Below are 57,671 nucleotides of genomic sequence, written 5' to 3' on the forward strand. Positions count from 1 at the left end.
GCGGACAGCCGCCACAGCATCGCCGAGTCCGCTGCGGCGGAGGGCGACCGGACCTCCGCCGAGCCTGACGCGGCGGACGGCGACCGGTCCGCCGCGAAGTCCGTCACCGCGGACAGCCGCCACAGCATCGCCGAGCCCCCCACGTCGGACAGCCACCGGAGCGCTGCCGGGCCCGTCGCGCCCGTCGCGACAGGTGAGGCTGGGAGCCGCGCCGAACCCGGTGGGGCGCTCGCGGCCGGTGGAGGCAGGGGCATCGTGGATGAGCACTCCGAAGCGGCGTTCCCGGCCCGGGGGCTGGTGATGCTGGGGGAGCCGCACGTCGGGGCCTACGCCCTGGCCGCGCGCCGGCGTCTGGAGTTGCTGTCCGAGGCCAGCACCCGTATCGGCACCACCCTGGACGTGCGCCGCACCGCCGAGGAACTGGCCGAGACCGCGGTCCCCGGACTGGCCGACTTCGTCACCATCGACCTGCCCGATGCCGTGCTGTGCGGCGAGGAGTCCGCCGACCCCCTCGCCGACCTGCGCCGCACGGTCGTCCACGGCATGGGTGAGGGCCTGCCCTTCGCACCGCCCGGCAAACGCATCGACCTCGGCCCGACCGCGCCCCAGCTGCGCTGCCTCGGCAGTGGCGAGGCCGTGCTGGAACCGGACCTGAAGGCCGCCGCGGGCTGGCTCGCCCAGGACCCCGAGCACACCGCGCGCCTGCTGGCCCACGTCCACTCCCTGATCGCGGTGCCCCTGCTCGCCCGCGGTGTCGTCCTGGGCGTCGCCTGCTTCTACCGCGCGGGCAGTGCCTTCGGGGACGACGACCGCTCCCTGGCCCAGGAACTCGCCTCCCGCGCCGCCCTGTCCATCGACAACGCCCGGCGCTACACCCATGAGCGCACGATGGTCCTGGCGCTCCAGCGCCGGCTCCTCCCGCACGGCCTGCCCGACCAGGACTCCATCGAGGTCGCCCATCGCTACCTGCCCGCCGAATCCGACGTGGGCGGTGACTGGTACGACGTCATCCCCCTGTCCGGCGCCCGCGTCGGTCTCCTCGTCGGCGACGTCGTCGGCCACGGCATGCTCTCCGCGGCCACCATGGGCCGGCTGCGCACCGCCACCCGCAGTTTCGCCGAGCTGGACTTCCCGCCGGACGAGGTCCTCACCCACCTGGACAACCTCGTGGGCCGCCTGGACCGGGAGGACCCCGACGGCCACGGCGCCGGCGTCATCGGGGCGACCTGCCTCTACGCCGTCTACGACCCGACCACGCAGCGTTGCCTGATGGCCCGCGCCGGTCACCCGCCGCCCGCGCTCGTCCACCCCGACGGCACCGTGACCTACCCCGACCTCCCCGCCGGGCCCCCACTCGGCCTCGGGGGCCTGCCCTTCGACGCCGTCGAGGTCGACCTTCCCGCGGGCAGTCAGCTGGTCCTGTACACCGACGGGCTCATCGAGGACCGGCACCGTGACGTCGACGTGGTCCTGGAGCAGTTGCGCGGGGCCCTGGCCCGTCCCGAGCGAGCCCCCGAGGAGACCTGCCAGGCGATCCTGGACACCGTGGCACCCGCGCACCCGCACGACGACATCGCCCTCCTCGTCGCCCGCGTCCACGCCCTGGACCCCGGCCGGATCGCCAGCTGGGAGCTGTCCGCCGACCCGGCCCGCGTCGGAGAGGTCCGGGCGTCCGCCACGCGGTGGCTGTCCGACCGGGGGCTCGACGAGACCGCGTTCGCCGCGGAGCTGATCCTCAGCGAGCTGATCACCAACGCCATCCGGCACGGCGCCGGGCCCATCCGGGTGCGGTTGCTCTACGGCCGGACCCTGATCTGCGAGGTCTCCGACGCCAGCAACACCGCACCGCATCTGCGCCGGGCCGCCAGTGAAGACGAGGGCGGACGCGGTCTGTTCCTGGTCGCGCAGCTCTCGCAGAGCTGGGGCACGCGCTATCTGCCCGAGGGCAAGCTCATCTGGGCCGAGTGCGGGCTCGACGCGGCGTGAGGGTGGAGTCGTCGCGAGCCGAAGAATGCCCGAAATGCTGTAATTTGATCGGGTGCGCGACGCTCCCGACACACCCCCGAAGGCGCCTTCATCCTTCGGGCCGGAACCCCTGGTCCGGATCCGCGGACTCAGCAAGCGGTTCGGCGGCACCGTCGCGCTGGCCGGGGTCGACCTCGACGTCCACCCCGGCAGCGTCCTCGCCCTCCTCGGGCCCAACGGCGCCGGGAAGTCCACGCTCATCAAGATCCTCGCCGGGGTCCACCACGCCGACGCGGGGCAGGTCACCGTCGCCGGGGAACCCCTCGGCAGCCCCACCGCCGGCCGGAGCATGTCGTTCATCCACCAGGACCTCGGTCTCGTGGAGTGGATGACGGTCGCCGAGAACATCGCCCTGACCACCGGGTACGGGCGCCGGACCGGGCTCATCTCCTGGCGGCGCACCCGCGCCCGCTGTGTCGAGGCGCTGGGGATCGTCGCCGCCCACCTCGCTCCGGACACGCCGGTCTCCGCTCTCGCGCCGGCCGACCGCTCGCTGGTCGCGATCGCCCGGGCCCTGGCGGCACGCGCGCGGCTCATCGTGCTCGACGAGCCGACCGCCCGCCTGCCCGCCGCGGACTGCGCCCGACTCTTCCGCGTCCTGCACGACCTGCGCGACCGGGGGCACGCCCTCCTCTACGTCAGCCACCGCCTGGACGAGGTGTACCGGGTCGCCGGCACCTTCGCCGTCCTGCGGGACGGCCGCCTCGTCAGCCACGGCCGGCTCGCCGACCACAGTCCCGCGCGTCTGGTCCACGACATCGTCGGCGAGCCGGCCGAACCGGCCGTCCCCCGCCCCGCCGGGACCCCGGCAGCCCACCGCCGCGCCAGGCCACCGGCCGACGCACCCCCCGTCCTGACCCTCGACGGCGTGCGCACCGCCCGGGCCGGACCCGTCAACCTCGAACTCGCGGCCGGGGAGGTCCTCGGCCTGGTCGGCCTGTCCGACGCCGGGCACATGGACCTGGGGCGCGCCCTCGCCGGCGCCCGGCCCCTCCTGGGCGGGCGGGCCGTACTGCACGGGCGGCCGTACCGGCCCCGCACGGTCGCGGAGGCCGTCGCCCTCGGGGTCGGTCTCGTGCCGGGCGACCGGCTGCGGGAGGGCTGCCTCACCGAGCTGACCGTACGGGAGAACCTCCTGGCCAACCCCCGCGCGGGCGGCCTGCGGGCACCGCGCTGGATCGGCCCCCGCGGCGAACGGGCCCGGGCGGCCGCCCTGATCGAACGGTTCTCGGTGCGCCCCCGCGACACCGAGACGCCCATCGCCACGCTCTCCGGCGGCAACCAGCAGAAGGTCATGATCGGCCGCTGGCTGCGCGCGGACCTGCGGCTGCTGATCCTGGAGGAGCCGACCGCGAGCGTCGACGTCGGCGCCAAGACCGCGATCCACCGCCTGCTCCACGAGGCACTGGAGGCGGGCCTCGCGGTGCTGCTGCTGTCCACCGACTTCGAGGAGGTGGCGAGCGTGTGCCGGCGCACGCTGGTCTTCGTGCGCGGAACCGTGACGACCGAGCTGAGCGGCCCCGCCCTCACCGTCGCCGGACTCACCCGGGCGGCCTCGGCCATGCCCCCGTCCACGGCGGGGCACCCGTGACGCCGCCGCCCCGGCCGCGGCGCCGCCCCGGCGGCCACCACATCGGCGCCTACGGCCTGCTCGCCCTCACCGCCCTGCTCTACCTGGTATTCTCCCTCGCCCTGCCGGACACCTTCCCCACCCTGGACACCGTCGACTCGATCCTGTCCAACCAGTCGATCCCGGCCGTCCTCGCGCTCGCCGCCATGGTGCCCATCGTCACCGGCGCGTTCGACCTCTCCATCGGCTACGGCCTCGGCCTGGCCCATGTGCTGGTGCTGCAGCTGGTCGTCAACGAGGGGTGGCCCTGGCCGCTCGCCTGCCTCACCGTGCTCGCCGGAGGGCTGGTCGTGGGCGTCCTCAACGGCGTCATCGTCGAGTTCGGCCGGATCGACTCCTTCATCGCCACCCTCGGCACCGGCAGCATGATGTACGCCGTGACCGGCTGGATCACCGACGGTGGCCGGATCGTGCCCGGCCCGCAGGGCCTGCCGCCCGCGTTCACCGACCTCTACGACTCCTCGTTCCTCGGCCTCCCCGTCCCCGCCTTCTACGTACTCGCCCTCGCGGCCGTCCTCTGGCTGGTGCTGGAGCGGCTGCCGCTCGGCCGGTACCTGTACGTCGTCGGGTCGAACCCCCGCGCGGCCGAACTCGTGGGCATCCCGACCCGCAAGTACACCGTCTACGCGTTCGCCGCATCGGGCCTGATCGTCGGCTTCGCCGGTGTGCTGCTCGCCACCCAGCAGCAGATCGGCAATCCGAGCGTGGGCCTCGACTACCTGCTGCCCGCCTTCGTCGGCGCCCTCCTCGGCTCCACGGCGATCAAGCCCGGCCGGCCCAACGCCCTCGGCACCGTCGTCGCCGTCGCCGTCCTCGCCGTCGGCCTCACCGGCATCGCCCAGCTGGGCGCCGAGTTCTGGACGGTCCCGCTGTTCAACGGCGGCACCCTGCTCATCGCCGTGGGCCTGGCCGGATACGCCGCCCGCCGCCGGCTGCGCGGCGGCGCGGTCCGCGACGCGCCCGCCGCGCCGCCCCCGTCCTCCCCGGCGCCGGAGGCCGGCACGGCCCCGCCGTGACCCTCTCGGCACGCCCCGCCGCGTCGATCCCTCACTGGAGTTCCCGTGCACCGCACCCGCAAGGCCGCCCCCGCAGTCCGCACCGCGCGGCTCGCCTCCTGTGCCCTGCTGGCCACGGCCGCCGTCCTCACCGGCTGCGAACGCGGTTCCTCCGACGGCGCGGACGAGACCGCGACGGGCCCGAGCGGCTGCCCCGCCGTCCAGGCCCGGGCCCGGGAAGCCGTCACCCGGGCCGAGCGGGCCGACATCCCCTGGGGAGGACCCACCAGCGGCCCCGAGGCGGTGTCCGGCAAGAGCCTCGTCTACGTCGCCCAGACCATGACCAATCCCGGTGTCGCGGGCGCGGCGAGCGGGGTGCGGGACGCCGCGCGCGCCATCGGCTGGAACGTCCGGGTGATCGACGGCGGCGGCACCCCGGCCGGCATCCAGGCGGCCATGAGCGAAGCCGTCGCCCTGCGGCCCTCGGGCATCGTCATCGGCGGGTTCGACCCCGACTCGACGGCCCAGCAGGCCGCCCGGGCCAACGCGCAGGGCATCCCGCTCATCGGCTGGCACGCGGTCCCCGAGCCCGGCCCCAGCAGGCAGCCCGACCTCTTCACCAATGTCACCACCCGGGTCCAGGACGTGGCGCGCATCAGCGCGCAGTGGATCATCTCCGACTCGAACGGCCGCGCCGGGGTGGTGCTCATCACCGACGCGTCGATCCCCTTCGCGCGGAACAAGTCCGACCTGATCCGCGAGGAGCTGGCGAGCTGTCAGGGCGTGCGGCTGCTCTCGGTGGAGAACATCCCGATCCCCGACGCCAGCAGCCGTACCCCCCGGGAGATCTCCTCCCTGCTCTCCCGCTTCCAGGACCGGTGGACCCACTCCGTGGCCATCAACGACCTGTACTTCGCCGACGCCGCCCCCGCCTTCCGCGCCGCCGGCGAGAAGGGCTCCGGCCCGCCCTTCAACATCGGTGCCGGCGACGGCGACCCGTCGGCCTTCCAGCGCGTCAACAGCAGGCAGTACCAGGCCGCGACCGTGCCGGAGCCGCTCTCCCTCCAGGGCTGGCAGATCGTCGACGAGTTCAACCGCGCCTTCTCCGGCCGTCCCGACAGCGGATACGTGGCCCCCGTGCACATCGCCACGGCCGGCAACAGCGAAGGCGCCACCAGCTGGGACCCGTCGGGCTACCGCGAGGCCTACCAGAAGATCTGGGGGAGATGACGGCCGGTCAGGTGCCGATCCCTTCACGGAACATGCACGGAACCTCGGGACTCCTTTTAACTTTCAAGGGCTACTGTCGCGTCAGTCGAGTGGCCGCCGGGGGTCGATCCGAGCGGCGCCCGTCCGCGGCGGCCCTCGTTCCTCCCCCCCACCAGGCACAGGAGACTCGGTGTGTACGACGGCGACGTAGTGGTGATCGGCGGCGGCTACGCCGGGGTCCGGCTGGCCAAGCGGCTCGACGACACGGCCCGGGTCACGCTGGTGGACCGCAAAGAGGTCTTCTTCCACCGCGTCGCCTCCCTGCGCGCCGGAGTGCGCCCCGAGTGGACGCACACGCCCTTCATCCCCTACGACCGGCTGCTGCGCCACGGCCGGGTGGTCACCGGCAAGGCCCTCCGCATCGACACCGCCGAGCGGCAGGTCGTCCTCGCCACGGGCGAGCGGCTGCCGTACGACGTGGTCGTGATCGCCACCGGCGCGGACTACCCCGAGCCGGCCCGCTTCACCGGCACCACCACCGAGGAAGCGGCCAAGTCGTTCGCCGAGCACCAGCGCAACGTCGCCACGGCCGAGCACGTCCTGGTCGTCGGCGGCGGCCCCGGCGGCGTCGAACTCAGCGCCGAGCTCCGCCTCGCCCGCCCGGACGTCCGGGTCACCCTCGCCCACTCCGGGCCCGCCCTGCTCGACTCCACGGGCAGCGCCCGTCCGGGACGCAAGGCCCTGGCCTGGCTGGAGTCCCACGACATCGACGTACGGCTCGACTCGTTCATGTCGCCCGGCACCGACTTCGGCACCTACCGCGACGCCCGCGGCGCGATCATCGAGGCCGACCTGTCCTTCTGGGCGACGGGCACCACCCCCAACACGCTCTGGCTGCGCCTGGCCGGACACGGCGACTGGCTCAACGGAGCCGGTCGCGTGAAGGTCGACCGGACGCTCCGGGTCGAGGGCAGGCTGGACGTGTTCGCCGTCGGCGACGTGAACGACGTCAGCGAACTCAAGATCACCCCCGCCGCCCTCGCCCAGGCGGACCTCGCCGCCCACAACATCCGCGCCTATCTGCAGAGTTCCGGCAAGCACCGCAAGGAGCCGCGCCACTACCGCCCGATCCAGCGCACCCCGCTCATCGTGCCGTTCGGCCCCGCCGACGGACTGACCGTGCTGCCCGTGCCGGGCGGCGAGTCCGCCGTCCTCGGCAGCCGCACCACCACCATGGCCAAGGCGAAGAGCCTCATGACGCCCTACATGCGCCGTCAACTCGGCTACACGGCCGCCTGATCCGCGGCCCGGCCGCCCCATCACCCCACCCCCTCGTTACCCACGGGTTCAGCCTGGGGTAGGGTCCCCCACGTTTCCGGCTACCGACTGATGGTGGGCCGGTACAGGGCGTGTCGGAGGGTGGCAAGCGATGGAATCCCAGCGGGGTGACGGCGGATCCGTGGGCCTGGACGGCACGAGGCTGGAGACACTCGCTCCCGAACCGCTGCTGACCAGGGACTACGAGACGCGTCCCGCGCTCGTGTACGAGCGGCTGCGGCAGCGGCACGGCCCGGTCGCGCCGGTCGATCTGCTGGGGGTGCCGGCCTGGCTGGTCCTCGGCTACCGGGAGTCGCTCCAGGTGCTCCAGGACGACGACGGCTGGCCCAAGGGCCTGGAGAACTGGCGGGCCCGCTCCGAGGGCAGGGTGCCGGCCGACTGGCCGCTCGGGCCCTCCCTTGAGGTCAACCACATCCTGATCCAGGGCGGCCCCGGCTACCGGCCGCTGCGCTCCGCGTGGGACGTCGCCCTCAAGCCCTTCCAGGACCCCCGCCACCCCCAGGCCAAGCGACTGAAGGCCGCAGTCACCGCCTACGCCGACGAACTGATCACCCTCGTCGGGCAGGGCGGCAGGACCGGCGTGGCGGATCTGTCCGCGCAGTTCTCCCGGCCGCTGCCGCTCATGGTGGCCAGCCATCTGCTGGGCTTCCCCGGCTCGCAGGGCGACGACGCACTGATGGACATGTGGCGTGTGCTCGACGCGGGCCCGGACGCCGAGGCCGCGCTGGAACGCCTGCTGGCGACGCTGGCCGAACTGGCCGCGCTCAAGCTGGAGAAGCCGGGCGACGACTTCCCCTCGTACCTGCTGGCCGCCCACCCGGACCTCTCGCTCGACCATCTCGCCCGCGAGCTGTTCATGCTGCTCGGCATGACCTCCGACCACGTCGGCATCCTGATCTCCAACACCGTCGTGGAGGTCATCTCGGGCGAGGGCAGCGTGCGCGCCAGCCTGTCGGCCGGGATGGTCAGGGAGACCATGAACCGGGTGGTCATGCGCAAGCCGCCCCTGGTCAACTTCGTCCCCCGCTTCGCGGCCCGGGACACCCCGCTCGGCAACTACACGATCCGGGCCGGCGACCCGGTGTGGGTCTCCCCGGGAGCGGCCCACGCCGACCCGCTCTTCGCCGACCACGTCGCCGCGGGCACCACCATCAGCACCCGGGCCCATCTGTCCTGGGGGGCCGGACCGCGCCAGTGCCCGGCGCGGGAGCTCGCCTCGACGGTCGCGGCGGTCGGTGTGGGGCGCCTGTTCGAGCGGTTCGACTACCTCGACCTGGCCCTGCCCGCCGACCAACTGCCGTGGCGCTCCTCGCCGTTCATGCGCGGCCTGCGCTCCCTGCCCGTGCACTACGAACTCGCCTCCGCGCCGCCCCCGCGGCCGTGGGCGGACGACCCCGCGCCGGGGGTGGCCGAGGAGGTCCTGCCGGACCCGTCCGCGCGGCAGCGCTCCTCGCTGTGGCGCTATCTGACGGGCCTTATCCGCGGCGGCCGCTGACCTCAGAGCACCGAGCCGAACGCCCATCCCGCACCGGCGTTCCTCACGGTCCCGGGATGACGCTTTCATGCCGCACGCGTGACACACGGTGCTGGTCGCAGGCATGCCCGTTCTGGGATGCTCTTATCAGATCCCGGGACAGGGCGCGAGGGCCCGTGGGGGCCGGGCAGGTACACCTCGATGACCTGCCCGGCCGTTCCTCTGTCAGGGCGCGTAACGGGGCGAAAGCAGGGCGGGAACGGGGGCGAGGCTCACACCCAGCCCGACTCCGCGGCGATCCGGATCGCGTCGATCCGATTGCGGCCGCCCGTCTTCCGGGTGATCGCCGACAGATGGTTGCGGACCGTCGCCGCGGACAGGCATACGGCATCATGCTGTGCCTGGCCGCCGCCATCTTCGGCATGTTCTTCTTCCTCACGCTCTTCGTGCAGAACGTGCTCGGGTTCAGCCCGCTCGCGGCTGGACTGGCCTTCCTGCCGGTCAGCGCGGTCATCGCCGTCGGCGCCGGGCTGGCCTCGCGGTTCCTGCCCGTCTACGGGCCCAAGCCGTTCATGGTGGTGGGCGCGATCCTGGCAGCGGCGGGTCTGGCCTGGCTCACCCTGACCGATGTCCACTCCACCTACGCGGGCAGTGTCCTCGGCCCGATGCTCGTCTTCAGCCTGGGCATGGGCATGGAGTTCGTGTCACTGACCCTCATGGCGCTGTCCGACGTCCCCACACCGGAGACCGGGGCGGCCTCCGGACTCCTCAACGCCACCCAGCAGGTCGGCGGCTCCCTCGGGCTGTCCATCCTGGTCACGATGTACGGCACGGCCAGCACCAGCGAGGCGGACAAGCAGGTCCCGGACTTCCTCGAGCAGGCGACCCCGGCCGAGCGCATCCGGTTCGAACGCACCGGGCAACTGCCCAAGCCCTGGTCCGACGAGATCCTCACCGCCGGCGTCTCGGCCGCCTTCATCATGGCGGCGATCTTCACCGCCGTAGCCGCGCTGATCGCCCTGTTCGTCATCCAGGTCCGCCCCTCCGACCTGGAACGCCTCAAGGGAGGAGCGGGCCCCGGAGGGATGTGAGGCCCGCCCCGAACCCTTCGGGCCCGCTACGAGCCGATCCGCGCCGCGATCACCGGGGCCAGCCGGTCGGCGATGACCCGGTGCCCCCGGTCGTTGGGATGCACCGAGTCCGTCAGATCGCCCGACCCCAGCCAGCCGGTCGTGTCGACGAAGGACACCCGCGCGTCACCACCGGCGACGGCGGCCTTCACCGCGGCCTCGGTCTGCGGGACGAACCGCCCGCGGAACGTCTCCAACGCGAAGATCCACGCCTGCGGATACGCCGCCCGCACCTTGCGCAGCAGGCTGCTGTACGCCGACTGGAACTGCGCCGAACTCACTCCGTGACCGACGTCGTTGGTGCCGAGGTTGATGACGACCGCGTCGGCCCGGGAGCGGGAGAAGTTCCAGTCGGGCGTCGCCGCGTTCGGGTTGAGCTTCGTGAACTGCCGCTCCAATCCCACGCATTGGTCCGCCGCGGCCACCAGACACGCCCCGCCCTGGGCGATCTGCGTGTGCTCCACGCCCAGCCGCTCCCCGATCAGCCAGCCGTACGCGGTACGGGCGTTCTGCGAGCTCGTCGTGCCCACGGTGATCGAGTCGCCGACGAACTCGACCAGCTTGGCCGGGCGCTTCGCGTGCGGCGCGGGCGAGCGCAGCCCAGTCCACCCTCCCGTCCCACTCCCGCACGGGCCCTCGCGGAGTCGCGGAGGTTCTGGGAGTCGACGGGGCATCGGGCGCAGCACCATTCGCGGCCACCCCTCACGGTCGCGGCCGGGGGAACGTCTCCAGGGCCTCGGCCAGGCCCGCCGCGTCCGTGCCGACCTTGCGGTACACGGAGGAGAGCAGCTGCCGCACGCCCTGCTCGGTGAGGTGCAGTTCCTTGGCGACCACGGCCGCGGCGTGGCCCCGCACCGTCATCTCGGCGGTCCTGCGCTCCTGCGCGGTGAGCGTGTCCGTCTGTGCGTAGCGCAGGGGCAGCGGCCGCAGCCCGGCTCCGGACAGTTCCCGCCTGGCCCGGGCGGCGAGGCCCTCGGCACCGCAGTGCACCGCACCCTCCAGGCCCTGGTAGAGCCGGTCGGCGGCGTCGTGCAGGCGGCCGGCGCGGGCCAGTGCGGCGCCGTGGCCGACCAGGGCACGAGCCAGTTCGTACGCGGCGGGCGACTGCTGCAGATGGTCCACGGCCCGGGCGTGCAGATCGAGCCCCGCCTCACCGCCCGTCACCTCCGCCTGGGCGTGCAGCGCGTGGCCGATCGCGGATGCCGCGCCGAAGTCCCGGGCCCGCTTCACGGCGTCCTGCGCGTGGCGCACCGCACGGTCGGGAGCACTGCGGGACAGGGCCGAGGCCAGACCCAGCTGCCAGGGGCACCACGCGGGGTTGCGCCAGTCCCGGCCGTCCAGCCACTCGCCGACACCGGACAGCAGGGGAGCGGCGTCCTCAGGCCGACCCTCCGCCAGGAGCAGCTCGGCGTAGACGGTGCGCGGGTCGGGGTAGATGACGGCGTTCGGGATGATGTCGCCGTAGTGGTACCTGTCGGCGAGCCGGCGTGCCGCCACGACGCGGCCGCGGGCCAGGAGGGTCTGGATCAGGATGCCGATGGCGAACCACTGGGCGGGCACCGCCCCTTCCACCCGGTCGGCGATGCGCAGGCCCTCCCGCACCAGGTTCTCGGCCTCGGCCAGGCAGCCCCGGCGGTAGCGGATGTACCCGGAGAGCGTCTGGCCCAGGGCCAGATGGGAGCCGCGCCAGCCCTTCGACGCGCACTCGGCCATGCCCTTCGCGAACAGGTCCTCGGCCCGTCGCGGCCGGTCGCAGTACATGAACACCAGCGCGACCGAGACGGGCACCTCGAAGCCCCGGTTCTCATGGGTCCAGCTCAGCCCGCCCCGCAGGGCCTCCTCGGCGTACGCGAGGGCTTTCTGCCGGGGCTCGCCGCACATCATGGCGTCCCAGGCGCGCGACCCGAGGATGTAGCGCTCCTCCAGACTGCGGCCGGGCAGCCGGTCGGCGAGCCGGGCAAGCGCCCGCGAGCGGCCGGACGAGTCCGCCTCGTCGGTGCGGAACGCGCTCCACACGAAGTGGTCGGCCTGCATCCGCAGCCGGATCCGAGGATGGGCGGCGGCCCGCTGTGCCTCGTCGGCGGCCACCGTCGCGGCCTCTCCGCCATCCGGTCGGTGTGGGCCAGCGCCTGGGTCAGCCGGTACACCATCGAGGCACGCAGCTCGGGGTCGATGTCCGGTTCCGCGAGTGCCTCCCGCAGGTGCGCCACGGTGGCCGTGGGTTTGATGAGGAAGGTCGCGCAGGCGAGTTCGTGCAGCAGCACGGCGCGCTCCTCCGGCGGCGGCGGCTCCTGCAGGGCCCGGTTCAGCAGCCGCCGGGCCGCCTCCGGGGCACCGGAGTGCAGGGCTTCACGGGCGGCCTCCCGCAGACAGGCGACGGCCTCGGTGTTGCCCTCGCAGGGCACCTCCAGCAGATGCCGGGCCGCGGCGGCGTTCCCGAGCCCGGCCGCCCGCACGGCTTCCGCGGCCGAGTTGTGCATGCCCTCCCGCAGGCTAGGCCCGATGGACCGGTAGATCGTGGTGGCGATCAGCGGGTGGACGAACTCCAGGCTTTCGCCGGGCCCCTCGCCGTCGGCCAGAATGCGGGCGGCGCGCAGCTTCTCCGTGGCCTCGGCCGCCGCCGTGCTGCCGATCGCCGCGATCCGGGCGGCCAGTTCAGGCGAGATGGCCTGCCCGAGGACGGCCGCCGCGTAGGCGAAGCGGACGGTGGTGGTGCCGAACCCCTGGAGCCGCTCGATCAGCCCGGGCCCCTTCACCGCGGCGGCCAGGTCGCGCATCGCGGGCAGGTCCTCGCTGGTGCCCCTCAGGTTGCGCTCGCCGAGCCTGATGGAGAGTTCCACCGCCTCGAACGGGCTCCCTCCGGTGACCTCCCAGCACTCCTCGCAGAACTCGTCCTCGGCCTCCTCGCCGACCTCGTCCCTGATGATGTGTGCGACGGCCGTGGCACTGAGCGGCGCCAGGGTGAAGGGACGGTTCCCCAGGTCGGCGCCCGGGGCGTTGAAGGCAGCGGCTTCGAGCGGCAGTTCGTCGGGCCGGAAGGCGACGACGATCAGCAGCGACAGGTCCACGGCCCGGGGCGTGAACGAGGCGAGCCAGCTCAGTGACTCGGCGTCGGCCCAGTGCAGGTCGTCCAGCAACAGGACGAGGGGCGTCTTCATCACGGCGAGGCGCGTCATCACCCAGTCGAGACCGTCGCGGACCCCGGTCGGGTCCGGCACGTGGCCGCTCGGCGTCGCGACCAGGCCGAGTGCGGCGGCGACGATGTCGTACCAGCCGCCCAGGAAGGTGCGGAGCCCCTTCTCGTCCATCGACGCCAGCGCGGGCTGGACGACCTGGCGCACCAGGTGGAACGCCAGCTCCTGCACCTTCTCACCGCCCCTGCCCGACAGCACGGTGAACCCCTGCGCCCCGGCGCGGGCCCGGGCCTCGGTCAGCAGGGCCGTCTTGCCCATCCCTGCCGGACCGGTGAAGGCGAGGAGCCCACCGCGTGGCGCCTGAGGTACTCCGTCGACGGTGTCCCGCAGGCCCGTCAGCGCTGCGTCGAGCGCCCGGAGCTCCTGGCGGCGTTCGAGCAACGGCCGGGTCTCGGGCGTGGGTTGCCGCAGCTCATGCGCCATGTGCCGTACCGCTTCCTGTCGTAGGCCATCGGGAGGCAGCGCAGAGCGTACGCCTCCCGATGGGCGCCCTTCCGGATTCTGGAAAGAGCACGACGAAGACGGGTGAATGACCTGCTAAAGCCGCGTGAAGTGCGGCTTCCGCGGGTACCGTCGCTCGAATGGGCACCCGCCCCACGGCCTGACGAAGCGCCCCCTCACGACAGAACCGGGGCCGCGGCGTCCGCGTAGCGCGGCACCGTGCGGGACCAGTAGTAGCAGCCGCTGATCCAGCCGGCCATGCCTTCCACATAGCCGACGCCCGAAGGGCTCAACTCCGGTTCGATCTCGTCGTAGAGCCTCTCGAACTCGCGGATCGTGCCGTTGATCTGCTGGATGGCCAGGGTGACGGCCGCCGGCAGGGGACACCGGTGGGCCCGTTGGTAGGCGAGGGCCAGGTTGATCATTTCGCCGGACCGTTGCTCCTTGACCGCGGAGAAGAGGTCGGGGATCCACACCGCCGCATCGGCCGACAGCCGGCTCAGGCGCCGCATGAGCGGGTGATGGAGTTCCGCGGAGGTCAGCTCGCACGGCTGCGCGGCCTCGCACAGTGGGTAGAAGGGCTCGACGCCCGCGGTGAGGGACCGTATCGAGGTGCACAGCCCGGACTGTATGGGGGAGGGGTGGGTCTGGGCCACGGCCTCGTACAGCAGTCCGTGGACGTACTCACGGCTCTGCCACGCCCAGCGCGCGGCCTGTCCGGGTGTGCACCGTTCGCGGATCTGCCGGTAGAGGTCGGACAGCGCGGCTCCCAGAGGGGTGCTGGGCGGAGCGCCGTCCCGCAGGATCGCGATGCTCTCGCACAGCATGGGCAGCAGGTTTCCGGGCCGGTGCCGGCCGACCTCCTCGGCCCGGTCGTCGAAGACGAACTGGTAGGCGATCTGGTGGGCGACGAGTTGCAGGACGCCGGAGTCCGCGTCAGGGCTGTTGTAGGACGCCAGCTCGGCCGGGCGGGTGTGGGCGATCATGGTCGAGACCCCGGGTTCGTCGCTCAGCCCGGTCGCACGCAGCCAGTGGTCGACACCCGCCGAGGCCGCCGGCTCGTGAGGATTGCGCCGTAACGGGAAGGGCATGTAGAGGTGAGCGTCGATCAGCTCCACCAAGGTGGAAGCAGGGATCACGTCCTGCGCGACGGCCGCCCATTCCTCATGCGTGGTGGACACCGTTGTCACCGTCCCTCCGGCTCTTCTCCACCCCGGATGCCGCCGTCGCGGCTCCGGGCGCGAGGGCGACGGCCTGCGGCGCCGCGCCGCCCGGGGCGTCCGCCCGTGAGGTGCAGATCATCGTCAGGGACCTCGGTCCCAGTGTCGCCCCGGGGCGCGGTGGTGCGACGCGCCCGGCCGGATGGTGCAGCCGCCAGCGACCGGCGACGGTCGCCAGGGCCACCGTCATCTCGGCCATGGAGAACAGGTCGCCGATGCACTTGCGGTTGCCCGCGGCGAACGGGATCAGCGCCCCGTGCGGACCGGCGGCGGCCTCGCCGTCCAGCCAGCGCTCGGGCAGGAACCGGTCGGGTTCGGGGAACGACGCGGGGTCGTGGTGCAGGAGATACGGGCTGTAGAGGACCGTGGTTCCCCGCGGCAGCCGGCGTCCGGCCAACTCCGTCTCCATGGTCGTGACGCGCGTGAAGAGCCAGCCGGGCGGGGAGTGGCGCAGCGTCTCGGTGAGCACGGACCGGGTGTAGACCAGACGCGGCAGGTCGTCGGCGTCCGGTAACCGGCCGGCGAGGACGCTGTCGACCTCGGCGTGCAACCGCCGCTCCACCTCCGGGTGCTGGGCCAGGAGGCTGAAGGCGGAGGCCAGGCACATCGAAGGGCTCTCGGAACCGGTGAGCAGGAGGGATACCAACTGGTCGCGGACCTCCCGGTCGGTGACCGGGGCCCCGCCGTCCTCGGCGGACGCCAGCAGGAGCCCGAGCAGGTCGTCGCGGGGAGCGCTCCGGCGGCGCTCGGTGACGGCCGCGTCGATGAGCTCCGGCACCCGCTCCACCGCTCGCCGGTAGCGGCGGTTCGCGGGCGTGGGAAGACGGAACAGGGCGTCGACCGGAACGACCGTGCGCACGAACAGGCCGCGGACTATGGCGGCGAGGCAGTGCCGCACCTCGTCGGTCGCGGCGGGACCCAGCGAGTCGGACAGCAGGAGCCGGCTGATCATCCGGGTCGTCAGACTCAGCGTGGCAGCACTGACATCGACCTGTTGCCCACCGCGCCAGTCACGGCACAGCGACTCGGCCTCCTGGGCCATCACATCCGTGTGCGCGGCGACGCCGGCGGGGCGGAAGGTGGGTTGCAGCAATCGGCGCTGGCGCCGGTGCTCCGCGTGCGGGCAGGTGACGATGCCGTCGCCCATCAGCGCCCGCAGCCTCTCGTACTGCGGTCCGCCCTTGTCGAACGTGCGGGTGTCCCGGAGCATCCGGTGGACGAGTTCCGGGTGACACACCATCCACGCCCGCCGGGGGCCCAGGCGTATCTCGACCAGATCGCCCTGCGCGGGAAGAGTTTTCAGAAACTCCAGCGGCCGACGGAACAAGGCGATACCGTGGCCGATGGATGGGAATATGCCTGGAGCAGTACCAACTGTCCATGCGTGTTCCGATTCGGGAACGCAGCCGTTCATCGAAATACCACCTGCTTCAGTCGACATGGAAAAAGGTGAGGTTTCACCGACGTGGCGCTTGCCCCATGTCCTGCCCAGTCCAAGCCGGTCACCGACTTGGCGAACCCTTTCTCCAGGGGGGCGCACGGATGCACAGGGAAGCGCTGGGTGAATCACTTCGGATGCACGTCATGCGACAGGCGATCTTCTTCCCGTCGCTCCGGCTTCTCGGGGAGTCCTTACGTCTTTTCCGTGTACACGGATCCGGAGAAGAATGCCGTTGTGAAGGACCGGGCAGTATCCATGGCCGACGGGCCGGTCCGCCCGGTTCCCCAGGTCAGGCGCGGCGGTAGCTCTCGGGCGGCGCCAGGTACCCGCCCGCCACCCCACCCGTGTCGATCACGATCTGGTCCACCGCCATCCCCGGATCCACCATGAACACCCTCAGCACATGCTCACCCGGTGCGGACACGGTCACCCGGGCCGTCAGCTTCTCGACGCCCTCCTCCACGTTGCGGGCCCAGGCGTCGCCCCGGTTGCCGGTGGCGATCGCCTGGCCCGACAGGACCGTCGGGGGCTGGTCGTCGAGGGTGACCGCGAGGCGTCGCTTGCCGCGTTCGTCGAGGGAGGGCAGCCGGAAGACCGTCACCGGGAACGTGCCGGCCGTGGTGAAACGGACCCGGTAACGCAGCTCCGGTGACCGCGTGGTGAGGTCCTCGGTGATCGGCGGTGCCGTCGTCGGGACCGCTTCCACGGCGGCCGTACGGCGGCCCAGCCCGCGGACGATCCGCCACCGCGCCCCGCCGCGCGGCACCGCGCGGTCGAAGTGCGCGGCGTCGATCGACACAAAGCCGTGGGCCTCGACGAAGCCGCGGGCGCGCCGGCGCGCCCGTTCCCCGTCGTTGGCCACCAGCAGCGGCACCTGAACGCTCCGGCCGGCACCGGTGAAGGCCAGCGTCGGACGGTGCGTGCCCTCCGGCACCCGCGGCCAGTCGATCTCGGCCCACACCCGGATCTGGTCGGTGAGTTCGCCGCCCGTCGCGCTCAGCCGGATCCAGGGGGCGCTCGGCTCGGCCTGCCACTCCAGCGGCAGGAAGCCGGTGTTGAAGACATCCACGAAGCGGCGGTCCCGGGTGTAGGAGGAGAAGGACAACGGGCGGTCGGCTCCCGTCTCGTTGCCCTCGGAGGCCAGGCCCAGGCCCGACGTCTCCTGCCGCGGGAGCCTGGTCACGGCCGGGCGGCCCGGTGCCTTCGGGATCTCGGAAGGGTAGGGGTTGACGATGCCGTCCCACTTCCCGCCCGCGATCTCGGTGGTGTAGCGGCGGGTGATCGCCTGCTCCTCGGCGTGTGCCGCCTCGGCCAGCTCCGCGAAGCGGTTCGTGCCCGCCCCGCGGCCCTGCCGTACGGCGAGCGCGTTGCGGTCCGCCCAGTAGTACTTGAGGTTCATCAAGTAAGCGCCGTGGACGGGGTATTCGACCAGCTCGTAGTAGGCGTCCCGGTAGGCCTCGGGCAGTTTCGAGCCCAGCCGCCGCGCCCGCTCCAGCAACTGCTCGTAGGCCGTCATGCGATGACCTGCCTCGTCGCCGTGGTGCACCGTCGAGAAGACCGCCCGGTCGATGAACTCCGGGCGGCGCTGTGCCGCCAGGCGGTAGTACTCGGTGCGGATCGCGGCGATCTCCGAGCCGTACCGCCGGCCGAACTGGCGCCCCGCCCACTCCACGAGGAAGTCCTCGACGTTCTCGGGGCCCCAGCGGTCCACGTCCCAGGCCATGTCCAGGCAGAAGGACAGCCCGGTCTCGATCGACTTGATGTCACCGACGTTGAAGATCCACATGCGGTCCACCTGGTGCTCGTGGACCCGGCGCAGCTCCTGCCACACCTTGCTCAACTGCGTGGTGTCCAGCCACAGATAGCTCCGGGGGCGCCCCCAGTAGGAGAGGTGGTAGTAGATGCCGTTGCCGCCGGGGCGGCGGCGCTCGGCCTCGTCCGGGAGCTGGCGCATGTTGCCGTGGTTGTCGTCCGGCCAGATCAGCGTGACGTCGTCGGGGACCTGGACGCCCGCGTTGTACAGCTCCAGGACCTCCTTGTACGGGATGAAGATCTGCGGCTCGGCTGCCGGGCCCACCTCCTCGGCCAGGATGCGGCGCTGGTCGGCGATGATGTCGTTCATCACCACGACCTTCTCCGGGATCGTGGTGGCGTGCTTCGTCTCCAGCGCGGAGTCGTGCAGACCGCGCATGCCGATCGTCCAGCTGCTCTCGAAGGCGGCGTTCTCGCGGGCCCGGGCCCGCCAGTAGCCGGAGATGACGGCCGGGTTCACGGTGTAGTCGTAGAGCGGCAGGGTGCCGTCGGGGCCCCGGTGCTCCTCCGCCCACGGCTCCCACTCGTGCACGCCGTTGCGCAGCATGGCCTCGGGGTGGCTGGAGCCGACCACGATGCCGTAGCGCTGGGCCAGTTCGGGGTTCTCGCGGTGCTTGTTGAAGAAGTCGGAGTAGGGGTGCATCGCGGGCCAGAGGTAGTTGGCCTTGAGGCGGAGCAGCAGCTCGAAGACCCGCTCGTAGGTTCTGGGGCCGATGTTCTTGTCCGGCTCCTGGGTGCGGTGGGACCAGGTGGTGAGGTTCTGCTCGTCGTTGATGAAGATGCCCCGGTAGCGGACCGCGGGTTCCCGGCGGGTGAAGGGGCCGGCCGGGACCGTCACCGTGTCGCGGCGGGCGACGGGGACGTCGGCCCACCAGTACCAGGGCGAGACGCCGATGCGTTCCGAGGTGTCGTAGATGCCGTAGACCGTGCCGCGGCGGTCGCTTCCGGCGATGACCAGGGCACGTCCTACGCCGGGCAGCGGGCGGTCCACGACCTGGGTGACGGACGCCTCCCAGCGGCCCTTCACCCGGGAGACGTCCAGACGCCCTTGCCCGATGAGCCGGTCGATCACCGGGCTGGCGCCGATCGTCCCCACCAGGACCAGGAGTTCGGCGCGCGGCGGCACGGTGTGCAGGAGCCGTGGGCGCACGCCGCCGACCCGCTCGATGTCCGCCTGGAGGTCACCGGCCGCGCGGATGACGGCGGGGTCGTCCGCCGCGTCCACGAACACGTCCACGGCGGTGCCGTCCTGGACCAGGGGAAAGTCCGGGCGGTGGACCGCGGTGGCCGCCTCGGCGGTGGTGACGGGAAGCAGGGGAGCGGCGCCTGCGGCTGCCATCCCCCGTAAGAAGGACTTGCGGGTCACGGACGGGAACGACGGTCTCTGCGGCACTGGGCACTGCCTTTCCGCGCCGGCTCCGCGGCGGTTCCGCGTTCGGGCCGTCGGCGGGGCTGCGCGCACTGGGGATTGGCATGGGCAGGCTAGAAAGCGCTTGCCGTTGCACCCTAGGCGAGGCCACGCGAGGGCGTCCAGATGAGCGACATGGGTCCGCTGTGAACGCCGCTTCCGTCATGAGTACTCCCGCCAACAGCGCGGTGATCGGCGGGACATGGGCCGGCACGACGTGTACGTGCCGGGGTGGCTGCCGTCGTGCGCCCGGAGGGTGATCGATAGGTTGGCGCTTGCCTCACCCCTCACGGAAGGTCACCCGGTGCGCCCTCGACGTCTTGGTTCCCCCCTCACCGTCCTCAGCGCCGTGGCGACGGCGGCCGCTCTGGCACTCGGCCCGGCCGGCCCGGCCACCGCCGACACCCACAGGCCCGCTCCCGCACGCCGGACGGCCGCCGCCCACGACCTCACCTCGGTGACCGACCTGCTCGCCCAGCGGCTGCTGCTGGCCGACAAGGTCGCCGCCGCCAAGTACGGCACGGACACGCCGATCGACGACCCGGTGCGCGAGGCGCAGATCCTGGACGACGTCCGGGCCCGGGCAGTCGGTCTCGGGCTCGACCCGGACGCCGTGGCCGCCGTGTTCCGGGACCAGATCGAGGCGAACAAGCTGGTGCAGCGCGGTCTGTACGGCCGCTGGGACGCGAACCCGGACGAGCGCCCCACAGAGCGCCCTGACCTGGCCAAGGAGGTCCGTCCGGCCCTGGACCGCATCACCACCGGGCTGCTGGCCGCGCTGCGGGACACGGCGCGCGCCCGGGCCGTGCCGTCGTGCGGTCCGCATCTGGCCGGGGCGGCCGGCTGGTCCGCGTACACCCACCGGCTCGACGTCCTGCACCTGAGGGGACTCGGGCGGGCGCTGCCGTCGGTGTGCGCCGGCTCCCGGTAGCCCCGCCGTTCAGAAGGAGCCGTCGGTCTCGACGAGCCGGGCCAGGTTCGCCAGGGCCATGCGCGTGCCCGTCTCGTTGTCTGCGGCGGGCACGGCGTCGGGGATGCCCTCGTGGACCATGAGGACGTCGGTGCCGCCGCCCTCGGCGTCCGTGAGCGTGGTCGTCAGCGTCATGACGCCGCCCAGCGCGGGGTCGGCCGCCTCGAACTCCAGCACCTCGACCACCTGCTCGTCCGGCACCAGCCGCGCGAAGTGGCCGTGGTAGGTGTCGGTGTGCGCGGCCGACTTCCCGGAGGCGTCCGGTGCTTCGTAGGTGAGCGAGACCCGGAACCTGCCGCCCTCGCGGACGTCGAACTCGTGCACCTCGCCGCTCATCCCGGCCGGCACCCGCCAGCGCGCGATCGCCTCGGCGCTCACCAGCGCCCGGTAGACGGCCGCACGGGGAGCGTCGACATGGCCCACGACCCGGGACGTGTACATGGGCCCAGCCTAGGCGGTGCCGTCCGCCCCGTTCGGCAGTGGCGGTTCCGACTCGAGGCGGCGCAGCTCCTCGTCGGTGAGGAGGCGGGAGCGGAGCAGGAAACGGACGCCCTCCGGGGCCTCCAGCGAGAAGCCGCTGCCGCGGCCCGGGACCACGTCCACGGTGAGGTGGGTGTGCGACCAGTACGTGAACTGGTCCGCGCTCATCCAGAACGGGGTGTCCCCGGCCACGTGCCCCAGCAGGACGTCCGAGGCGCCGACCCGGAACTCCCCGCGCGGATAGCACATCGGGGCGCTGCCGTCGCAGCAGCCGCCGGACTGGTGGAACATCACCGGCCCGTGCGTCCCGGTCAGCCTCCGCAGCAGTTCCTCGGCGGCGGGGGTCAGTTCGACACGTCCTGTGCGCACGGTCATGTGTTCCTCCTGGCGGTGACGGTGGGGTCGGGAACCGGTCCGTATCGCGAGTCCTCCAGTATCCGCCGCCGTGCCGGCGGGGGCCACAAGGCGGGAGCGGTACCTGTCCGCTCCCGCCCAAGCCGACCGCGGGCGCTGGTTGAATGCCGGGCATGATCGAAACCGACGCGCAGGAGTCCGACCGCCAGGAGTCCGACCGCTGGATCCGGTACTTCGCCCGACGCGGATACCCCGGTGCACGGCGGCTCGCCTCCGGCATGGAGGGGACCGTCTACCGGCTCCGGGACGGGACCGTCGCGAAGGTGTGGGCCGGGCGGACACTCGAGGACTTCGGCCTCACCCGGCGGCTCTACGCCGACATCGCCGCGCATCCGCTGCCGTTCGGCACTCCGCGGATCCTCGACGCCGAGGAGTGCGACGGGGTGCTCGTCAGCTATGAACGCGAGCTCGGCGGACGCCCGTTGCGCACCGACGGAGACGGCGAGCCGCCCGCCCGTGACCTGCCCCGCCGGGAGACCGACGCCCTGCTCACCGTCCTGCGCGGGCTGGCCTCCGTCCCGGGCAGCGAGGCCATGCGGCGCCTGGTGATCCAGGGGGACGACCGGCCGCTGTGGCAGGGCCACGCCCGCTTCTCCGACGCGCTCGCCGCCCTCGTGGAGCGCGCCGCCGGCCGGCACCGGGAGGCCCTCGCCGCGCAGGTGCCCGGGCTTGCGGACGTCGTGTCCCGCACGGCCGCCTCGCTGCGGGCGCTGCCCGACCGGGCCGACACCGTCATCCACGGCGACCTGGTGCCGCCCAACATCCACGTGGACGAGACCGGGCAGCCGGTCGCCGTCCTCGATTTCGGGTTCTGCACCACCGCCGGCGACCCTGCCTTCGAGGCCGCGGTCACGGCCGCCGTCTGGGACATGTACGGACCCGACGCCGCCCACCACACAGCCGAGCTGAGCCGCCTCTTCGCCCGGGAACTGGGCCATGCCGAAGAGGTCCTGGCCCTCTATCGAAGGGCCTACGCCCTCATCACGTACGACCTCTTCGGCATGGGCCCGCACGACGGGCACTTCCGCTGGTGCGCCGCGCTGCTGAGGTGACGCCGACTACAGCAGGTCGCGGGGGACCTTCTCGTTCCAGGTGCGGGAGAAGACCCGGCGGTCGGCCTCGTACGCGTCGAGGGTCGCGTCGACGAAGAAGTCCGTCTCGTCGCACGTGAGCCGGGTGTGGGTGACCACCCGCACGTCCCAGTCGTCCCGCTGGAACCGCATGGTCCACGTGGTCTCGCCGCCGACCGAGGTGAAGTCGTCGGCGACCGCCGTGTAGCGCTCCTGGGCGCGGCGGCCGGCCTCCACACCGATGTCCTCGAAGCGGACCGTGCCCCGGTCCTTCACGATGTCCAGCTCGGAGTGGTAGCCGACCAGGTCCCGCTTGACCTCCCAGCGCTCCTCCGGGGGCGTCACCTGGGTCGTGGCGAGCGGAGGAGTGCCCTCGGGTTCGCCGAAGGGCGACGACGGCACCTCGTCGGGCTCGTCCACCGGCCGTACCGGCAGTGTGAGCGTGCTGGAGTGCTCGTGGACGCTGAGCAGGGCCGGCTTCGGCGCCGGCCAGGCCAGCGGCCAGTAGGACGTCGACAGGGACAGCCGGATGCGGTGGCCCGGCGGGAACGCCTGCGCCACACCGTTCAGCGGGATGGTGGCCCGGTAGCGCCGCCCCGGCTCCAACGGCTCGGGCGACTCGGTGCTGTCACGACGGGTCAGGTTCAGAATGCCGTAGGAGACGCGGGTCGCGGCGCCATCGGGGCTCACGTCGGACAGCCGCGCGGCCACCATGGCGACCGGCTCGCTGACCGACAGGTCGAGCTCCACGCTCGGCGAGCCGAGGATCTCCACCGGCTCGGTCAGCGGCTCGCTGTCGAAGACGAGCGAACCGCCGTCCTCCTCCCGCTGGTCGTAGGGCAGGTCCGGGGGCGCGTTGTACGAGGCCCACTTGCCGGCGAACTGGCCGACGGACAGCGGCGAGCGCACGGTCATCGCCGCACCGCCCTCGGCTGCCGCCGCCGTCGCGTCCCGGACGGGCCCGATCGTGTGCCGGGTGAGCGGGTGCGTGACGGGCCGGATGTGCGGGGACGGCCAGTCCGGTTCGCCGACCCAGCGGCCCGGCCGCTCCTCGTATGACGTGGAGGGCGGCACGCTGTCCTGCATCCACGCCCGCAGCATGGGGCCGTCCATGACGCCGTTGTCGACGCCCTTCAGCCAGTGGTCCCACCACCGCACGAGCTCCTGGAGGTAGCCGATCGCGGGGCCGGGCTCCCCGAGATGGGGGAACTTGTGCGACCAGGGGCCGATCAGTCCCTTGCGCGGCACGTCCAGGTTCCCGAGCAGCCGGGTCACGGCGTTGGAATAGCCGTCCGCCCAGCCGCTGGAGGCCAGGACCGGGCAGCGCACGCTGCTGTAGTCCTCGCACACCGAGGCGTGCCGCCAGTAGTCGTCGCGCCGCTGATGGCGCAGCCACTCCAGCACCCAGGGCTCGGTGTTCTCCAGCCGCTCGTGCCACATCCCGCGCCAGCGGTCGCCGACCACGGCCGGGTCCGGCGGGCAGGTGCCGTAGGCGAACATGGTGCCCGCCTCGGCCAGGTTGTCCGACAGCAGGGCGCCGCCCATGTAGTGCATGTCGTCGGAGTGCCGGTCGTCGGTGAACGAGGCGATGGCGATGGCCTTCAGGCCCGGCGGCCGGCGGGCCGCCACCTGCAGCGCGGCGAACGCGCCCCAGGAGATGCCCATCATGCCCGTGCCGCCGTCGCACCAGGGCTGCTCCGCCAGCCAGGCCAGGACCTCCTCGGCGTCCGCCTGCTCCCGTTCCAGGTACTCGTCGCGCAGCACGCCCTCCGAGTCACCGGTGCCGCGCAGGTCGACGCGGACGCAGGCGTAGCCGTGCCCGGCGAGGTAGGGGTGGTGGATCGAGTCCCGTACGGCCGTCAGGTCGCGCTTGCGGTACGGGATGTACTCCAGCACCGCCGGCACCGGCTCCTGATCGGAGGAGGTGGGGCGCCAGATGTGCGCGGAGAGCCGGATCCCGTCGGACATCGGGATCGTGACGTGCTCCTCCTCCTTCGTCTCGTACGGCAGGTTGGTCACGTAACGCATGGAACCCACGTGCTCCTCACTCTCGCGCGGCTTCGGCCTCGGCCGGGGCGTCCTCGAAGGCCAGGCCCAGGGCGGCCACGCAGTGGTCGAACTTCTCCCGCAGCTCGGTCTCGTCGGCCCCGCCGGTGTAGATGTGCGCCAGCTCGTAGCTGTAGCTGTCCTGCCCGGGGAGCTCCGAGAGCCGGTCGCCCTCCTGAGGGATCACCTCGATGCGCACGCCCGGGGTCTCCCGCTCGATGCGGGCGATCTCCGCGGGGCTCGGCGCCCGGCGCACCACACCGTCGGTGAACCAGCGGTGGTACCACTTCGCCGCCATCGCGTACGGGCCCTCGCGGTGCGGCATGTGCGGGTCCTCACCCAGGGCGAGACTGACCATGCAGTGGTGGTTGGGCACGCCGTCGACGTACTGGAACAGCTCCGCGTGCGACTGGGAGTGCCGGGGGTTGATCTCCAGCAGGTTGATCTCCTGGGTCCGCGGGTCGTAGAAGTACTCGATGCTGAACGTGGCCGAGTCCATCCCGATCTGCCGCATCACGCGCTCGCTGACGTCGTGCAGCTGTGCGATGACCGGCGGCGGCAGCATCGAGGGGTACTGGTGGCGCAGGAAACAGGGGGAGTCCGGGTACTGGATGGAGTCGAGGACTCCGTACACGGTCACCTCGCCCTGGTGGACGTAGCCCTCCACGGCGACCTGGACGCCGGACATCGCCTCCTCCGCGAGACAGACCCGGCCGCCCACGCCGTTCATCTCGGGCGGCAGGTCGATGCGTTCGAGGATGTGCTCGAAGGGGCGGCCGATGCGGGATATGCCGTCGCGGATCTCGGCGACGGCCTTGTGGAACTCCTCTTCGTCACCGACTCCGAAGGCGAGTTCGGAGGAGTACGAGAGGGCGGGCTTGAGCCACATCGGGAAGGTCACGTTCTCCGGCGGGCGCGGCGGGTCGGCCGACAGATCGACCTGGTCAAAGCGCGGGTGCCGGTCGGTGGCCTTCTGCTGCTCCAGCCGGCTCCAGTACTTGTGCTCGCACTTGACCACCGACTCCAGGCTGGTGCTGCGGGTGCCGTAGCGTTCGCTCAGCATCGGGACGAGGGTGCTGACCGGGAAGTCCCAGTAGCCGACGATCGCGTCGATGCTGCCGTCGAACGCGTCGAGCACGCCCTGGGCCTTGTCGAACAGGGTGGGCAGGTGCACTTCGCCGTGCTGGAGTTCCTCGATCGTCAGCAGCTGGTGGAAACGCAGCCGGTCGGCTCCCGGGACCTGCTGGAGCGTGGGCAGATTGGCCTCGTCGAGCCCGATCACGAAGACGTTCTTCACCGTCTCGTCAGACACGGCTCTCCTTCCGACGACGTACGGCCCGAATGGCCGGCTTGCAAGATCGTCGGAGTACCCCTCGTGCCTGCCGGCATTCAGGTCCGGACATCGCGCCCCGTTCCGGACAAGAGGCAATCCCCCGACGAGGCGGATCCGCTCCTGCCGCCCGACGGGCTCATCCACATCGGCGGCGAGGCCCCGGTACGCCCACCTCGTGGTGCCCCCGGCTCACACCCCGGCGGGCAGGGGCTGCTCCGCCCAGATGGTCTTGCCCGTGGCCGTCTGACGGCTGCCCCACCGTTCGGCGAGCTGGGCGACGAGCAGCAGCCCCCGCCCGCCCTCGTCGAAGACCCGGGCCCGCCGCAGATGCGGCGCGGTGCTGCTGCCGTCGGACACCTCGCAGATGAGGGACGCGTCGCGGATCAGCCGCAGCTCGATGGGGGCACCGCCGTACCGCAACGCGTTGGTGACCAGCTCGCTGACGATCAGTTCGGTGGCGAACTCCGCCTCCGTCAGCCCCCATTCGGCCAGCTGCTCGCCCGCCATCTTGCGGGCCCGGGCCACGGCCGCGGGCTCCGGTGGCAGCTGCCAGGTGCGGACCTTCCCGGCGCCGAGCACCGCCGTCCGCGCCAGCATCAGCACGATGTCGTCGGCGGGCCGGCCGGTCAGCAGCGTGCGCAGCACCTGCTCGCAGGTCTCCTCCAGGGCCTGTGCGGGGCTGCTCAGTGCCTCGCGCAGCAGGGCGATCCCGGCCTCGATGTCGTGGCCGGGCGCCTCGATCAGGCCGTCGGTGTAGAGGGCGAGCAGGCTGTTCTCCTCCAGCTGCACCTCGGTGGCCTCGAACGGCAGGCCCCCCAGGCCGAGCGGCGGCCCGGCGGGCAGCTCCAGGAACCGTACGCCGCCGTCGGGCGTGACCAGCGCGGGCGGCGGATGCCCGGCGCGGGCCATGGTGCAGCGGCGGGACACCGGGTCGTACACGGCGTACAGGCAGGTGGCGCCGACCTGCCCCGACGCCTCCTCCGCGCCGCGCGCCTCCGGGCCCTCCTCCCGGTCGAGCCGGATGACGAGGTCGTCCAGCTGGGTGAGCAGCTCGTCGGGGGCGAGATCGACATCCGCGAGCGTGCGTACGGCGGTCCGCAGGCGGCCCATCGTGGCCGACGCGTGGATGCCGTGGCCCACCACGTCGCCCACGACCAGGGCCACGCGGGCGCCGGACAGCGGGATCACGTCGAACCAGTCGCCCCCGATGTCCGCGCCGGCCCCGGTCGGCAGATAGCGGTAGGCGATGTCCATCGCCGCCAGCTCCGGAAGCCTCTCGGGCAGCAGGCTGCGCTGGAGCGCCAGTGCCGTGCGGCGTTCCCGGGTGAAGCGGCGGGCGTTGTCCACGCTGACCGCCGCCCGGGCGACCATGTCCTCCGCGAGCAGCAGGTCGTCCTCGCTGAACGAGTCCGGGGTGCGGTGGCGCAGGAAGTGCACCAGGCCCAGGATCACGCCCCGGGCGCGCAGCGGCACCATCATCACCGAGTGGATCATGTGCGTGGTCACGGACTCGGCCCGGGCGGGGGAGGACCTGAGCCACTCCAGCAGCTCCGGATCCCCCGGCCGGTGCCGGGCGCCCCGCTGGGCGGCCAGGGTCCGCAGCGGAAGCGTCCCCACCGGGTAACTGATCGGCTCGCCCACGGCGGCCACCGACTCCGGGCAGCCCTCCAGCACCGACCGCTGCGCGGCGCGCCGCACCGTGACGGGCGTGTCCGGCGGCAGCGGCCCCGGCTCGTCGCCCAGGGCGACGGAGTCCAGGAGGTCCACGGTCACGAAGTCCGCGAAGCCCCCGGCCACGGCCACCTCCGCCATCTCCTCGGCCGTCCGGGTCACGTCCAGGGTGCTCCCGATCCGCAGACTGGCCTCGTTGAGCACCGCCAGCCGGCGGCGGGCCCAGTACTGCTCCGTCGTGTCGAACACGGTCGCCGACATGCCCCGCACCGCGCCGGTCTCGTCCTTCAGCGGCGACATGAACATGGACCAGGCGTGCGGCCGGATCTCCCCCGGGGCCTGGCTGTGCTCCTCGTGGTAGATCAACTCGCCGGTGCGCAGGACCTCCCGCTGGAGGCGGTCGATGGCGTCGAAGGGCGGGTTCGGCTCGATCTCCCACAGGGTCAGGCCCTTCATCTCCTCCTCGGACCTGCCCATCACCTCGGTCATGATCTCGTTGGCGGCCACCAGCCGGGCATCCCGGCCGTAGACCGCCACCGGCACGGGGAGCTGGGCCAGGGTGAGGTCCCACAGGGACAGGGCCCGGTGCGGGGCCGGCGCGGCCGGGTACGCCGGTGCGGTGCCGGTCACGAGCCAGAGCAGTCCGCCCTCCGCGTCCAGCAGCGGCGTCCCCTGCAGCCGGACCACGAGCCGGTTGCCGTCCCGGTGCCGCAGCGCCACCTCACCGGCCCACCGCCGGCCCTCGGCCGCGTGCCGCCGCGTGGACTCCGGGAGCCGGGCGGCGAGCAGGTCGGTGACGGGCCTGCCCACGAGCTCGGCGGGTCCGTATCCGAGCAGGCGGCGAGCACCGTCGCTCCACACCATGATCGCCCCGTCGGCGTCGACGACGACCGCCAAGTCCTCCGGTACGCGTCCCTCCACGGTGCCTCCGGATGTGCCGCCCCTGTCTGCTCACGGTTCCCTGCACCGATTGTCCCGCTACCGACCCGCTGCGGCGCGTCTGGCGGGAGGCACCGAGGTGACCAGCGTGAACGCCCGGACGGCCGCGCGGATCGCCTGCTCGAACTCCTCGACACGCCCCCGGGCGAGCCGCGCCGCCCGCTCCGGCTCACCCGCGACGCCCGCCTCGATCAGCGGCTCCAGCTCCTGGCGCGCCTCGGTGGGGCCTCATCGGCCGGTCAGGCGTTCCACCAGCAGGAACCCGCCGATGGCGATCATCATCGCACCGGAGACACGGGTCACCGCCCGGGCCGCGGAGGGCCTGGTCCTCAGGACCGTGCGGGCCAGGACTCCGACGGTGAGGTAGACGACGGCGCAGGCGGTCATGTGCAGCGAGCCGAGCAGGCCGGTCTGGCCGGCGACCGGCCAGGCGCCCGCGGGGTCGATGAACTGCGGGAACAGGGAGAAGTAGAGCAGCAACGCCTTGGGGTTCAGTCCGCTGATCCCGATGCCCCTGAGCATGACCCGCATGCGGGAGGCGCCCTCGGTGCCCACTTCCGCCTCGGAGGTCGTCAGGGCGGCCGGCTGCCGCAGCACCCCCCAGCCGAGCCACACCAGGTAGCCGGACCCGGCCACGGTCAGGGCGGTGAGCAGCGTCCCCGAGCTCGCCACGATCACCACCAGTCCCGCCACCGCCAGCAGGGTGTACCCCGCGTATCCGGCGATCAGCCCGGCGACCGCCGGCACGACCGACCGGTCCCGCAGGCCCGCCGTGATCGCGTAGGCCCAGTCCGCGCCGGGGGTGAATATCAGCAGCAGATCCACTGCCAGGAAGGCCGCCAGCGTGGTCGTGTCCATCGATCGATCGTTCCCTCTCACGTGCTGTGCTGCGAGAGGAAGGCTAGGCCGGATCGTCCCGAAGGTGTTCCCTTCTTTACCCCTTGATCGCGGGATCTGGGGCAGAATCTTCTCCATGGATGCCCTGGACCGGAAAATTCTCACCGAGCTGCAAGTGGACGGCCGTCTCACGGTCACCGAGCTGGCCGCGCGCGTGAAGCTGAGCGTCTCGCCCTGCCACCGCAGGCTGCGCGATCTCGAACGCGAGGGTGCGATCCGCGGGTATCGCGCGGTGGTGGATCCGGCCGCCGTGGGTCTGAACTTCGAGGCCCTCGTCTTCGTCACACTGCGCTGGGAGGACGCCGACACGGTCTCCGCGTTCGAGGAGGCGGTGGCCGCCGTCCCGCACGTGCTCCAGGCCCAGCGCCTGTTCGGCGACCCCGACTACCTCCTGCGCGTCGCCACCACCGACCTGGCCGCCTTCCAGCAGCTCTACGACCAGCAGCTCGCCCGGCTCCCCGGAGTCCAGCGTCTCAACTCCACCCTCGTCATGAAGCACATCGTCGACGACCGCCCGCTGCCCGAGTGAGCGGCCCCGCGCGGGCAGCCGGCCTCAGCCGCCCAGCCCGCCGGCGAACGGCATCGACCGCCAGTGCTCGACGGCCGGCTTCAGCGCGTCCACCAGCAGGGGCAACTGCGGCGCGAGCGCGAGGCAGGCCACCGCGCGGGACATGCCCACCGCGTTGACGACCCGCAGCACGTCCTTGTCCAGCTGTCGCAGACCCAGGCGCCCGGCGGCCGCGTCGTAGGCGGCCTCGCACTCGGGTCCGAACGCCGCCAGGTCCCACTCGACCGGCCCGAGCGTGGTCAGTTCGAAGTCGGAGTACAGCACCCCGTCCGGGCCGGAGACGATGTTGGCCGCCGGGGCGTCCCCGTGGATCGGCTGGAACCCGATGCCGGGGAACACCGCCTCGAACCCCGCGCGCGAACCGACGACCGGCTCCAGCACCTCCCACTCGCGCCGCGCCCGGTCGAGATCGGCCGGCTCCAGGAGATCGGGGCGCCCTTCGAGCGCGGCAAGCCCCTCGGTGACGAACCGCGGTTCGGCCGCCGAGAGGAACGGCAGCTCACCGGGGTAGGCGCGCAGCGCGCTGTGCAGGTCGGCGACCAGACCGGCGTGGTGCACGACATCGGGTTCGGCGCTCTGGTCCAGCTCGGTGAACTGCCAGAACGTCATCGAGAACCCGTCCCGCCGCACGGGCTCCCGCGGCACGAGCGGACTCGGCGGGATCACCGGGTGCCCCTGGTCCGCGAGCCACCCCACCACGTCCAACTCCTGCCGCTGCCGGGCGGCTTGGGACTCGGCGTCGGCGTACGACGGCAGGACGGTCGGCACCCTGACCACCACGGGTGACGGAGCCAGATGCACCACGACGGAGAACACGTCGTAGATGACCCTCGTGTCGGCCACGTCGAGGCCGAGATCACGCCCCGCGTCCACGGCTGCGGCGAGGGCGCGGGCGGTGCGGGCGGACATCTGATCAGGTGTCATGAACCCCTTCATGCTGCCGATGGTGTCACGTGGGGCATGGAGCCGCACCGGGTTAAGGACCGCCGGCCGCCCTGTGCGCCCCGGGTCAACAACCGGTGCGCTGAACGGCAATCGGCCGGTCCGCGTCCGCCCTAGCGTGGCCGGGTCCCTTGCACCAGCCGCTCGGAAACGACGAAGCAGCACATGCTGTACATCACCGTGGGCCAGGAGAACTCCACCGCCATCGACTTGTACCACGAGGACCACGGATCCGGGCAGCCGGTCGTCCTCATCCACGGCTTCCCGCTCGACGGCCACTCCTGGGAGCGGCAGAGCGCCGTCCTGCTCGACGCCGGCTACCGCGTGATCACCTACGACCGGCGCGGTTTCGGGCAGTCCGCCCAGCCGACGACCGGCTACGACTACGACACCTTCGCGGCCGACCTGAACACCGTGATGGAGACCCTCGACCTGCGGGACGCCGTCCTCGTCGGGTTCTCGATGGGCACCGGCGAGGTCGCCCGGTACGTGTCCGGGTACGGCTCGGCCCGGGTCGCCAGGGTCGCCTTCCTCGGGACATCGGACGCGGCAGAGCGGGAACGTCCCGGCGGACCGGCTCGTTGCCCATGAGTTCACCCACCTCGCCGACCCAGGGAGCACCGTGCCCGACACCACGCCCGACCCGTCCACCGTCCTCCCCGCGCTCCCGGCCCTGAGCGGGCAGGCCGAGCGGCTGATCGAGCTGGGGGTGCACGAGATCGCCGGGCTGTCCGCGGACGAGATCCGCACGTTCGCCGCGGAGGCCGGAGCCGGATCCGAGGGCGGCGGCGCCCTGCTGGCCGTGCACCCGGACCGAGCCCCTGCCTCCGCCCTCGCGCCGCTGCTCCGCCGTGACGGCAAGCCGGGCTTCGTCGTCGTCGACATGCCCGACGTCGACGCGTTCACCCCCTGCGCCCTCGACCTGCCCGACGCCCCGCTCTACCTCGTCACCGGCATCGACCGCGGCGACCACATGGCCAACTGGTCCCCGGACGAGGCACTGCCCGCCCTCACCAAGGAGGACCGCACCCCGCTGGTGCTCACCGAGGGCATCCACTGGGTGCTCCAGCAGCCCGCTGCCCTGGAGCGCAACCTCTGCTTCATGACCATCGGCTCCCGGCTGCGCAAGCCCGACGGCGCCCTGGACGCCCGCACCCCGGCCATCTGGATCAGCAACGGCACCGGCCGGGACGGCCGCGAGCGCCGCAACGCCCCCAAGGTCGGCTGGTGCTGGTGGAACAACCGGCACACCTGGCTGGGCTTCGCCTCCGCGACGGGGCGCAGGGGCTGAGGTCCGTCACTGCACGAAACGGGTGAGCGGTGCCGGGCGGCCCGCGGTCAGTGCGGCGAGACCCGCGTGCGCCTCGTCCCGCACGTCCGCGGGAACCCGGCTCGCCGCGCGAGCACGGCCCGGTACTCGGCGGCGGCCTCGGCCCGCTCGCCGAGACGGGCCAGCGCATGGGCCAGATGAAGGTGGACCTTGCCCGCCTGCTTGTGCCATCCGCGGTCGTCGAACTGCCCGCGGATGGACCGCAGCGCGTCGGCGGCCGCGCAGCCCGGCGGCGAACTCGTGGTAGCGGGCGAGGCGCTCCGGCGCGGTCAACCGGGCCAGCTCGGCGTCCCCGACGCCCCACGAGCCGAGCAGCCCTGCCATGGCCTGCTCCGCCGGCAGCGGCCGCTCGTCCAGACCCCGCATGTCCACCAGGAACGCTCCGTCGGGACAGGGCGCTTCCGGCTCCTCGGCCAGCCGAACCGCCAGCGACGTCTTGCCACTTCCGGGCGGGCCGGACACCACGGCCGCCGGCGGCGCGGCCCCGCGGCCCTCGGCGGCCTCCCGCGCGAGAGCACGCAGCACGGCCAGTTCCGCCTGCCGGCCGACGCAGTCCCGCACCCCCCTCGGCAGCGTGTGGGGCGATGCCCTGACGAACCCGGCGGACCGTGCCCCGGAACGGGCCGCGCGGGCGGCCGCGAGGAGGTCCGCGTGCGCCGCCTCGTCCAGGCCCAGGCCCTGGGCCAGCGCGGTGATGGTGCCCCGGTGCGGACGCCGGCTCCGGCCCCGCTCCATGTCACCGATGGCGCGCCCCGAGACCCCCGATGCCTCGGCCAGCTCCTCGATCGTCAGCCGGCGGCTCTGCCGTAACGCGCGCAGCAGCCGGCCGAACGGCGCCGTGATCCCCACCCCAGTGCCCACCGCGCGATGATACGTCCGGCGGCCGGACCACAGTCCTCAGCATTCCGGGAGTCCGGCCGCCGGGGCCCGGCGCACTCAGGCCGGCTCGCCCGTGCGGTCCCGCAGCGCCTGGTACACCGACCACACCACGGCCACCAGCGGTACGGCCACCACCGCACCGATCACCCCCGCGGCGACCGCCCCGCCGACCACCGCCAGAGCGACCACCACCGGGTGCAGCCGAACGGCCCAGCTCATCACGATGGGGTGCAGGAGGTGGCCCTCGATCTGGCCGATGACCACGATCAGGGCCACGACCACCAGGGCGATGAGCGGACCCTTCGACGCCAGGGCGACGACCGCCGCGATGGCCAGGGCGATGGGCGAACCGATCAGGGGGATGAACGCCGCCAGGAACTCCAGCAGGGCCAGCGGCACGGCGAGCGGCACCCCGAGGGCGAACAGCGCGATGCCCACGAGGACCGCGTTGGTCGCCGCCACCAGCAGGATGCCGTGCGTGTAACCGGTGAAGGTCCGCCAGGCGGCCCCGGCCCCGACCGCGAACCGCTGGCGGGCCCGGTCGGGGAGCTGGTCGCACAGCCACTGCCACTGCTTCTCGCCGGAGTACGTGAAGAAGACCGCGCAGAACAGCGCCAGCGCGAGCACGGTCAGCACCTCGACCAGCCGGCTCGCGCCGCTGAGCGCCGTACTGATGAGGGTGGAGCGGTGGTCCGACAGGAGCTTGCCGATCCGGGACTGGAGATCGTCGAACGCGTCCGCGGGCAGCCGGAAGGGCGGTTCCTCCAGCCGGCGCTCGATCCGGTCGATCCCCGCCACGAACTCCTTCTCCAGCCCGGTCCGCTGGTCCGCCACGGTCTCACCCACCAGGGCCAGCGCCCCGAGGACGAGGACGATGCCGCCGATGAGCGCGGCGGCGACCGCGAGCGGCCGGGGCATGTACCGGGCCAGCAGACCCGCCACGGGACGGAGCACCGCGGTGATGACGAGACCGAGGAAGACGGCGACGGCGACCCGGTGGAACTGTCCGAGCACGGAGAAGGCGAACCGGACGACGATACCGACCGCGATGAGCCGCCACGCGTACGCGGCCGCGGTCCTCAGCACGCCCGGCACGCGCGACTCGACGTCGTTCACGCGCGGCAGCGCCGAGGCGGGTGGATCCGGGGGCGTCGACATCTCATGCCCGTACCACCCACCGGCCGCCGAACCGCGGTGCGGGCCCGGAATTCCCCCGAAGGCCGGTACCGGGCCGGGCCGCCGGACAGCGCGGCGCGGCTCAGCGGCACACAGCAGCCTCCCGGTCGGCTCCTCCGGCCGCGCCTAGCGCACGGGGAAGCCGAAGGAGTACCCCTGCTCCTTCAGCCACGGCAGAACCTCGCGCAGCGCGGCCACGGTCTGCGAGCGGTCTCCTCCCGCGTCGTGGAAGAGGAGGGTCGGGCCGTTGGAGATCTCGTCCTTGACGGTGGCGACCATGGCGCTCGTGCCGGGACGCTCGAAGTCCTTGGAGTCGATGTTCCAGCCGAGCGGGCGCATTCCACGGGAAGCGGCGAGGTGACGGCTGTAGGGGGTGAAAGCACCTCCGGGCGCCCGGTAGTACAGCGGGCGGACGCCCCCGGACGCCTTGGTGATCATGCGTTCGGCGTCCAGGATCTGCTGTGACTGGTAGGCCTTGGACTTGCGGTCCATGGTGACGTCGTGCGAGACCGTGTGGTCGCAGAGCCGATGCCCGGCCGCCACCACCGCCTTGACCAGGTCCGGGTGGGCGCGAGCCTGCGTGCCCACCATGCAGAACGTGGCCTTCACACCGTGGTCCCGCAGCACCTGCAGCACCTCGGGTGTCCAGACGGGGTCCGGTCCGTCGTCGATGGTGATGTTGACGCTGTGGGCGCCGGCGTCCGAGGCGTGCGCGATGTCCGCCGACACCGGTGCCGCCTTCCGGCCCGGCGCCTGGGCAGGGGGCGCCGAGACGCCCTGGGCGGGTCGTCCTTCGGTGGCGCCGAGTTGCGCGTTCCAGAACGAGGTCAGGCCGGCCACCGCGGTCACCCCGAGCGCTGCCGCCAGCACTTTGGCGTACCATCCCCGTCCGCCGCTTCGCACCATGTCTTCTGTTCCTTCGCCGTCGCCGTGGAGCCCGTGCGTACGGCAAGAGGGCGGAAGGGGGCCGGCGGATCCGTCTGTTACCGATCACGGACAATCCCGCTGCCCGGCGGTATCAGGACGGCCGGGGGCGGCGTCGAGGCGGCGTCGAAGCAGTGGTGGGGCGGCGGTGGGGCAGCCTCGGCGCTCTAGTCGGTCTCGCGCTCCAGGACGCGGCGGGCCGCCTCGGCCTCCGCCGCGCGCGGCGACAGTTCGTCGAGGGTGTCGAGCTCGTCGTCCGACTCCAGTTCCCGTTCCCAGGCCGCCGCGAGGCGTTCCTGTTCCTCGCGCGGCCTGGCGCCGACCGCTGCGCGGTGCTCCGGGTCCAGAGCTGTCAGGAATCGTCCGAGCGGGTCCGCGGGCATACGGGGCTCCTTGTCGTAGGGAGGGGGTGCCATCTGCCCCAGCATGGCTGAACCCCTGCACGACGGCCGTTCGACACAGCCGGCGAACACCGCGTTGGCCCCTTCGCCCGCTCGCCGGTAGGTGAGGCGGGCGGCGGCATCGCCATGACAGGGAATCCGAACGCCTCCGTCTGTCCCCTTTAATGGGGACGCCGTAGCCCGTTGACTCGCATACCCGGCCGGCGAAATCCTTCTCTGCGAATTCACGGAGAGACAGGCGGTCGTGACGGTGACCATGGCGGAGACCGAGGAAACAAGTTCGGCGGGTCTGCTCGCCGAGGGTCCGGCGGGGGCGGTCTGGTCGGGGGATCACCTCGTCGGCAGAGAAGAACTGTGGCGCATTCCCTTCCCGTCCGAAGTGGCCGCCGAACTCATACATGCCGCCCGTTCGGCGATTTCGGGTGGCGCATGGTTCGACATCGGTGCGGCCATTCCGGCCGGGCTGTCCCGGGCCGAGGCATTCGCCACCGGTCTGCACCGGCGGCTGGCGGGGGCCCGGGATTCGTCGTCGTGACCGGGTTCCCGGTGGACCGCACCGATCCGCGTGAGGTCGAGATGGCCTACTGGATCCTCGGGCAGCTCCTCGGCCGGCCGGTTTCACAGAGCCCAAAGGGCGATCTGCTGGGCCGGGTCGAGGACCGCGGCGCCGACGTGTCCAGCCCGGTGCAGCGGGGGTACGAGAGCTCCGCCGAGCTGCCGTTCCACGTGGACCGTACCGATGTGATCGGCCTGCTGTGCGTGCGCCCGGCGCGCAGCGGCGGTGAGCCGGGGCGCCGTGGCGTGCCCGGGCGGTCCTCCCGGTCAGCAGCGACGACACCTCGGCGGGCGCCGTCGTCCTCACCGGCAGCGGGACCCTCACCGCCCTGTGCGCCCTGTTCGAGAGCATCTGGCAGACCGCCGCCCCGCTCGGCGAGACCCACCGCCGCGACAGCCAGGGCCTCACTCCGCAGGAGGCCAACGTCATCCTGCTGCTCTCCAACGGCCACACCGACGAGAGCATCGCCAAGCGCCTCGGCGTCTCACCGCGCACGGCCCGCCGTATCGCCGGCGAGCTCACGGAACGCCTCGACGCCCGCAGCCGCTTCGAAGGCGGCGTCCGCGCCGTCCAGCGCGGCTGGCTGCCGTCGACGCCCTGATCTTCCGGGCCTGCTCCCCGGTGCGTCTTCCCCCGCCAGCTCCCCGTCGGCCAGGGGCGCGTCACCTCAGCCCACCCGGATCACCATGTACGCCTCGCCGTCCCTGGGCGGTCGTGTCCAGGAACGGGTGGTGAACGTGTGCAGCCGTCCGTTCACGATGGCGTGACGGGGCAGACGGACACCGAACTCGCCGGCCACCGCTTCCAGCAGCGACCGTTCCGTCCCCTCGCCGTCCGCCGGGTCACCGAAGAACCGGCTCGGGTCCAGCGCCCGTGGTAGCGCACCGCTTGACCGGACCTCTCCGTCCACGTAGGTGAACGCGTACTGCTCGGCGTCGTCCCGAGCCACCGAAAGGTGGAAGAACCGTTCCCCGTGCACTGTCCTCAGGCCGCTCCACACGACCACCGCGCGGGTGCCCGCGCCGGCGGCCGCCGCGGCCGGGGAGACGAACCGCCGCCGGTCGAAGGAGGGCGGATCGCCCTCGAACGCGAAGCTCCAACCGGCGCCGGCCCGGCCGACCACCATGAGAGCCCTGTCGTCGTAGGACGAGAACTCCCTTCGGTCGCGCAGCGATCCGCGGCGCGCCTCCCAGAGGGTCATGGGTGCGTTCAGCACGGTGCCGTCCCCGTCCGCGAGACGTCCGGGCAACTCGTCCGGCTCCACCCCCTCCACCAGGACGAACCGGTAGGACGTGCGGTTGTTGCCCGGGTCCGGCTCCGCGAGCCACGCCAGGCCGCCCGGGTCGAGCCCGGCCGTCGGACCCGGTGCCCCACCCGCCTGCCCGCCCCTCGGCGTGGACAGCAACTCCCGGCCCCGCTCCGGGGTCAGCAGCGGCCCGAGCACGGGGTCGGCCACCCAGCCCAGCGGCGCCAGGTGGTCCGGTCCCAGCGGCTCCCACAGGGACAGAGCATCGATCAGCGTCCGCCATGCCCCGTCGGTGTCTCCCCACCGCGCCCGCTCCCGCGCCCGCTCGACCGCTTCCCCGAACGGTCCGGCGGCCGTGTACCGGTACGTGCCGTTGCGCACCTGATCCAGCGTCGCGTGAGCCAGTGACACCACGTCGGCGTCGGCGCCCCGCAGGTGGAACGTCAGCGCGGAGTCGTCCCGGTACGAGTGCGCCGCCTGCTCGGCGACCAGCGGCGGCAGCAGCTCGGGCGCATACCGTGGGTCCGTCGCCAGTCCCTCGAAGTACACCATGGAGGTCTGTCCGAGCAGGCGGCGTATCTGGTCACCCAGCGCGGCGGCCCGGGGTCTGCCGTACTCCTTGGCCTCGTCCAGCGCGTTCACGGCCCGCTCCCAGCCGCCGCGCAGCGCCTCCAGCCGGGCCTCCTCCATCTGCGCGTCCAGCGTCCGTGTGGTGTCGTTGACGAACTCCGGCTCCCCGTCGCCCGGGCGCGCCCGCAGGCTGTGGAACTCCCGGTGCATGTCCCGCATGAACGCGTGGAAGTTCGCGTGCCGCTCGGGCGGCGCGGCCCGCCAGCTCGCCCAGGTGTAGACGGCCCACTCACCGTCCCCGTCCACGTCCTCGGGATCCAGGAGGACGTGGGTGGCGTCGGACTCGACGTCGAGCTGCAGCCCGCGCCGCCACAGGTCCGCCTCCCGCCGCTCCCCGGGCCCGGCGTCCTCGTCCAGGTACTCCTCGAACAGGTCCGCGAGTCCGGACTCGTTGTCGTGCCAGTGCGCGTCCTCGGTCCCCGCCAACAGCCAGACGAACCCACCCGCGTGCCGCCATCCGTCGCTGACCTCGAGGAACCGCCGGTACGACGGGGGCATCCGCCGGCCCAGGCGCTCCTCCATGGCTGCGATCCGCTCCTCGGACGCGGGCGGGAAACCGAGCCATCGTGCTCGCCGCGCCGCCTCGTCGTCCTCGCTCCGCGTCTCGTCGTCCGGCAGTGAATCCGCCCACTCGCCGCTCCACCTGAGCAGGAAGGAACGCCAGTCGCATGCCGTGGTGTCCGTCATGTGCCCGATGCTGCCACCCCCCACTGACAACGCCACCGCGAGTCGGACGGATGTGTTCGACCTGTCGGACATTGTTCGGAACCTCTTGACGCTGCCCCGGGCGCCGACTGAGACTCTCGCAACACACGCGTCACCCGCGTGTAACGACAGGCCCACGGCAAGGACTTGCCGTCGCCTGGTCGGCTCCTCGTCGTTTCCGTTCCGCCTTGTCCGCATCAGCCATGCCTCAGCAGGGAACCTCGACATGACGCACGTCGCACGACTTCGCAGCCGCGCGAGACGTCGGGCGGGCCAACTCGCCGGACTGACCGCCGCGTCGATGCTGCTCACCCTCGCCGGACCCACCGCTTCCGCACACGCGGCCCCGACGGCACCGGCGGCCGAAGCCGCGGACCTCACCGACGGCCTGGCCCTCTGGTACAAGCTCGACGCACCCTCCGGCGGCACCGTCACCGACGCCTCCGGCAACGGCCGGAACGGCACGGTCAGCGGCACCGCCGACTGGTCGGCATCCGGCCAGGGGCTCGCCTTCAACGGGTCGGACACCTACATCAAGGTGCCGGACGACCTCATGAAGGGCATGGACGCGATCACCGTCTCCATGGACGTACTGATCGACTCCGCCCAGAGCACGCCCTACTTCCTCTACGGCTTCGGCAACACCAGCGCGGGGACCGGCAACGGTTACCTGTTCACCACGGGGAACTCCTTCCGTACCTCCGTCGCGACGGGCAACTGGTCGACCGAGCAGACCACCAAGCCGTCCGACTCCCACAACCTGACCCGCGGGGTGTGGAAGCACATCACCTACGCCCAGACCGGCTCCACAGGCGTGCTCTACGAGGACGGCGTCGAGGTCGGCCGCAACACCTCGGTCACCACCACGCCCGGTGCCATCGGCTCCGGCAGCACCAAGGCCAACTACATCGGCAAGTCGGTCTACGACGGCGACAAGCTCTTCAAGGGCCGGATCCGCGAATTCCGTGTGTACGACCGGGCGCTGGACGGCCCGGAGGTCGAGCAGCTCTCCCTCCCCGTCGCCACGCAGGGCGTCGCCGACGACAAGGAGGCTCTGAGCCTCGGTGACACCAGCGGCGTCACCTCCGACCTGGACCTGCCCAGGACCGGCCCGGCCGGCGGCTCCGCCATCAGCTGGGACAGCGACAACCCGTCCGTGGTGTCGGACACCGGCAAGGTGACCCGCCCCGAGGCCGGCTCGCCGGACGGCCGGGCCACGCTCACGGCGACCCTGAAGAAGGGCACCGTGACCGGCACCAAGACCTTCGACGTCACGGTCCGGCCCGCGCTCGACGACGCCGCCTCCGCCCGGCAGGCCGCCGAGGCGCTCACGGTCCACAACCTCGACGACGCACGCGGCAACCTCACCCTGCCCAGGAGCGGTGCCTTCGGCACGAACGTGACCTGGTCCTCCGCGAAGCCGGACGTCGTCTCCGCCACCGGCGAGGTCCACCGCCCCGCGCACGGCGACGGCGCCACCACCGTCGAGCTGACCGCCACCGTCACCAAGGGCGAGGCCGAGGTCACGCGCGTCATGACGGCCAAGGTGCCCGAACTGCCCGCCGAGGCGGCCCTCAAGGGGTACATGTTCAGCTACTTCACCGGCGAGGGCACCTCGGACGGCGAACAGCTCTACGCCGCACTCAGCAAGGGCAACGACCCGCTGCACTGGCGTGAGCTGAACGACGGCAAACCGGTCCTCACCTCCACGCTCGGCGAGAAGGGCCTGCGCGACCCGTTCATCATCCGCTCCCCGGAGGGCGACAAGTTCTACCAGATCGCCACCGACCTCAGGATCTACGGCAACGGCGACTGGGACGCCTCCCAGCGCACCGGCAGCAAGTCCATCATGGTCTGGGAGTCCACCGACCTGGTGCACTGGACGAACCAGCGCCTGGTCAGGGTGTCACCCGACAGCGCCGGCAACACCTGGGCGCCGGAGGCGTTCTACGACGCCGAACGCGGCGAGTACGTCGTCTTCTGGGCGTCGAAGCTGTACGACAACGCCGACCACTCCGGCGACACGTACAACCGCATGATGTACGCCACCACCCGTGACTTCCACACCTTCAGCGAGCCCAAGGTCTGGATCGACCGCGGCTACTCGGTCATCGACTCCACGATGATCCGGCACGACGGCACGTACTACCGCCTCTCCAAGGACGAACGGAACAACAGCTCCTCCACCCCCAATAGCAAGTTCATCTTCCAGGAGAAGAGCGACTCGATCCTGAACCCGTCCTGGACCGCCGTCGCCGAGGGCATCGGCAAGGGCGCGATGAACGCCGCCGAGGGACCGCTGGTGTTCAAGTCCAACACCGAGGAGAAGTGGTACGCGTTCCTCGACGAGTTCGGCGGCCGCGGCTACATCCCGTTCGAGACGACCGACCTCGACTCCGGCACCTGGACCCCCTCCACCGGCTACGACCTGCCCGCCAAACCCCGCCACGGCACCGTGCTGCCGGTCACCCAGGCCGAGTACGACCGGCTGCTGCGCGCCTACCAGCCCGACCAGCTCGTGAAGAGAGTCGAGGACGTGTCGGTGAAGACGCGGGTCGGTGAGGCCCCGGTCCTGCCCGCCACGGTGGTGGCCGAGTACGCCGACGGCGTCGAGCGGCCCGTCTCCGTCGACTGGGCGGACGTACCGGCGTCGTCGTACGCACAGCCGGGCACCTTCACCGTGACCGGCAGCCTGCCGAACGGCGCCGCGGTTGCCGTCCGGGCCGAGGTCACCGTGTCGCAGGAGGGCTCCGATGTTCCGGCCGACCTGCTCCTGCGGTACGACTTCGACGAGACGAGCGGCAGCATCGCCCGCGACTCCAGCGGCCACGGCCACCACGGCACCTACGTCCGCACGCCCGACTTCGGCAGCGGCGTGCACGGCGGCTCGTTCAAGATGTCCGGCGGTTCCAGCGGCTCCACCACCTCTCCGTACGTGAAGATCCCGAACGGCGTGCTGAAGAACGCCGACAGCGTGACCGTGTCGACGTACGCCAAGTGGAAGGGCGGCGACGGCTTCCAGTGGCTGTTCGGGCTGGGCCCCGACAGCGACAAGTACCTGTTCGCCACTCCGTCCAACGGCAACTCCAAGCTGTACTCGGCGATCACGAAGGCGAGTTGGCAGGCGGAGTCCAAGGTGACGGCCGGCTCGCAGCTCACGCCGGGGCAGTGGCGGCACGTCACCGTGACCCTCGACGGCGCGACCGGCACGATGGTCCTGTACGTCGAGGGCATCGAGGCGGCCCGCGCGACCGGTGTCGGCATCAAGCCGGCCGACCTGTACGACGCGAACAAGGACCACAGCGGCTACATCGGCAGGTCGCTGTACGGGGCGGACCCGTACTTCGGCGGCGAGGTCGACGACTTCCGCGTCTACGACCGGGCGTTGTCGGCCGCTGAGGTCCAGGAGCTCAGCGGCAACACGACGGGCATCGCCAAGGTGACGCACCCGGCACTGAAGGTCGACGCACTGATCGACGACGCCGACAGCGGGGTCACGCTGCCGCTGAAGGCGGGCACGGACATCACCGCGCTGGCACCGGAGTTCAGCCTCGCCCACGGTGCGTCGATCAGCCCCGCCTCCGGCAGCGTGCAGGACTTCACCAAGCCCGTGACGTACGAGGTGACCGGCTCCGACGGCGCGAAGCGCACCTGGACCGTGTCGGCACTGATCATGAAGACACCGGTCCTGCCGGGTCTGAACGCCGACCCGAACATCGTGCGCTTCGGCGACACCTTCTACCTCTACCCGACGACCGACGGCTTCGAGGGCTGGAGCGGCACGCAGTTCAAGGCCTACTCCTCCACGGACCTCGTCCACTGGAAGGACCACGGCGTCATCCTCGACCTGGGGCCGGACGTCAGCTGGGCGGACAGCAGGGCCTGGGCGCCGGCGATGACGGAGAAGGACGGGAAGTACTACTTCTACTTCTGCGCCGACGCGAACATCGGCGTCGCGGTGTCCGACTCGCCCACCGGACCGTTCAAGGACGCCCTGGGCAAGCCGCTGCTGAAGGCCGGGGACTTCCGCGGCCAGATGATCGACCCGGCGGTCTTCACCGACGACGACGGCAAGCAGTACCTCTACTGGGGCAACGGCCGCGCCTACGTCGTCCCGCTCGGCGACGACATGACCTCCATCGACACCTCCAAGGTCACGGACATCACCCCGAGCGGCTACAACGAGGGCACCTTCGTCATCAAGCGCAAGGGCACCTACTACTTCATGTGGTCGGAGAACGACACCCGGGACGAGAACTACCGCGTCGCCTATGCGACCGGCCCCTCGCCCACCGGCCCGTGGACCAAGCAGGGCGTGATCCTGGAGAAGGACCTGTCCCTGGGCATCAAGGGCCCGGGCCACCACTCCGTCGTCCACGTCCCGAACACCGACGACTGGTACATCGCCTACCACCGCTTCGCCGTCCCCGGCGGTGACGGCACCCACCGCGAAACGACCATCGACAAGCTGGAGTTCGACTCCGGCGGCCTGATCGAGAAGGTCGTCCCGACCCTCGGCGGCATCGACCCGGTCACCGTCGTCCACGCCGGTCCGGACGCCGGCGGCACCGAGGGCGAGGCGATCACGCTCGCCGGCACCGTCTCCGGGGCGGGCACTCCCAAGTGGACCGTCCAGGACGGCGCCCCGTGCGCAGTCAAGGACCCCGCGGCGGCCCGGACGACCCTCACCTGCACCGACGACGGCACCTTCCAGGTCACCCTGGCCGGTGGGCGTGGCACCGACACCGCGACCGTCAAGGTCTCCAACGCCGCCCCGTCCATCACGTCCGCCAAGGGCCCCGGCTCGCCCGTGCCGGTGGGCAGGGTCGCCGTCGTCACCGTGTCCTTCGACGACCCGGGCACGGCCGACCGTCACACGTGCAAGATCGACTTCAAGGACGGCAGCCGGCTGACGACCGGTACGGTCACCGACTCCGGCTGCCGCGCCGCACACGTCTACGACGACGCGGGCATCCACCGCCCCGTCGTCACGGTCACCGATGACGACGGGGCCACGGACACCACCACGCTCGCGGAACTGATCGTCTACGACCGTGCCGCCGGCCCTCTGGCCGGCGCCGGCTCGATCACCTCGCCGGCCGGTGCCTACCCGGCAGGTCCGGGACTGACCGGCAAGGCGGCGTTCATCCTGGGCGCCCAGTACCGGAAGGGCGCGGACGTCCCCACCGGCAAGGCCACGTTCGTCTTCGGCGCCGCCCGGCTCACCTTCCGCTCGACCGGCTCCGACTGGCTCGTGGTGAACGGCTCCCGGGCCGTCTACCAGGGCACCGGAACAGTGGGCGGCAAGAGCGGCTACGCCTTCAGAGTCACCGCCACGGACGGCCCGGACACCTTCCGCATCAAGGTCTGGAAGAAGTCCACGGGCGATGTCCTCTACGACAACAGGACCGGCGCCACGACGAAGGGCGTCATCGCCATCGGAAACCACCGGCGCTAGGTCGGTCCTCAACGACCGCGTGCCGGGGAGGACATCGGCGGAGAGGGGCACCTGACGGGCATCCGCCCCGGTCAGGCGCCCCTCTCCGGCGTCTGACAGGAGGGAGCCCGCGGCGGCGGATCCTCGGCCCGTCCGCCCTACCCGCCCGCCTCGCACTGACGTACCTCTGCCCTGGTCAAGGCGCTCCAAGCGGATGTGTGGGCCCGCCCGGTGCTACGGCGAGGTGGGCAGGTGCGGGGATCGGAGCACGAGCAGGGTGATCTCGCTGGGGGCGAAGACGCGGAACGGCGGGCCCCAGAAGCCGGTGCCGCGGCTGGTGTAGAGGAGGGTGCGGGCGCCGTGGTGGCTGAGGCCGGCGAGGGCGGGCTGGTCGATGCGGACCAGGTGGTGGAAGGGCCAGATCTGACCGCCGTGGGTGTGGCCGGAGAGCTGGAGGTCGATGCCGTCGGCTGCCGCCCGGTCGACGAACTTGGGCTGGTGTGCCAAGAGCAGGACGGGCAGGTCGGGGTCGGCGCCGTTCAAGGCTCCGGCGAGGTGGGCGCGGTGGCCTGCCAGGCCGGAGGACTCGGCGGTGACATCGTCCACGCCGGCGACCACGAGGGTGTCGCCTCCGCGTTCGAGCAGTAGATGGCGGTTGCGCAGCGGCTCCCAGCCCAGCTCGTCCATCAGGTCGACCCAGCCCTGGGCCTCGCTGTAATACTCGTGGTTGCCGGTGACGTAGACCCGGGCCCGGGTGGCCCGCACGGTACCGAGTGGGGCGGCCTGGGCGCGGCGGCGTTCGGCCGTGCCGTCCGCGATGTCGCCGGTGTGGCAGACCAGGTCGGCTTCCAGGGTGTTCACCGTCTCGCATACCCGCGCCGACCAGCGAGTGCGATCGAGCGGGCCGTAGTGGGTGTCGGTGATGAGGACGACGCGGGTGCCGTCCAACCCGGCACCCAGCCGTGGGAGTTGCACGTCGAGTCGGCGCACGCGCGGCACGCGGCGGGCTTCGGCGTATCCCCAGGCGAGTAGTACGGCGGTGACACCGAGGACGGCCCACGTGACGATTCGGGCCCGGTCCTGACTCTCGTCGACGCCGGCCACGGTCAGGGCGAGCCGCAAGGGGAAGCCGAGCAGAATGGACCAGGTGAACAGGACCCAGCTGGTGCCCAGCAGGGTGTCACCGACGATCGCCGCCCGGTCCTGCTGACGCCGGCCGTGGCCGCGCGCCATCGCGAGCGGCATACCGACGAGGCCGAGGGCGAACAGGGCGGTGCCGGCCAGCGTGACGGGCAGCGGCCAGTGCTGGCCGGTGTGCAGGAGCACCCAGCAGGGCACGGTCCACAGCAGGACGGGGGCGATCAGGGGGAGGTAGCGCATCAGGCGGTGCAGTCGGCTCTGCCGCGGAGCTTGCGCCTCGCTGTCGGCGGGTCGGGTGTTGCTGGTGTCGGTCACGCGTCCCCTCCCTGACCGGGCTGCCGTCTCGCGCACTGTATCCGGTCGCCCTCGGGCCGGCCGGACCGGCGTTCACGGGCGCGGTCCCCGCGGCACATGCCAAGGGAGGTGTCTGCGGGATGGCAAGACTCCGCCGCAGACACCTCCCTTGGCATGTGCCGCGATCAGGGAGCTTCTGCCGTGTGAGCGCTTGCGTTGTCGCGTGACCGTGGCGGGCTCGGCCTTTCGCCGAGCCCGCCACGCCGGCTCCCTACCGGAGCCGGACTCGTGTCACGCCGTCAGCGCCGCAGTGTCAGCAGCCCCGGACGGTAGGGCAGGAGGCCGTAGTCGCCGCCGGAGTTGGGGCTGCGCCCCTGGTAGAGCAACTGCAGATTGCAGGGATCGACGGTCATGGTCTGATCGGCGCTGGTGCGGATCAGTTCGCCATGGCTGATGTCGTTGGTCCACGTGGCGCCACTGTTGGCCTTGCCGGCGAAGGGATTGCTCTCGGTCGCGGCCTGGGGCGTCCATGAGCCGTTCAGACTGGTGGCCGTGAACGAGCGGAAGTAGCGGCCCTGCGAGCCGATCGCCTCGACGATCATGAGGTAGCGGTTCTGGCCCTGCAGTTTGTAGACCTGCGGGGCTTCGAACAGGTTGTTCGTCGTATCGCTCATGATCGTCGTGTACGACGAGCCGAAGCTGCCCGGGAAGTTCCCGATCGGCATGCTGGCCCGGTAGATCTTGCCGTTGTCACCGGCGAAGAACAGGTACATGTTCGTCCCGTCCGCGATGAGCGTCTGGTCGATGGGTCCGGTTCCGGAGCCGGTGATGCTTCCGGAGAAGAGCACCTGCGGGGATGACCAGCCATTGGGGTTGGTGGGGTCGCTCGACGTCCGGTAGGAGAAGGCGGTCCCGCCCCACTGGTAGGCGAGCACCCAGATGTTCTTCGGCGCGAAGTAGAAGAGCGTGGGCGCGACGGTGGAGGCCGACATCGTGTTCTGGCTGGCCGAGGCCATCCCCGACCAGTTGGTGAACAGGCCGAAGTTCATCGAACCCCAACTCGTCCCCGTGTCGTGCGTCGTCGCATAGACGAGTTGCCTGCCGTTGTAGGGGACGACGGTGAAGTCCTTGAGCGAGACCCACCCCGGCTTGGGCTGCGCCAGCGCGCCCGTCGATGTCCAGCGGTAGGTCGACGGAAGATCGCACGGGCCGCCGGGGCTGTCCGCCCCGACCTTGACGAGCTGCCACTGCTGGTTGGTGCCGCCCCAGTCGTCGTACTGGACGATGTTCGCGCTGTCGGCGCTGGAGGCGCCCTGTACTTCGAGGGCCTTGTTGCTGTGGCGAGAGATGAACCTCACGTGGCCGTCCGAGCTGTCGGCCAGCCGCCACTGCTGGTTGGTGCCGTTCAGGTCGGCCCACTGGACGATCGAGCCGCCGTTCGCGGTGGACCAGTTGTGGACGTCCAGCACCTTGCCCGAGTGGCGGGACTTGATGCGGTAGTAGCCGCCCCCGGAATCGACGAACTGCCACTGCTGCTGGGTCTGATCGTTCCTGGTCCACTGGGTGATGCGGGCGCCGTCGCCGGTCGCCATGTTGTAGACGTCCAGGGCCTTGCCGCTGTTGCGGTTGACCAGCACATACGAGGCGTTGGGGTCTACGGTCGCCGCGCCGGCGGGCTGGGCACCGAGGAAGGTGGCCACGAGCAGCAAGGGTGCGAGGACGGCGAGTAAGCGCCTCAGGCGGACCAGGGACGGTGGGCGAAGAGACATCAGAGGGCCTCCTTGGGGGGGGCGGACAATCTCGAAACATTTCGAAGAATTCTCCGATGCTTCGACGGCACAAGCTAGGAATGTGCTGCCCACTGGTCAAGGCCTGTCGCCGATCTGTCCACAAACAGCGCCTCCCTTTTGGCTGGGCGAATCCGGCGACGACGGCGTCGAAGTTCACAGTTTGGCTAGCCGGGAGGGCGAATGTTTCGGGCGACAAACCGAAAGTTCTTCTGTGGAGAGTATTGACGATCCACCGTCAACGCCTCAATCATCCCTGTCTGAGAAGCCGGGCATAGTTCGAGATGTCGAACTGCGTCGGCTCTGAGCAGTCCGTGCCGCACGACAGCTCCGCGCACCAGAGCACCTGCGCCACCCCGTTCGTCCCGGTGGGGTTCGCACCAGCGCATCCTGGCTCTTCGCACAGTTGGAGAGGTACGCGACGCCGCTGGCGGTCCCCTGCGCTTCAGCCCTTCCGTGATGTCTACCTTGGAGGCACAGCCATGGGCTCGTATGCCCTTCCCAGACCCGTTGTCCGCCGGAGGATCCGCGGCCTGCTGCCGGCGCTGGTCGTGGGCGTCCTCGGCGCGGCCGGCGCACTGGTCGCACCGCCGGCCGCACACGCCGCCGAGACCACGCTCGGCGCCGCGGCGGCGCAGAGCGGCCGCTACTTCGGCACCGCCATCGCCTCGGGCAGGCTGGGCGACTCGGCCTACACGACGATCGCGGGCCGTGAGTTCAACTCGGTGACCGCCGAGAACGAGATGAAGATCGACGCCACCGAACCGCAGCGGGGCCAGTTCAACTTCACCGCCGCTGACCGCGTCTACAACTGGGCGGTGCAGAACGGCAAGCAGGTGCGCGGCCACACCCTGGCCTGGCACTCCCAACAGCCCGGCTGGATGCAGAGCCTCAGCGGCAGCACGCTGCGCCAGGCGATGATCCACCACATCAACGGCGTGATGGCCCACTACAAGGGCAAGATCACCCAGTGGGACGTCGTGAACGAGGCCTTCGAAGACGGCAATTCGGGAGCCCGGCGCGACTCCAACCTGCAACGCACCGGCAACGACTGGATCGAGGTCGCCTTCCGCACCGCCCGCGCCGCCGACCCGGCCGCCAAGCTCTGCTACAACGACTACAACGTCGAGAACTGGACCTGGGCCAAGACCCAGGCCATGTACCGCATGGTCCGGGACTTCAAGCAGCGCGGCGTGCCGATCGACTGCGTCGGCTTCCAGTCGCACTTCAACAACGGCAGCCCGTACAACAGCAACTTCCGCACCACCCTGCAGAGCTTCGCCGCCCTCGGTGTCGATGTGGCCATCACCGAGCTCGACATCCAGGGCGCCTCGCCCACGACCTACGCCAACGTGACCAACGACTGCCTGGCCGTCCCGCGCTGCCTCGGCATCACCGTCTGGGGTGTGCGCGACAGCGACTCCTGGCGACGGGAGCACACGCCGCTGCTGTTCAACGACAACGGCAGCAAGAAGCCCGCCTACACCGCCGTCCTCAACGCACTCAACGGCGGCTCCACCACGCCCCCTCCGGACGGCGGACCGATCAAGGGCGTCGGTTCTGGCCGCTGCCTGGACGTGCCCGGCACCAGCACCACCGACGGCACCCAGCTCCAGCTGTGGGACTGCAACAACGGCACCAACCAGCAGTGGACGCACACCGCCGCCGGCGAGCTCAGGGTCTACGGCAACAAGTGCCTGGACGCCGCCGGCACCGGCAACGGCACCAAGGTCCAGATCTACAGCTGCTGGGGCGGCGACAACCAGAAATGGCGCCTCAACTCCGACGGATCCATCGTCGGCGTCCAGTCCGGCCTGTGCCTCGACGCCGTCGGAAACGGCACGGCCAACGGCACCCTGATCCAGCTCTACTCGTGCTCGAACGGCGGCAACCAGCGCTGGACCCGCACCTGATGGGGCCTGCCACCGACGAAAGGCTGAGTCGATGAAGACCTACGGTGCGGCTTCCCCCGCCCCTCCACCCAGACAGCGCTGGTGGTCCCGGGTCGCCGCTGTGGTGGCCGCGACCCTCGCGATCGGCATGCTGGCCGTGGTGAAGCCGGCGCCCGCCGAGGCGGCGACGGTGGACCCCAATGCCTGGTACGTCCTGGTCAACCGCAACAGCGGCAAGGCGCTGGACGTCTCCGGCGCGTCCACCGCCGACGGCGCGCGGGTCGGCCAGTGGACGCGCAGCGACGGAGCCAACCAGCAGTGGCAGTTCATGGACTCAGGCGGTGGCTTCTACCGCCTCAAGGCCCGGCATTCGGGCAAGGTTCTCGACGTGGCCGGCGCCTCGACCGCGGACGGTGCCGCGATCCAGCAGTGGGCCGACCACAACGGGGCCAACCAGCAGTTCCGGCTGGCCGACTCCGACGCGGGCCACGTCCGGCTGGTCAACCGCACCAGCGGCAAGGCCGTGGAGGTGCAGGGCGCCTCCACCGCCGACGGCGGAAACGTCGTCCAGTACTCCGACTGGGGCGGCGCCAACCAGCAATGGCAGATGATCAAGCTGTCGTCCGGTGGTGGCGGCGGCTGCGGCAGCGCCCCGGCTCTGACGAGCGGTACGCACACGATCCAGAGCGGCGGCAAGAGCCGCAGCTTCATCCTCAGGGTTCCCGCCAACTACGACAGCGGCCACCGCTACCGGCTGATCTTCGCGTTCCACTGGCGGGGCGGAACCGCCGGCGACGTCGCCTCGGGCGGCACGAGCGGGAACGCCTGGTCCTACTACGGCCAACAGGAACAGTCCAACAACAGCGCCATCCTCGTCGCGCCCCAGGGCCTCGGCAACGGCTGGGCCAATTCGGGCGGTGAGGACGTCACCTTCGTCGACGACATGATCCGGCGCATCGAGAGCGGCCTCTGTGTCAACCCGGCACAGCGCTTCGCCACGGGATTCAGCTGGGGCGGCGGTATGAGCTACGCCCTCGCGTGCAGCCGGGCGAACGTCTTCAGGGCCGTCGCGGTCATCTCCGGCGCCCAGATCAGCGGGTGCAGCGGCGGCACCCAGCCCATCGCCTACTTCGGAATCCACGGCATCAGCGACAACGTCCTCGGCATCGCGCAAGGACGGTCCCTGCGCGACAAGTTCGTGGCCAACAACGGCTGCACTGCCCAAAGCCCGCGCGAGCCCGCCCCGGGCAGCCGAACGCACATCACCACCACCTATTCGGGCTGCCGTGCCGGATACCCGGTCCAATGGGCGGCGTTCGACGGAGGCCACATACCCGGCCCGGTCGACGGCTCCCCCAACGAAAGCGGCGTCACCACCTGGACCAAGGCAGAGATCTGGAGGTTCTTCGCACAGTTCCAGTGACACGCCCGCACCACGGAGTGGAGCCAGGACGAACCTGGCTCCACTCCGTCGACGTCTGCCCCGGGCTCTAGAAGAAGCCCAGCTTCTTCGGCGCATACGACACCAGCAGGTTCTTCGTCTGCTGGTGGTACACGCTTGCCCTCGCTTCTGACCTGCGACAAAGAGTGGAAACGTCAAGTGCCGGGCTGATTCGGTCCGCACCTGGTCCGGATCTTGATGACTGGTACGTGGTGCTAACGATGGGGCCGCGGTACCTCGCGCTATAGGGGGCGTCCGTGACACGTGCGGACTTTGTCGGCTTGCTCCGGCGGGGTCCTGCGTAGACGGGGACCTGGTATGACGACGCCCCGCCGACTTACTGGACGCTGCTGACTCAGTGCCGCGGGGTTGCGAGGATGCGCTGTGTGGTTACGAATGCGGAGTGGGAGCGGATTCGAGGGAACCTGCGCTTCGGGCAGGTCTTGATGGGCACAGTCGTGAAGGTGCCCAGCCCTGGAGCGATCGGGATTTTCGTAGAGATCGGCTTGGGCGTCGGGGGCTTCGTCGACGTTCTGCTGTTGCCGGAACAGGCAGAACAATGGCCCGCTGAAGGAACCATCACTGATTTTGAGGTTTGGTGGGCGGACAGCCGTCAGCAGGTCCGGCTGAAGCCGTCCGATCCGGAGTATTTGCGGAAGGACTTCGCGGACTTCACTGCCCGTGTCAGACCCGGTTGGTCAACCGACATCGGCCGGCCCGTTCGCGACAGCGGGCCGGTCACTGCGCAGGAGCTTGCTTCGCTACTTGATCGGCAGGAGCGCCGCGAGGTGTGAGACGCGGGCGCGGGCGCGGGGCGTTTGAACGATGCCTGCCCGGTGACCACGCCGGCCCGCCACGCGTTGGAAGCGCTCTGCGAACTCCTCGTCGCCGAACAGCGGTCCCGGCTCATCCCGGACTGTGATGGCGAGGCTTCCCTTCGGAATCGCCGCTCGCGCCACCCGAACCGTCTCCGCTGGAATCTTCCCCGGCCCCATCGGCGGCATGGCCACAGCACCCACCCCCAAGGCACATCGGCCTTCACGACCCCAACTGGTCGTGAAGGCCGACGTCACGTTGCGCCCTGAATTCGCCAACGGCGTCACTTACTACGGCGGGGCGCGGCCCTCGTCGGCCACCAGCCGCTGCCACGACCGGTCGGGTGCGGGCTGGCCAACTCGTGCAGCCCATCGGTGTCGGCGCTGACGATCTCGAGGGCGTCAAGAGATGTGGGTGCCGCGGTCTGTTCGCCGCCCTGTAGGTCTTCAAACTGATCGGAACGGTACCCGGCACCCGATTCGAAGCCCGGTTCCGGCTGGGTCGGGAGCGCGACCGCTGATCACGTTCCCGGTTACCGGCGGTGCACGGTTTCCAGGGCGGCGGCCAGGACGTGGGGGTCGTGGTGGCCCTTGTAGACGGCGGGTGGGTGCTTGTCGAGCTTCAGGAGTCGGGCAACGGCCGTCCAGGCGGTGCGTACCGAGTACTCGACGGTGAACACGACGTCGTCCGGTACCTCGGTGAACTGCCCGATGAAGGCGAGGTTGACCGACCCGTCGGGCACGACCTTGGGGCGGTCTTCGCGGCGGCGGGCGAGGAACTGGCTGGTGATGTAAGGCATCAGGCAGGGCACGACGGTGGAGGTCTCCCGGACCCGGGCCGCCACAGCCTCGTCGAACGGCAGGTGGTGCAGGATCTCGTCGAGGATCTCCCGGCCGGAGCACATCGTCATGGGTTTCGGTGTGTGGTTGCCGGCGCGGCCGGGGTGCAGGGCGTAGCCCCACCAGACGAAGACGCCTTCGGGCTGGTCGCGGTAGACGGGCTGGCGCGGGGCGACGAGGGTGAGCAGCCAGGCGGAGTCGGTGAAGGTCGTCAGGCCGCCGCGGCCGGTCGCCCGGCCGCTGAACTCCTTCAGGGCGTCGAGGAAGGCTGGATCGCTCGCGGTGACCGTGAACGACTCCCAGCGGGACTCCTTGACGCGCTTGTCGAAGACGGCAGGGTCGCCGAAGTCGTCGCGTCCTCGGGACAGTCGGTGCCACAGCAGCCAGGCGTCGGAGCGGTGGGGGCGCGGGGACGGTGCGGAGGTGTGCGAGCCGAGGCTGGAGGCGTCGGTCATGGAGCCGTTGGTGACCAGGACCAGGTCCTCGGGGGCCACCTCGACCTGTTCGTCGTGGCCGCCGCGGGAGAGGTAGACGGTCTCGACTCGCGTACTGCGGCGGCCCGGTGCGAGGCCGAGGTCGGTGACGTGGCAGCCGGTGTGGAGGGTGACGCCGCGTTTGCGCAGCCAGGCGGTCAGGGGTCGCACGAGGGAGTCGTACTGGTTGTAGCGGGTGTGGTGGATGCCGGACATGGAGGAGAACTCGGGGAGGAGGTGGATGAAGCGCCTGAGGTAGCGGCGGAACTCGATGGCGCTGTGCCAGGGCTGGAAGGCGAACGTGGTGCACCACAGGTACCAGAAGTTCGTGGTGAAGAAGTGCTCGCCGAAACAGTCCGTGATCCGCTTGCCGTCCAGGTGCCCCTCGGGAGTTGCCAGGCAGCGGACCAGCTCCAGGCGGTCACGTTCGGAGAAGCCCATCGAGTGCGTGTCGACGATCTTCCCGTCGCCGTCGACGAGGCGTGCGGTGTCGTCCCAGGCGAAGTCCTCGTGTCCGGCCAGGATCTCGTCGGTCACCGATACAGAGGGGTCGTCGAGAGTCGGAATGCCGGACAGCAGGTCGTAGGTGCAGCGGTACTCGGCCTCGAACATCCGCCCGCCGCGCATGGTGTAGCCGGTATGGGCCGTGCCGCCCGCGTCCAGACTGCCCCCGATGTCCCGCTGCTCCTCGAAGAGGTGGATGTCCGTTCCGTCGAACCCGCCGTCGCGGATCAGGAACGTGGCCGCGGCGAGCGCCGCGATTCCGCTGCCCACCAGATAAGCCTTCGCCATCACACAACTCCTTGTTCTCGCCCGTTGATCGGGAACCGCGCGGCTTCAGCGTTTCCTGGGCCGATGAGTGCCGTCTGTGGGCCGTCGGGTACCTGTGTGGGCCGAAGGGCCCGAGAGGTGGGCGCCATGGACGAGTGCGGGCTACCACGCAGGCCCGGTCGATGGACCCTCTCCGACGTAGCCCGGCACGTACCGGGGTCTTACGCCGGGTGGTCGTCCGCCGTTCTGTCGTCGCTTTCCGAGGGATGCGGGGTACCGGGGCCGCCGCGCCACGGCGGGATCGCCGCCCGGTGGCCGTTGTGTCCGGAGTGGGCCGCCTTGTCGGTCTGGCGACGCAGCCGGTACTGGAGCTGGTCGACGAGTTCGTGGCCGGTGGCTTCCTCGGCGTGCACGACGACGTCACGCCGTCCGACGTGCAGGGTGGCTGTGGCCGACCAGGGGCGGTCCGCGTGGTGAGCGGCCGCCTTCGTGATGCGCACCTCGCCAGTGACGGCGGGCAGCCCCGGCCGGGCCACGATGACGTCGATCTTCGTGCGGGCGTACGCCAGGGTCTCCTCGTCCACCTCGCCGTCCGAGCGCAGCAGCACGCCGGGAGCGGTGGTCTGAGTGTCGTTGCTGGTCATGTCAGGGCCTCTTCTGGAGTGCGGTGGCATCGTGGGGTGTTCAGTCCGCTTGGCCGGGCAGCCACAGGTCAGGGCCGAAGACCTCGTAGCGGATGTGTCGGGCGGGGACTCCGGCGGCCAGCAGTTGGGCGCGGACGTCGCGCATGAAGGGGAGCGGGCCGCACAGAAACACCGTGGCGTTCTCGGGCAGTTCGACGCCGTGGAGGTTCATCAGGCCCTCGCGGGCGGTGGGTTCCTGCGGGCCGGGGTGCTCGTACCAGAAGACTGCGCGGGCGTCCGGCAGTTGCTCGACCAGGTCGGTGGTCTCCGTGCGCAGGGCGTGGTCGGCGGGGGAGCGGTCGGCGTGCAGAACCAGTACCGGCCGGGTCGAGGCGAGGGCGGTGAGGTGGGCCAGGATGCCGGTCATGGGGGTGTTGCCGATTCCGGCCGAGACCAGTACGACCGGGGTGGTGGCGTCGGCCGGGTCGTCGAGCGCGACGTCGCCGAACGGGGCGGAGAGCGTCAGTTCGTCTCCGGCGCGGACGTGGCGGTGCAGCAGGGTGGAGACCTCGCCGTCCGGGGCGTCGGCCGTGGCGGCGATCCGCTTGACGGTGATGCGGCGCAGTTCTCCGCCCGGGTCGGAGGAGAGGCTGTACTGGCGCAGCTGGTGTACTCCGTCGGGCATGCGCAGGCGGACGCTGACGTACTGGCCCGCCCGGGCCCGGGGCGCGGGTGCGCCGTCGGTGGGCCTGAGGAGGAAGGACACCACGTCGTCGGTCTCGGTGCGGCGCTCGACGACCGTCCATTGCCGCCAGATCCGGCCGGGCTCGACGCCCGCGTCCTGGTAGAGACGGGCCTCCCGGCCGATGAGGGCGCCGGCCATCAGCCAGTACACCTCGTCCCAGGCGGCCGCCACCTGAGGGGTGACCGCGTCGCCGAGGACCTCGGCTATCGCGCCGAACAGGTACTTGTGCACGATCGTGTACTGGTCGTCGGTGACTCCGACCGCGGCGTGCTTGTGTGCGATCCGGTCCAGCAGGACATCCGGGCGCGTGTCCGGGTGGTCGAGCAGAGTGGTCGCGAACGCGGCGATCGAGCCGGCCAGTGCGCGGCGCTGGGCTCCGCTGGCCTGGTTGCCGCGGTTGAACATCCCGTCGAGTAGTTCCGGCCGGTCGCGGAACATCGCGCCGTAGAAGCGGGTCGTGATCTCGTCCAGCGCTGCGGCCACGGCAGGCAGCGTGGAACGGACAATGGCGGCGGACTCTGCGGACAGCATGAAGCCTCCCTGACAGGGCTGATGAGGGGTGCAAACGTGCAAGGACGGGGTGCAAGGACCCCTGAGGGGGAGAGAGCCGCACTCGGTGCCGGACGGCCATCTCCTGTGTATCAGTCACCAGACCGCGTCCCGGGGCCGTTTCGCGTCCTGGGGCGAAGAGGGGCCCATCGGCCCCACAGACTCGGGCGCACCGGCCCCACGGGGTGCCGGAAGACCAGGGCCGAACGGCGCCGCAGCGTGGTACGGGGACGCCGATGGGGCCGATCGGCCCCGGACGGGGGACCTGCGGTACCTGCACCCGTGTCCTCCCTCGCCACCACTCTGACATCGCAACCCCGATACAGGAGGTGGACAGCATGTCCCGCAACATCACCGTGGGCCTCGACGGCTCAGCAGAGAGTCGCGCGGCTGCCGAGTGGGCGGCCAGGGAGGCGAAGTTGCGCGGCCTGCCGCTGCGGCTGGTGCACGTCTGGGAGCCCGTTCCGGAGCCCATGGCGCAGGCGCAGGCTCCGCTGCTCGGCGCGGGGAAGCTGCGGCACTGGAGCGAACGGATTCCGCGCGAGGCGGCCGACGGCCTGCGCCGGCGCCACCCCGGCCTCCGGGTGGAGACCGAACCGATTCCCGGCAGGCCGATGGACGCGTTGCCCGAGGCGGCGAAGGACACCGAGCTGCTGGTCCTCGGCTCGCGTGGGCTGAGCGGGATCGGAGGATTCCTCGTCGGGTCCGTGGGCGCGGCCGTGATCGCGCACACCGACACCCCCGTCGTCATGGTGCGGGCCGGGGAACAGGCCGCCGACGAGCACGAGATGGACCCCGCCGGCATTCCGTCCGCCGCCACCGCGTACCGGCCCGTCGTGCTCGGCCTGGACACCGCCCGCCCCGACGACACGGTGATCGCCTTCGCCTTCGAGGAGGCCGCCCTCCGCGGCACCGCACTGCGAGTCGTGCACGGCTGGAACCTCCCGCCCTACTTCGCCTACGGCCTGCCCGCCGACGCCGAACTCAACGCCGCACTCGGCCGGCAGGAAGCCGCCGCCCTCGCCGCGGTGCTGCGGCCCTGGCGGCAGAAGTACCCGGACGTCGAGGTCGTCGAGGAGTCCCCGTCGGGCAGCCCGGCCAACCACGTCCTCGACGCCTCCCGCGAGGCGTCCCTGGTCGTCGTCGGACGCCGGGTCCGCCGAAGCCCGTTCGGCGTCCACATCGGCCCCGTCACACACGCGGTGCTGCACCACGCCACCGCCCCCGTCGCCGTCGTCGCGCACGACTGACCGGGCCGCAGGAAGGGAGTGGAGACCATGAACACGGCAGACGAGAACGCGGCGGTCGAGCGAGCCCTCGGCGGGCCCCTGGTCGTTGGTGTCGACGGTTCCGAGCCGAGCCTGCGGGCCGCTGACTGGGCGGCTGACGAGGCCGCCCTGCGCGGTGTGCCACTACGCGTGGTGTACGCCTGCCTCTGGGACCGGTACGAGGGTGCCGCGCTCGCCCGGGACATCGGCGAAGCGACCGAACTTCCCCTGCCTCAGGACGTGGTGGGTGCCGCCGCCGAGCGGGCACGCGCCCGGCACCCCGGCCTGCGGGTCACCGTCGACGTGGTGTTCGAGGAGCCGGAGAACGCCCTGGTCCGCGCGGCCCGGAACGCCTCCGCGCTGGTCGTGGGCACCCGCGGCCGCAGCGGTCTTGCCGAGAGGCTGCTCGGCTCCGTCAGCCTGACCGTCGCCGCACACGCCGACTGCCCGGTGATCGTGTTGCGCGGCAGCCACGACAACCAGGCGACGCCGCCGGTGCGCGGACGGGTCGTCGTGGGCGTCGGCGAGGACACGAAGGAGCCGGAGGCGGTTCGCTTCGCCGTCGAGGAGGCGCAGCGGCGCGGGGTGCCTCTGGAGGCCGTACGAGCATGGCGCTGCCCCGCGCACGAGCCCGGCGGATATCCCCTGATGGTCGGCGAACCCACCCGCCAGCACGAGGAGCAGGCCGTCGAGGAACTCGAAGCGGCGCTGCGGGACCTCCCGGCGGATGTCGACGTGCGCCGGCGCACCGTCGAGGGCCACGCCCGCCGGGCGCTGCTGGACGCCTCGCACAGCGCCGACCTCCTGGTCGTCGGCGCCAGCCGGCGCGAGGGGCACTTCGGGCTCCAGCTCGGCCGTACCGCCCACGCGGTGCTCCACCACTCCGCCTGCCCGGTCGCGATCGTGCCGCACCGGAGGCACGACGCCTGACCGGCGTCTCAGAGAACTCAGAGGCTCGCCGCGTGAGAACCGCCGGATGCTCGAAACGACCAGAGGCATTGAGGAGTCCTGCGATGACGCACGACGTGACCGACCCCCCCCGTACACGCACTGCTCGCCGACGGCAGCATCGTGTGTATCCGTCGTGGTGGCGAACGACCAC

At 71.5% G+C, this 57,671-nt stretch carries 39 protein-coding genes and 5 pseudogenes (1 of these 44 running past the window's edge); 21 read left to right on the top strand and 23 right to left on the bottom strand.

Translation table 11 applies throughout. The features are described from left to right. From G3I77_RS36330 to G3I77_RS36365, 7 genes and pseudogenes are all read left to right on the top strand, one after another. Window positions 1-1,986, top strand: a 1,986-nt coding sequence (locus tag G3I77_RS36330; protein WP_248510831.1) for a SpoIIE family protein phosphatase, incomplete at its 5' end; no start/stop codon positions are given. A 52-nt stretch (window positions 1,987-2,038) separates the two neighbouring features. Next, window positions 2,039-3,616, top strand: a complete 1,578-nt coding sequence (locus G3I77_RS36335) for a sugar ABC transporter ATP-binding protein (protein ID WP_248510832.1) — start codon at window positions 2,039-2,041, stop codon at window positions 3,614-3,616. Next, complete coding sequence (locus G3I77_RS36340) at window positions 3,613-4,671, top strand: ABC transporter permease (protein ID WP_248510833.1); 1,059 nt, start codon at window positions 3,613-3,615, stop codon at window positions 4,669-4,671. Before G3I77_RS36335 ends, G3I77_RS36340 begins: the two co-directional genes overlap by 4 nt. 45 nt (window positions 4,672-4,716) lie before the next feature. Then, window positions 4,717-5,880: a substrate-binding domain-containing protein gene (locus G3I77_RS36345; RefSeq protein WP_248510834.1), complete on the top strand. Its 1,164-nt coding sequence runs from the start codon at window positions 4,717-4,719 to the stop codon at window positions 5,878-5,880. Window positions 5,881-6,051: 171 nt separating this feature from the next. Beyond that, the gene (locus G3I77_RS36350) at window positions 6,052-7,158 is read left to right on the top strand and encodes an FAD-dependent oxidoreductase (protein WP_248510836.1); all 1,107 of its coding nucleotides are present in this window, start codon (window positions 6,052-6,054) and stop codon (window positions 7,156-7,158) included. Between the two features lie 130 nt (window positions 7,159-7,288). Further along, the gene (locus G3I77_RS36355) at window positions 7,289-8,692 is read left to right on the top strand and encodes a cytochrome P450 (RefSeq protein ID WP_248510838.1); all 1,404 of its coding nucleotides are present in this window, start codon (window positions 7,289-7,291) and stop codon (window positions 8,690-8,692) included. A gap of 332 nt (window positions 8,693-9,024) precedes the next feature. Beyond that, window positions 9,025-9,762 (top strand): annotated as a pseudogene (locus G3I77_RS36365) (MFS transporter); the annotation flags it as partial. A gap of 26 nt (window positions 9,763-9,788) precedes the next feature. Here G3I77_RS36365 and G3I77_RS36370 read toward each other — a convergent pair. The 5 genes from G3I77_RS36370 to G3I77_RS36390 form a co-directional block, all read right to left on the bottom strand. Further along, window positions 9,789-10,490 carry an SGNH/GDSL hydrolase family protein gene (locus G3I77_RS36370; protein ID WP_308311438.1) on the bottom strand — a complete coding sequence of 234 codons (702 nt, stop codon included), beginning with the start codon at window positions 10,488-10,490 and terminating at the stop codon, window positions 9,789-9,791. Between the two features lie 1,191 nt (window positions 10,491-11,681). Then, complete coding sequence (locus G3I77_RS40975; protein ID WP_308311439.1) at window positions 11,682-13,418, bottom strand: AAA family ATPase; 1,737 nt, start codon at window positions 13,416-13,418, stop codon at window positions 11,682-11,684. 194 nt (window positions 13,419-13,612) lie between these two features. Further along, a complete protein-coding gene (locus G3I77_RS36380; protein ID WP_248510842.1) occupies window positions 13,613-14,617 on the bottom strand; it encodes a (-)-alpha-amorphene synthase in 1,005 nt (334 codons plus the stop codon). Then, entirely contained in the window at window positions 14,601-15,983 is a 1,383-nt protein-coding gene (locus G3I77_RS36385) for a cytochrome P450 (RefSeq protein ID WP_248510844.1), read from the bottom strand. Before G3I77_RS36385 ends, G3I77_RS36380 begins: the two co-directional genes overlap by 17 nt. Window positions 15,984-16,386: 403 nt before the next feature. Then, a complete protein-coding gene (locus G3I77_RS36390; RefSeq protein ID WP_248510845.1) occupies window positions 16,387-19,248 on the bottom strand; it encodes a glycosyl hydrolase 115 family protein in 2,862 nt (953 codons plus the stop codon). A 373-nt stretch (window positions 19,249-19,621) separates the two neighbouring features. On the opposite strand from G3I77_RS36390, the gene G3I77_RS36395 reads away from it, so the two are divergent. After that, window positions 19,622-20,248 (top strand): chorismate mutase, encoded by a 627-nt coding sequence (locus G3I77_RS36395; protein ID WP_248510847.1) that lies wholly within the window; start codon window positions 19,622-19,624, stop codon window positions 20,246-20,248. Window positions 20,249-20,257: 9 nt separating this feature from the next. Here the strand turns inward: G3I77_RS36395 and G3I77_RS36400 are convergent, their stop codons facing one another. After that, window positions 20,258-20,728 carry an SRPBCC domain-containing protein gene (locus tag G3I77_RS36400; RefSeq protein ID WP_248510854.1) on the bottom strand — a complete coding sequence of 157 codons (471 nt, stop codon included), beginning with the start codon at window positions 20,726-20,728 and terminating at the stop codon, window positions 20,258-20,260. Between the two features lie 9 nt (window positions 20,729-20,737). Beyond that, the gene (locus tag G3I77_RS36405) at window positions 20,738-21,142 is read right to left on the bottom strand and encodes a DUF779 domain-containing protein (protein WP_248510856.1); all 405 of its coding nucleotides are present in this window, start codon (window positions 21,140-21,142) and stop codon (window positions 20,738-20,740) included. A 152-nt stretch (window positions 21,143-21,294) separates the two neighbouring features. On the opposite strand from G3I77_RS36405, the gene G3I77_RS36410 reads away from it, so the two are divergent. Next, window positions 21,295-22,233 carry a phosphotransferase family protein gene (locus G3I77_RS36410; RefSeq protein ID WP_248510858.1) on the top strand — a complete coding sequence of 313 codons (939 nt, stop codon included), beginning with the start codon at window positions 21,295-21,297 and terminating at the stop codon, window positions 22,231-22,233. Window positions 22,234-22,239: 6 nt separating this feature from the next. Here G3I77_RS36410 and G3I77_RS36415 read toward each other — a convergent pair whose 3' ends face one another. The 4 genes from G3I77_RS36415 to G3I77_RS36430 form a co-directional block, all read right to left on the bottom strand. After that, complete coding sequence (locus G3I77_RS36415) at window positions 22,240-24,279, bottom strand: CocE/NonD family hydrolase (protein ID WP_248510859.1); 2,040 nt, start codon at window positions 24,277-24,279, stop codon at window positions 22,240-22,242. Between the two features lie 16 nt (window positions 24,280-24,295). Beyond that, window positions 24,296-25,609, bottom strand: a complete 1,314-nt coding sequence (locus tag G3I77_RS36420) for an ATP-grasp domain-containing protein (protein WP_248510860.1) — start codon at window positions 25,607-25,609, stop codon at window positions 24,296-24,298. Window positions 25,610-25,819: 210 nt separating this feature from the next. Further along, the gene (locus G3I77_RS36425; protein ID WP_248510861.1) at window positions 25,820-28,222 is read right to left on the bottom strand and encodes a SpoIIE family protein phosphatase; all 2,403 of its coding nucleotides are present in this window, start codon (window positions 28,220-28,222) and stop codon (window positions 25,820-25,822) included. Between the two features lie 246 nt (window positions 28,223-28,468). Continuing rightward, entirely contained in the window at window positions 28,469-29,098 is a 630-nt protein-coding gene (locus G3I77_RS36430; protein WP_248510862.1) for a LysE family translocator, read from the bottom strand. 115 nt (window positions 29,099-29,213) lie between these two features. Here G3I77_RS36430 and G3I77_RS36435 point away from each other — a divergent pair, with 115 nt between their 5' ends. Further along, window positions 29,214-29,666 (top strand): Lrp/AsnC family transcriptional regulator, encoded by a 453-nt coding sequence (locus G3I77_RS36435; RefSeq protein ID WP_248510863.1) that lies wholly within the window; start codon window positions 29,214-29,216, stop codon window positions 29,664-29,666. Window positions 29,667-29,690: 24 nt separating this feature from the next. Here the strand turns inward: G3I77_RS36435 and G3I77_RS36440 are convergent, their stop codons facing one another. Next, the gene (locus G3I77_RS36440; protein ID WP_248510864.1) at window positions 29,691-30,629 is read right to left on the bottom strand and encodes a phosphotransferase; all 939 of its coding nucleotides are present in this window, start codon (window positions 30,627-30,629) and stop codon (window positions 29,691-29,693) included. Window positions 30,630-30,812: 183 nt separating this feature from the next. Between G3I77_RS36440 and G3I77_RS36445 the strand changes: the two are divergent. Together G3I77_RS36445 and G3I77_RS36450 are read left to right on the top strand one after the other, a co-directional pair. Beyond that, window positions 30,813-31,187, top strand: a pseudogene (locus tag G3I77_RS36445) (alpha/beta fold hydrolase); the annotation flags it as partial. An 82-nt stretch (window positions 31,188-31,269) separates the two neighbouring features. Beyond that, the gene (locus G3I77_RS36450) at window positions 31,270-31,938 is read left to right on the top strand and encodes a DUF5701 family protein (RefSeq protein WP_248510866.1); all 669 of its coding nucleotides are present in this window, start codon (window positions 31,270-31,272) and stop codon (window positions 31,936-31,938) included. Window positions 31,939-31,944: 6 nt separating this feature from the next. Here G3I77_RS36450 and G3I77_RS36455 read toward each other — a convergent pair whose 3' ends face one another. The 4 genes from G3I77_RS36455 to G3I77_RS36470 form a co-directional block, all read right to left on the bottom strand. After that, window positions 31,945-32,838 (bottom strand): helix-turn-helix domain-containing protein, encoded by an 894-nt coding sequence (locus G3I77_RS36455; protein WP_248510871.1) that lies wholly within the window; start codon window positions 32,836-32,838, stop codon window positions 31,945-31,947. Between the two features lie 75 nt (window positions 32,839-32,913). Beyond that, window positions 32,914-34,014, bottom strand: a complete 1,101-nt coding sequence (locus G3I77_RS36460) for an AI-2E family transporter (RefSeq protein ID WP_248510872.1) — start codon at window positions 34,012-34,014, stop codon at window positions 32,914-32,916. Window positions 34,015-34,158: 144 nt separating this feature from the next. Further along, on the bottom strand, window positions 34,159-34,938 hold the full coding sequence (locus G3I77_RS36465; RefSeq protein ID WP_248510876.1) for a polysaccharide deacetylase family protein: 780 nt from the start codon (window positions 34,936-34,938) through the stop codon (window positions 34,159-34,161). A gap of 185 nt (window positions 34,939-35,123) precedes the next feature. Then, the gene (locus G3I77_RS36470) at window positions 35,124-35,339 is read right to left on the bottom strand and encodes a hypothetical protein (protein WP_248510907.1); all 216 of its coding nucleotides are present in this window, start codon (window positions 35,337-35,339) and stop codon (window positions 35,124-35,126) included. 274 nt (window positions 35,340-35,613) lie between these two features. On the opposite strand from G3I77_RS36470, the gene G3I77_RS36475 reads away from it, so the two are divergent. Further along, on the top strand, window positions 35,614-35,892 hold the full coding sequence (locus G3I77_RS36475) for a hypothetical protein (RefSeq protein WP_248510878.1): 279 nt from the start codon (window positions 35,614-35,616) through the stop codon (window positions 35,890-35,892). Window positions 35,893-36,157: 265 nt separating this feature from the next. Further along, window positions 36,158-36,514, top strand: a pseudogene (locus tag G3I77_RS36480) (helix-turn-helix domain-containing protein); the annotation flags it as partial. A 66-nt stretch (window positions 36,515-36,580) separates the two neighbouring features. Here the strand turns inward: G3I77_RS36480 and G3I77_RS36485 are convergent. Then, window positions 36,581-38,476 carry an SMI1/KNR4 family protein gene (locus G3I77_RS36485; RefSeq protein WP_248510880.1) on the bottom strand — a complete coding sequence of 632 codons (1,896 nt, stop codon included), beginning with the start codon at window positions 38,474-38,476 and terminating at the stop codon, window positions 36,581-36,583. A 244-nt stretch (window positions 38,477-38,720) separates the two neighbouring features. On the opposite strand from G3I77_RS36485, the gene G3I77_RS36490 reads away from it, so the two are divergent. Next, entirely contained in the window at window positions 38,721-43,952 is a 5,232-nt protein-coding gene (locus G3I77_RS36490; protein ID WP_248510882.1) for a family 43 glycosylhydrolase, read from the top strand. Window positions 43,953-44,165: 213 nt separating this feature from the next. Here G3I77_RS36490 and G3I77_RS36495 read toward each other — a convergent pair whose 3' ends face one another. Next, a complete protein-coding gene (locus G3I77_RS36495; RefSeq protein ID WP_248510884.1) occupies window positions 44,166-45,386 on the bottom strand; it encodes a metallophosphoesterase in 1,221 nt (406 codons plus the stop codon). Between the two features lie 278 nt (window positions 45,387-45,664). Then, window positions 45,665-47,134: a non-reducing end alpha-L-arabinofuranosidase family hydrolase gene (locus G3I77_RS36500; RefSeq protein WP_248510885.1), complete on the bottom strand. Its 1,470-nt coding sequence runs from the start codon at window positions 47,132-47,134 to the stop codon at window positions 45,665-45,667. A gap of 500 nt (window positions 47,135-47,634) precedes the next feature. Between G3I77_RS36500 and G3I77_RS36505 the strand changes: the two genes are divergently transcribed. The 3 genes from G3I77_RS36505 to G3I77_RS36515 all read left to right on the top strand — a co-directional run bounded on the left by G3I77_RS36505 (window position 47,635) and on the right by G3I77_RS36515 (window position 51,279). Further along, a complete protein-coding gene (locus G3I77_RS36505) occupies window positions 47,635-49,065 on the top strand; it encodes an endo-1,4-beta-xylanase (RefSeq protein WP_248510887.1) in 1,431 nt (476 codons plus the stop codon). A gap of 100 nt (window positions 49,066-49,165) precedes the next feature. Further along, entirely contained in the window at window positions 49,166-50,467 is a 1,302-nt protein-coding gene (locus tag G3I77_RS36510; RefSeq protein WP_248510909.1) for an RICIN domain-containing protein, read from the top strand. A gap of 404 nt (window positions 50,468-50,871) precedes the next feature. After that, window positions 50,872-51,279, top strand: coding sequence for a hypothetical protein (locus G3I77_RS36515; protein ID WP_248510889.1), 408 nt, complete (start codon window positions 50,872-50,874; stop codon window positions 51,277-51,279). A gap of 40 nt (window positions 51,280-51,319) precedes the next feature. Here the strand turns inward: G3I77_RS36515 and G3I77_RS36520 are convergent. The 4 genes and pseudogenes from G3I77_RS36520 to G3I77_RS36535 all read right to left on the bottom strand — a co-directional run. After that, window positions 51,320-51,495 (bottom strand): annotated as a pseudogene (locus G3I77_RS36520) (IS5/IS1182 family transposase); the annotation flags it as partial. A gap of 338 nt (window positions 51,496-51,833) precedes the next feature. Continuing rightward, a complete protein-coding gene (locus G3I77_RS36525) occupies window positions 51,834-53,405 on the bottom strand; it encodes an oleate hydratase (protein WP_248510891.1) in 1,572 nt (523 codons plus the stop codon). Between the two features lie 200 nt (window positions 53,406-53,605). Further along, the gene (locus G3I77_RS36530; protein WP_248510893.1) at window positions 53,606-54,028 is read right to left on the bottom strand and encodes a hypothetical protein; all 423 of its coding nucleotides are present in this window, start codon (window positions 54,026-54,028) and stop codon (window positions 53,606-53,608) included. Window positions 54,029-54,068: 40 nt separating this feature from the next. Further along, window positions 54,069-55,283: a globin domain-containing protein gene (locus G3I77_RS36535; RefSeq protein WP_248510894.1), complete on the bottom strand. Its 1,215-nt coding sequence runs from the start codon at window positions 55,281-55,283 to the stop codon at window positions 54,069-54,071. Window positions 55,284-55,639: 356 nt separating this feature from the next. On the opposite strand from G3I77_RS36535, the gene G3I77_RS36540 reads away from it, so the two are divergent. The 3 genes and pseudogenes from G3I77_RS36540 to G3I77_RS36550 all read left to right on the top strand — a co-directional run. Next, on the top strand, window positions 55,640-56,551 hold the full coding sequence (locus G3I77_RS36540; protein WP_248510895.1) for a universal stress protein: 912 nt from the start codon (window positions 55,640-55,642) through the stop codon (window positions 56,549-56,551). 27 nt (window positions 56,552-56,578) lie between these two features. Beyond that, window positions 56,579-57,499 carry a universal stress protein gene (locus G3I77_RS36545; RefSeq protein WP_248510896.1) on the top strand — a complete coding sequence of 307 codons (921 nt, stop codon included), beginning with the start codon at window positions 56,579-56,581 and terminating at the stop codon, window positions 57,497-57,499. An 83-nt stretch (window positions 57,500-57,582) separates the two neighbouring features. After that, window positions 57,583-57,671: pseudogene (locus G3I77_RS36550) on the top strand (N-acetyltransferase family protein); its annotated part runs 449 nt beyond the window's last position; the annotation flags it as partial.

This window comes from Streptomyces sp. D2-8 (genome assembly GCF_023184515.1).
Classification (GTDB): domain Bacteria; phylum Actinomycetota; class Actinomycetes; order Streptomycetales; family Streptomycetaceae; genus Streptomyces.

What these genes read in the sequence shown, in the direction of transcription:
- G3I77_RS36390 (WP_248510845.1), bottom strand. Translation starts at nt 19,248, where the DNA reads ATGGCAGCCGCAGGCGCCGCTCCCCTGCTTCCCGTCACCACCGCCGAG.
- G3I77_RS36470 (WP_248510907.1), bottom strand. Translation starts at nt 35,339, where the DNA reads ATGCCCGCGGACCCGCTCGGACGATTCCTGACAGCTCTGGACCCGGAG.
- G3I77_RS36475 (WP_248510878.1), top strand. Translation starts at nt 35,614, where the DNA reads ATGGCGGAGACCGAGGAAACAAGTTCGGCGGGTCTGCTCGCCGAGGGT.
- G3I77_RS36405 (WP_248510856.1), bottom strand. Translation starts at nt 21,142, where the DNA reads ATGACCGTGCGCACAGGACGTGTCGAACTGACCCCCGCCGCCGAGGAA.
- G3I77_RS36530 (WP_248510893.1), bottom strand. Translation starts at nt 54,028, where the DNA reads ATGACCAGCAACGACACTCAGACCACCGCTCCCGGCGTGCTGCTGCGC.
- G3I77_RS36400 (WP_248510854.1), bottom strand. Translation starts at nt 20,728, where the DNA reads ATGTACACGTCCCGGGTCGTGGGCCATGTCGACGCTCCCCGTGCGGCC.
- G3I77_RS36460 (WP_248510872.1), bottom strand. Translation starts at nt 34,014, where the DNA reads ATGTCGACGCCCCCGGATCCACCCGCCTCGGCGCTGCCGCGCGTGAAC.
- G3I77_RS36535 (WP_248510894.1), bottom strand. Translation starts at nt 55,283, where the DNA reads ATGCTGTCCGCAGAGTCCGCCGCCATTGTCCGTTCCACGCTGCCTGCC.
- G3I77_RS36525 (WP_248510891.1), bottom strand. Translation starts at nt 53,405, where the DNA reads ATGGCGAAGGCTTATCTGGTGGGCAGCGGAATCGCGGCGCTCGCCGCG.
- G3I77_RS40975 (WP_308311439.1), bottom strand. Translation starts at nt 13,418, where the DNA reads ATGGCGCATGAGCTGCGGCAACCCACGCCCGAGACCCGGCCGTTGCTC.
- G3I77_RS36410 (WP_248510858.1), top strand. Translation starts at nt 21,295, where the DNA reads ATGATCGAAACCGACGCGCAGGAGTCCGACCGCCAGGAGTCCGACCGC.
- G3I77_RS36540 (WP_248510895.1), top strand. Translation starts at nt 55,640, where the DNA reads ATGTCCCGCAACATCACCGTGGGCCTCGACGGCTCAGCAGAGAGTCGC.
- G3I77_RS36545 (WP_248510896.1), top strand. Translation starts at nt 56,579, where the DNA reads ATGAACACGGCAGACGAGAACGCGGCGGTCGAGCGAGCCCTCGGCGGG.
- G3I77_RS36415 (WP_248510859.1), bottom strand. Translation starts at nt 24,279, where the DNA reads ATGCGTTACGTGACCAACCTGCCGTACGAGACGAAGGAGGAGGAGCAC.
- G3I77_RS36440 (WP_248510864.1), bottom strand. Translation starts at nt 30,629, where the DNA reads ATGACACCTGATCAGATGTCCGCCCGCACCGCCCGCGCCCTCGCCGCA.
- G3I77_RS36465 (WP_248510876.1), bottom strand. Translation starts at nt 34,938, where the DNA reads ATGGTGCGAAGCGGCGGACGGGGATGGTACGCCAAAGTGCTGGCGGCA.
- G3I77_RS36430 (WP_248510862.1), bottom strand. Translation starts at nt 29,098, where the DNA reads ATGGACACGACCACGCTGGCGGCCTTCCTGGCAGTGGATCTGCTGCTG.
- G3I77_RS36485 (WP_248510880.1), bottom strand. Translation starts at nt 38,476, where the DNA reads ATGACGGACACCACGGCATGCGACTGGCGTTCCTTCCTGCTCAGGTGG.
- G3I77_RS36505 (WP_248510887.1), top strand. Translation starts at nt 47,635, where the DNA reads ATGGGCTCGTATGCCCTTCCCAGACCCGTTGTCCGCCGGAGGATCCGC.
- G3I77_RS36490 (WP_248510882.1), top strand. Translation starts at nt 38,721, where the DNA reads ATGACGCACGTCGCACGACTTCGCAGCCGCGCGAGACGTCGGGCGGGC.
- G3I77_RS36435 (WP_248510863.1), top strand. Translation starts at nt 29,214, where the DNA reads ATGGATGCCCTGGACCGGAAAATTCTCACCGAGCTGCAAGTGGACGGC.
- G3I77_RS36370 (WP_308311438.1), bottom strand. Translation starts at nt 10,490, where the DNA reads ATGGTGCTGCGCCCGATGCCCCGTCGACTCCCAGAACCTCCGCGACTC.
- G3I77_RS36500 (WP_248510885.1), bottom strand. Translation starts at nt 47,134, where the DNA reads ATGTCTCTTCGCCCACCGTCCCTGGTCCGCCTGAGGCGCTTACTCGCC.
- G3I77_RS36355 (WP_248510838.1), top strand. Translation starts at nt 7,289, where the DNA reads ATGGAATCCCAGCGGGGTGACGGCGGATCCGTGGGCCTGGACGGCACG.